Genomic DNA, 57,671 nt, shown 5'->3' with positions numbered 1-57,671 from the left:
CCTTGCTTTTCAACTTTTTCCCAAGACCTTCAGCTGTAAGCAAATAATCAACGACCATTTTTCCAAGTTGCTTAGCGAGTTCATCGTGTCTTTTTGGAATCAATCCAGGAGTAAAAGGAACACGCCAAGACCGAATTCTCACTTCTTTATATGGCCGAAATAACATTTTTATAGCAAGTGAATTGGTTAAGCCGCCTATAACAGCACCAATTATTACCATAAAAGCAATTAACAACATTGTTTGCAAATTGATAACACTCCTTTTTCCATTCACCAAATAGGCACCTATCACATAGTATACGATACGACAATACTCCCTCGCTAGTTATTCAATGTGAACCCCTTTATATTATAAAGTTCTCCCTCACTAATCAAAGGAGGTCCTTTAAATGAAGATTATTTCGCTAAGGAGTCGCCAATGGGAGCAATACCGCAGACCAATCTTGAACTTTGTTAAACGTCACGATAAAGATGAGGTGAGCTCTTGTTATTCTTGGCTTTTCAAATTGAAAAAACACCATTTACACCAGCCTGGTACTTGTATTAAGTTAGCTCTTTGGGACGGAAAAATCATTGCAGTCGCTGCCGTTTCCGATTATGGGACAACACATTCTGCATTCATTATTGCTCCTAATTATTCACAAACTGAAATTCAAATCAATCTTTTTACTTCCCTAATCAACGATCTCGGGGTCTGCTATACAAAAATTCGTTATGATGACAAACAAAAAATAAAGTATGCTCTTCAAGCTGGACTTGTTTGTTTTGCTTATTTAAGAGGAGACAAGGATCAAATTTACCTTTGGTTTGGAGGGGGACATTGGCACACAGATGACATTACTGAAAAAGAAGCGTAACAGGGGGTGTCTTTGACTTTTCCTAACAGTGAGCACTGAGAAAAGGGTTCTTTTTTCGCCGCTTCGTATAACACCCATTAGCTTTCAGGTGCTACAGTATAAGAAAGCGCTTTAAATGAAATGAGGGAGGATAACTTTGTTAGTACATTTTCAGTGGAAAGATTTACGTAATAACCTTTTACGACGCGAGTGGGCGTTTTCATTCTTCCATGAGGGACAATATATGACCGGTATTTATTATAAGAATGGCTCCATTAAGTGGGGGGACTCTAATGTTTCCGCTCAAAAGAAAGAAAAGCTTGAACCGTATGTTCATGACTTAATGCTTTATCATGTGTATGAACAACACTAACGAATAAAATATAGCCACTCACCACATTCTAATAGGTAAAGGAGTGGTCATATGGGAAAAGACAAAGGGTCAAATTATGAAGGCCGCGATAAAAAATTCGTCGATGTTGATCGAATGATAAATGAAGGCCTTGGTGGAGGCACAACTCACGGTCGCCAATCTGGAATTATCGAAGAGTCTCGTGGTGACTTAGAACAAGAAGATCCTCCAGCTAAATCATAACTTTAAAGTCGGGAGTGTCTAACAATGGTAAGACTCTCCCGACTTTTTTGGTTTCTATTGTTACATTTACTAATTTGAAAAAAACCTATTGTTCACTAACAAGGTGTACCGTTGCAATTCCACAATGGCTGCACTCTAAATAATGCGGGCACTGTTCTTCTTTTAAATCAGTGGCAATCCCATTGCTTCTTTTAGTTAAATCTATTGGCAAATAAGCGTCGTATTTTTCGTAATAATCCATAATTCTCCCGTAATCAATTTGCTGTTCTTCACATTGCGTACATCGAATTTCTAAAGTAGTCATTCCATTACAAACTGGACACATCCCCATCGTTTTATCTCCTTGTATACAAAGAAGAGGTGAGCGAACTCACCCCTTCTAATCCATAATCTTATTATTGTTGTGTTCCGCCCATTTGTTGTTCAGCCATTTGAACTAGGCGCTTAGTAATTTCTCCACCTACAGACCCGTTTGCACGAGATGTAGAGTCTGCTCCAAGGTTAACACCGAATTCAGAAGCAATTTCATACTTCATTTGGTCAAGTGCTTGTTGTACACCAGGTACAAGCAATTGGTTTGAATTGCTGTTGTTGTTACTTGCCATGTGTCTCACCTCCTTGTGTACTTATAGTGTGGTTATTTTCAATTTAGATATGTAAAAAAACCATTGATAATTTATGGAAATTAGTATTAACAGTATTAAGAAGGGGGTGTCTCAAAGGCCAAAAATAGACCTTTTGAGACCACCCTGATAAGTTTATTGGAATATACCAAAAGTTGGTGACCTGCCAAAATGAATAAGCTACATGATGTGTAGAAGCCATTCATTAGACAGGATAAACAGGATGTTTTCGATCACTAAATTGTATTTGCTTTGTTGAGTAAGCATTGAAACGTTTCATTAACTCTTCACGCAGATCATTCCCTTGTACAATGCCATCGATAACTAGCTCAGAAGCTAACCGGAAAACATCAATATCTGCTTTATATTCTTCACGCTTCTGCTGAATAAACGATTTACGTTCTTCTTCTTTCAGCTCCTTTATTTTGTTCGCATACACAGCATTTACTGCTGCCTCTGGTCCCATTACGGCAATTTGCGCTTGCGGAAGCGCTAAACAACAGTCTGGTTCAAAAGCGGGGCCCGCCATTGCATACAAACCAGCTCCATACGCCTTTCGAACAATAATGGAGATTTTTGGAACAGTCGCTTCTGACATTGCTGCAATCATTTTGGCACCATGACGAATAATACCAGCTCTTTCCACTTTTGTTCCTATCATAAATCCAGGAATATCAGCCAAAAATAACAGTGGGATATGGTACGCGTCACAAAGTGAAATAAATTTCGCAGCTTTATCAGCTGAGTCATGGAATAGAACGCCTCCTTTTGCCTTTGGCTGGTTGGCGACAATCCCTATTACACGGCCATCTAACCTTGCAAAGCCCGTAATTAATTCAGAAGCAAATAGCTTTTTTATTTCAAAAAATGTATCCTCATCAATAATTCTGTTAATTAAATCGTACATATTAAAAGGGGCATTTTGATTAGTAGGAATAATGTCATCAATGCTTTTTTCAAATGCTTTCACTTCTTTTGTCTTTGTTATGTTGGAAGCTTCTTTATAACTTGATGGGAAATAACTCAAATAGTCTCTTGCTAATGTAATGGCTTCTTGCTCTGAAGCAGCTAGGATATCTCCGCATCCCGAAACCGAACAATGCATTTTCGCTCCACCCATTTCCTCAAGGGATACCCTCTCTCCAATTACCATTTCAGCCATACGCGGAGAGCCGAGGTACATAGACGCGTTGCCATCTACCATGATCACCGTATCACAAAAGGCTGGAATGTATGCTCCTCCTGCTGCTGATGGACCAAATAACAAACATAATTGAGGGACTCTTCCAGATAACTTCACTTGATTATAAAAAATCCGACCTGCTCCCCTCCTTCCAGGGAACATTTCCACTTGGTCTGTAATGCGTGCCCCAGCAGAATCCACTAAGTACAACATTGGCACATGAAGCTTTTCTGCTGTTTCTTGAATTCGAATTATTTTTTCAACCGTTCTCGCTCCCCACGAACCGGCTTTCACCGTTGAATCGTTTGCCATCACGCATACCGTTTGACCATTAATTTGTCCTATCCCTGTAATAACACCATCTGCTGGTAAACCCGGTACTTTATAATTAGCAAATAAACCATCTTCAAGCTCCGTTCCATCATCAAGTAGAAGTTTTAGTCTGTCTCGTACAAATAACTTTCCCTTTGCTTCATTCATCCTGTGGTATTTAGGTGCGCCACCTTGTTTAATTTCGTCGACTTCATTTTTCCACTTTTTCTCAAGAGACACTTGTATCCCTCCTACTCCCCTTTGTAATTTGGTTTTCTTTTTTCTTGAAAAGCAAGCAAGCCTTCGCGGCGATCCTTTGTAGAAATCAATTTTTCATATGCATTCCGCTCTATCGTTAATGCAGTCTGTAGATCCACTTCTAGTCCTAGATCAATGGACCTCTTCGCTTGCCTAACGGCGACTGGACCGTTACTAGCAATCTTTCTAGCGATTTCAAACGCTTTTTGTAACACGTTTTCTTGTTTTTCTACGTGTTCGACTAACCCAATTTGCTTAGCTTCGATTCCAGATACTCTAGAAGCTGTAAAAATAAGCTCCTTTGCTTTTCCTACTCCAATCAATCGTGATAGTCTCTGGGTTCCCCCAGCACCCGGAATAATCGCCAAAGAGGTTTCTGTTAAACCATAAATAGCCGTTTCACTACCAATTCGTAAGTCACAAGCTAATCCTAGCTCTAAACCACCACCTAAGGCACTTCCATTCATTGCCGCAATGGTTGGCTGCTTTAATGAAGCAATACGATTTATAGTCATTCCTATTTTTTGTACAGCAAACCGAACTTCTTTTTCATCCATTTTATTTCGTTCTTTTAAATCAGCTCCTGCACAAAATACGTTTGAATTCTTACTCGTAAAAATAATTACTCTTACCTGTTTTGAATTTTCTACACTTGATAAAAAATCGTTAAGTTCACGTAATAGTTGAATTGAAAGCGAATTGGCTTTCGTTGGTCGATTAAGAGTTGCCAAAATAACGCCTTGTTCATGTTCTTCTACTAAGAGCGACTTCATTTGACAGCCCTCCTTACCTTTTTTGAGCGATTGCTACTTGCAGGCGATGACTAGGTAGTGTTCGTTTTAATCTTTTTTGAATCCATACAGCACAAGCTGTAATCTGCTCTAAATCAACTCCTGTCTCTACTTTCATTCCATTAAACATGTAAATCATATCCTCAGTTGCAAGATTTCCTGTTGCCCCTTTAGCATATGGACATCCCCCCAGACCCCCAACCGATCCATCAAAAGCACGGACTCCAAGTATATATGCTGCATAAACATTGGCTAATGCAGTGCCACTTGTATCATGTGGGTGGAAGGCAATATTAGTAAGTGGAATATGACCTGAAACTTTTTTTACTGTTTCTACAACTTGGTTTGGTGTCGCAACTCCAATTGTGTCACCTAATGAGATTTCGTTTACACCCATTTCCATTAATTGAGATGAAATAGACAAAACTTTATCGACATTCACAGCTCCTTCGTACGGACATCCAAAAACAGTTGAGACATAGCCACGGACTGATTTTCCAGCGCTTTTAGCTTCCCTAACGACTTTCTTCAAAACAGGAATTGTATCATCAATGGTTTTATTTATGTTTTTTTGATTATGCGTCTCACTTGTTGATAGAAAAACCGCAATCTCATCAATTCCAGCCTCTAGCGCTCGTTCTAATCCGTGTTCATTTGGTACAAGTGCTCCAAAAGTTACATGCTCTTTTTTCTTCACACCTTTAACAACCTCACTTGCATCTGCTAGTGCTGGAATCCACTTAGGATGGACAAAGGAAGTTAGTTCAATGTAGGGAAGTCCCGTTTTTACTAATTGATTCACCCATTCAATTTTAGCTTCTGTGCTTACAATCTCCTTTTCATTTTGCAATCCATCTCTTGGTCCTACTTCGCGAATGTTTACATCAATTATTCTCATCAACTCACTTCCCCTAATAATTAGATCTTATTCAGTCAAGCTCTATCAACGCTTCTCCTTCATCAACAAATGTTCCCTCTTCTTTTAAAATGGCACGCACGATCCCTTTCTCAGTTGATTCAATCGGAATTTCCATTTTCATAGACTCCAAGATTGCAATTTCTTGCCCTTCTGTAACGGTATCTCCGACAGCTACAATAATTTTCCACACATTTCCTGCCATAGTAGTTGTCACTTTTTTCATTGTCCTCACTCACCCTTTTTTGTGAAAATCAGAAACAAAAGCAGTTGTCACTTCTCCTGCTTTGAAGACAGGATGGGATAATACATCTAAAAGCATAGGAATGTTTGTTTTTATTCCTTCAATTCGGTATTGTTCTAATACCGTTGAGATTTTAGTTATTGCCTCCGATCGACTATCTCCTTTTGCTATTAGTTTTGCGATCATCGGATCGTAATAAGGGGTTACAACAGTCCCTTTTTCTACGGCACATTCATGGCGAATGCCATCTGCCATTGGCAAATGTACATTTGAAATAGTTCCAGGTGACGGATAAAATGTCTTGGGATCTTCGGCATATATCCGAACCTCAATGGCATGCCCTTGTTGCTTAATGTCCTTTTGTTTAAATGGCAAGCTTTCTCCAGCTGCTATACGAAGCTGCCACTCTACTAAATCGATTCCTGTTATTTCCTCCGTTACAGGATGCTCTACTTGTAACCGGGTATTCATTTCTAGAAAATACACTTGTTTTTCGTCATCAACTAAACACTCAATTGTCCCAGCATTTGTGTACCCTAGTTTTTTTACAGCGTCTGTCGCCAATTTTCCCATCTTTCTACGAAGCTCCTCATCTAAAAAAGGAGATGGTGACTCTTCAACTACTTTCTGATTCCTTCTTTGAACAGAACAGTCCCTTTCCCAAAGGTGAACCACATCTCCTTTTTGATCTGCTAAAATTTGAATTTCAATATGTCTTGCTCGGTCGATTGCTTTTTCAGCAAACATCTCACCGTTACCAAAGAACATTTCAGCTCTTTTCTGGTTTGACGAAAAGACTTTTCTTAACTGTCCTTCGTTTTCCACTTTCTGCATTCCAATGCCGCCACCCCCAGCCGAGGCTTTAAGCATAATCGGATATCCAAGTTGACTAATTGCTTGCACCAACTCTTCTTCATCTTCTGTTGCTACTTCTGTACCAGGAATAACTGGAAATCCCGCATTTTTCATTGCTTTACGTGCTTTTACTTTTTCACCCATTAGTGCAATCATCTCAGGTTTAGGTCCAATAAAAACAATAGCCTCGCTTTGGCACCTTCTAGCAAAATCAGCGTTTTCAGATAGCAATCCATATCCAGGATGAATGGCATCTACCTGACTTTTTTTGGCTATTTCTATGATTTTATTAATATTTAAATAACTTTCTTGTACTCTGGGAGGGCCAACTACATATGATTCATCGGCCATTTGTACATGTAGAGCATTTTGGTCAGCTTCTGAGTAAATAGCTACCGTTTTCACGCCAAGCTTTTTGCACGTTCGAATAATGCGAAGTGCTATCTCCCCCCGGTTAGCGATTAACACTCGAGTAAACATCTAACTCCTCCAATCTCAAAAACAACCTAATTGCCTTGCTATGACAAGACGTTGTATCTCAGAAGTGCCTTCACCAATTTCCATTAATTTGGCATCTCGCAACATCCGTTCAACTCCATATTCGCGCATATATCCATAGCCCCCATGAATCTGCAATGACGCGTTACACACTTTTGTCGCTGTTTCAGAAGCGAACAATTTCGCAAAAGCTGCTTCTTTAGAAAACGACTTATTCTTATCCTTGAGCCAGGCTGCCTTTAGAACCATATTTCTTGCTAACTCTATTTCCATTGCCATATCAGCTAGCTTAAATTGAATTGCTTGAAAATTGGATAACGTTTTCCCAAACTGCTTTCGTTCTTTTGCATAAGCGAGAGCCTTATCAAAAGCTGCTTGAGCAATACCAACTGCTAATGAGCCAATCGATATCCTTCCTCCATCCAATGTGTAAAGAAATTGTTTAAAGCCTTTTGATGGATCACCTAATAAGTTTTCTTTTGGGACTCGCACATCTTCTAGGACTAATTCACACGTATTGGAAGCTCGAACTCCCATCTTGTCGTAATCGCACCGAATGTGAAAGCCTTCAAGCCCTGTCGGAACAATGAATGCAGATATGATTTTTTTCCCCGTTGAATCTTCTCCTGTCACAGCAGTAACAATTACACTTCTTGCGTAGCCTGCATTGGTAATCCAGCACTTTTCTCCATTAATGATGAATTCATCTCCATCAAGGACTGCAGTTGTTCTCGTCCCTCCAGCATCTGAACCTGCATTAGGTTCTGTTAACCCAAATGAGCCAAGAGCTTCTCCTTTTGCTAGTGGGGTAAGATATTTTTGTTTCTGCTTTTCTGTTCCGAAATAATAAAGCGGACTTGCTCCAAGTGAAACCGCAGCTGCATAACTTAAACCAGTCCCCCCACAGGCACGACCAATTTCTTCAACTGCAATCGCATACGTAATTGTATCGGCTCCAGCTCCACCATATTCTTCAGGAAAAGGCAAACCTAAAAGGCCTAGCTCTCCCATTTTTTTAAATACTTCTTTCGGAAATGTTGCATCTTTATCCCACTTTTCTGCATATGGGGCTATTTCAGATCGAGCAAAATGGCGTACCATATCCTGGACGATGCTTTGTTCTTTTGTTAACTCGAAATCCATTCCCTTTCCCCCTTCGATGTGTTGAGCGGTCGCTCACTTTGAAGTACCTAATCCAACTATACGTCAGATATACGAATAGCATGACAACAATGTAAGCGTTAACATAAAATACTGTTTGTGAGAGGGCCAATAAAAAAAGGTAGAGCTGTCTAAATAACAACCCTACCTTCCATTATCCATATAAAACTTTTTAACTTGTTACATACACTTGTAGTTTATTCAAAAGTTCCTTTAACTTTCACTTCACCATTCTCAATCATAACCTGTCCGTTCGCGACAACCGTTTCGATTTGAAGATTTTTTGATAAAATCACAATATCAGCATCATTTCCTACTGCAAGCTCTCCCTTGCCTTTTAAATTCAATGCGTTAGCAGGGTTTTTAGTTATAACGTGTAGTGCCTTCTCTAGTGGTACCTCTTCACTCAATACTGCATCTCGAACTTCTCCAAAAAGAGATTTTATGTCTCCAATTTGTAAGCCAATTAATCTTCCTTGATCATCAAATGCAGGTAAACTTCCTTGGGCATCAGAAGTAAACGTAATTTGCTCTAATGGTACACCTTCATCCAAAAGAAACTTCAAGGCACGGCTGCATTTTACTTCTCCTTCTTCCAAGAACGCTGGAACCGTACTCGTAGTAAAATCAACAAATCCTCCTTTTTTGGCGTACTCTACTCCGGCTTTAAATAAAGTAGCATTACGATTAATATGAGTTGGGATAAATTGTGAGATCGGAATATCGGTTTGAGAGATCACTTCCTCCAATAAGGAAAGAGTTTGATAACTGTCACCGACATGCACATTCACCTTGCCGCCTTTTCCAGCCAACATCCCTCCTATTCTTGCCTCTGCTGCAATCCTGCTAATCTCTTCAACGGTTGGCTGTGAAGATCGATGATCTGCAATTGCAACCTCCCCGACTCCGATAATTTGATCAATGAGCATTAGATCACTTTGGATCGAACCGGTTACAGGCTTAATTGGGACTTGGTAAGAGCCTGTATGGACATAGCAAGAAATTCCCTCTTCCTCGAGACCTTTTGCTTTTGCAATTAAGTCTGGCATCGTTCTACTCGTTCCATCTGTTCCAATTACCCCGACAATGGTTGTTACTCCTGCTGTCGTAGCTTGACTAAGCATCAGTTCTGGCGTACGAGTATGAAAGCCCCCTTCTCCGCCACCACCAGTAATATGAACATGGCCATCAATAAACCCCGGGACAATATAGGAACCTTCCCCATTTACTATTTGAACATTTATGTTTAAGCTAGTTACATCAATAGCGTCCTCTATTGCTATAATTTTTCCTCCTGCCACCAACAGATCTTTTTTTCCTTTATAATTAGGTGAGTAAATTTCACCTTGTTTTATTAACATTAACACTTATTTCACTCCATCCTTCATCTAATTCAATGTTACTTAAGTATAACAAATTTTCGATTCGTTAAAATCTTATCTAGCCTATGTTTTAATGAATGGCTGTTTTCGTAAAGAGTGTTGCTGTGAAGAAATGTGTTTTCTCGTAGTGAAATGGAGCGGAAGTCACTCGACTCCTGCGGGATGAAGAGGAAGGCCACTGAAAAAGGTAATGTTCTTCTCCTTTTTCAGTGGCCTAATGAATAAAAAAATTCATAATAAAATTGATGAGAATCGCTAGCTCTATTTTTTTCGAATAGTAATTTGTGAATTAACACAGGCCAAAAACAATATTACATAACCTCTTAGCAAATACTAAAAAAATTGAAACCATCATCCAATGCACTGCGTAAAACATAAATATGTATTTGAAAGGAGATAAGAAATGAGCTTTCTCATTGCACTTGGCTTAATAATTGTTTTAGTGTTATTTTGGGTCTCTAGTTACAACAGTTTAGTGAAATACCGTAATTGGGTGGAGGAATCCTGGGCTCAAATTGATGTTCAGTTAAAAAGAAGATTTGACTTAATTCCTAACCTTGTTGAAACAGTAAAAGGCTATGCTAAACATGAACAAGAAACATTAGCTAAAGTAGTAGAGCTTAGGAATCAAATTACTGCTCCTGGAAATAGTCGTCAAGAACAAATTGAAGCTAACAATGAGTTATCTGGTGCACTTAGGCAACTTTTTGCGTTGCGAGAGGCCTACCCAGATTTAAAAGCAAGTAACAATTTCAATATGCTTCAGGAGGAACTTTCCGGAACAGAAAACAAAATCGCCTATGCAAGGCAGCTCTACAACAAAACTGTAATGGAGTACAATACAAAGATTCAATCAATCCCAACGAATTTAGTTGCTTCGGTTCATAATTTTTCAAGACGCGATATGCTAGAAATTCCTACTGAACAACGTGAAAATGTAAAAGTACAGTTTTAGAATGGAGAAATGCAATGATTCTCTATAAACAAATCGAGCGAAATAAACGAAATACGGTGTTTATTGTAGCAGGGTTTATTATTTTTGTTTTAACAGTTGGAGCTTCGCTAACCTATATAACCTCTGGTGATTATTATAGTGGGATGTTCCTCGCCGCCCTTATCGGCGGAGGGTATACAATCATGATGTTAGTATCAAGCACAAATGTCGTGATGAGAATGAATCATGCAAAAGAGTTAAAATCAAAAGAAGATGATCCTTTTTTATGGCATACAGTTGAGAATCTTGCTATGGCAGCAAGAATTCCCATGCCGAAGATTTTTATTATCCAAGATCAGAGTCCGAACGCTTTTGCTACTGGCACTTCCCCTAAAAGTGGTGCTGTTGCTGTCACAACTGGACTCATGGATCGTTTAAACCGAGAAGAAATTGAAGGGGTCTTAGCACATGAAGTTGCTCACATTCGTAATTTTGATATTCGCTTAGCTACGATTGCCGTTGCTCTCGTATCAGCTGTCGCTATTTTAAGTGATCTTGGTTCACGAATGATGTTTTTTACTCGCAGAAGTCGTAACCAAAAGCAACATCCCGCTTTACTGATTGTTGCTCTTTTGTTATTAATTCTTGCCCCAGTTATATCTACATTAATTCGTTTCGCCATTTCACGAAATCGAGAATTCTTAGCTGATGCAGGTGCAGCCGAGCTAACGAGAAATCCTTATGCGCTCGCATCAGCCTTAAGAAAAATAACAAGTGTTGAAACTCCCGTACAAGAGGCATCAAGTACGTCAGCTCCATTATATTTTGCAGACCCTCTAAAGAAAAGAGCAGCCCAGCTTTTTTCAACGCACCCACAGCCCGAAGAACGAATTCGCAGGCTTTCAAACATGTAATTTTTTTGCGGATTCGATACGTCCTTTAAAAGCCTTGAGAGAAGTTGTTCCCCTCTCAAGGCGAATAGCGAACAAAGCCATACCAGCGCTGTTCACGACTTTGAGAGACACCTCCTTTCCATTCTTAAAAATCAATCCACTTGGCTTGCTTAATTTCCAAAAATTGTTGTCAGAAAATTTACTATTCATTTTTTCTTTAGTGTGATATAGTATATTCACAAAACATTTTAACAATTTAAAGGAGGAATACGTTGTGTCACGAAAGCAAGAACCAGGACGTGAGCAGTGGGCATCACGGCTAGGATTTATTTTAGCGGCTATGGGCTCAGCTGTTGGATTAGGTAATATTTGGAGGTTTTCTTATGTAGCTGGAGAAAATGGTGGTGCTGCCTTCATTTTGGTTTACCTTGTAATGATCATTTTAATCGGCTTACCAATTGTTATGTCTGAATTTACAATTGGACGTAAAGCGCAAAGTGACGCTGTTGGTGCGTTTGAAAAATTGTCTCCTGGTGGAGATCGACTCGCACCGGGTGAACCATGGAAAGCAGCTGGTATTATGGGTGTTGCTGCTGCATTTATGATTCTTTCATTTTATGGCGTTATCGCGGGATGGATTGTTTATTATTTCTTTAATTACTTAACAGGAAACCTTTGGACTGCTCCTGCAGATGGTTATGGTGCGTTCTTTGGAGGATTTATCTCTAGTCCAGGGCAACCACTTTTCTGGCAATTCTTATTTATGGCTTTAACAATTGGAATCGTTTATGTTGGTGTTAAAAAAGGTATTGAACGTTCAAATAAAATATTAATGCCATTACTTGGAATTTTACTTATTCTACTTTCTATTTATGGATTAACTCTTGGTGGCGCACAAGAAGGTTTAGCCTTTTTATTCTCTCCTGATTGGTCTGCCTTAACAAACCCTAACATTTATTTAGCGGCATTAGGTCAAGCATTCTTCTCCCTTAGTTTAGGGATGGGGGCATTAATAACGTACGGAAGTTATTTATCAAACAAAGAGAAGCTTCCTGGTGCAGCTGTAAGTGTCGCTGGTTTAGATACAACGTTTGCTATTATTGCTGGTATTATGATCTTCCCAGCTGTTTTTGCTTTCGGTATCGAGCCTGGTTCAGGTCCTGGACTTGTTTTTGTTGTTATGCCTGATGTTTTTGACAGCTTTGCTCTTGGTGGAGTTTTTGGTCTATTATTCTTCTTCTTACTTGCAGCTGCTGCATTAACATCAGCTGTCTCATTATTAGAAGTAGCGGTAGCCTATTTCATGAGAAAATTTGCTTGGTCTCGTAAGCAAGCAGCTCTTATAGTAGGCTCATTAATCTTTTTACTCGGTATCCCTTCTTCTCTTAGTCAAGGGATCTTGTCACACATCAGTATTATTGGCGGTAGAGACATTTTAGACTCTATTGACTTTATTGCTTCCAATGTCTTCCTTCCTCTTGGTGGATTAATTATTGCCCTCTTTATGGGTTGGGGCTGGAAGAAAGCTGATGCATTACGGGATTCCGATTTCGGCAACACAAGAATTGGACATATTTGGCTATTTTTACTACGCTACATTGTACCAGTAGCCATTCTAGCTGTCTTTATTAGTTCAATTAGAGAATTTTAATAAAGAAAACGGACTCAATACTAAAAGAGGAATGTCTCCTTGTTTAGTGCCCCTGAGTCCGTTTTTTTCATATTGCAAGAAAAAAGAGACAGAGTTGGCTTTACTAATCCGACTCTGTCTCTTTTTCTATTCGACGTTCACTAGCCTTTTTTCCATTTCTTCTTGTAATAATGGAACAAATAACTTCATGCCTTGTTCAATTTTATCTGGTGTAGAATGTGTAAAGTTCAACCGTAATGTATTCTTCTTTGGGGGCCCTGCGTAGAACGGTTCACCAGGTACATATGCAACCCCTCGGTCAACCGCATCATTTAATAGAGAAGTCATATTTAGAGACTTTTCAACTTCTAACCAGAGAAACATTCCACCTTTTGGCTTAACAAAGTGAACTTCAGGCAAGTTGGCTTCTTCAAGACATTGTACCATAACCTCCATCCGGCTTTTATACACTTTTATTAGATGTTTTATATGTGCATCTAGATCATAATGTGTACATAATTGATATAGAGCTTGTTGGGACAATGAATTCGAATGTAAATCATTTGCTTGTTTTGCCTGAGCCATCATACGTATTACTTGATATGGTCCGACAATCCAACCAGTGCGTAAAGCAGGTACAGCTGTCTTCGAAAACGTACTAGTATACATAACATGCGTCCCATCATCTAAAGAAGCCAATGGCTGATACACTTCATCTTCCGTAAATTGAAGTTCACCATATGGATCATCCTCAAACACGACAACTTTGTACTTATGTACAAGGTTAATTAACTGCTTGCGTCTCTCAAGTGACCAAACACGTCCAGCCGGGTTTGAAAAAGTTGGTACTACATAAATACACTTTGGATTATGTTTCTTTATTTTACTCTCTAAATCATCTGGAAGCATCCCGTTATCGTCAGAGTCAACAGCTACAACTTTTGCTTCATACGATTTAAATACTTGTAGTGCAGCTAGATACGTTGGATCTTCCGTTAAAATAACATCTCCAGGACTTAGCATAATTCGCGAAAATAAGTCAATAGCTTGTTGTGAGCCTGTGGTAATGAGAACTTCATCTGATGTAAATCCCATTATCCCTTTTTTGCTCATCCGCTCTAATATGACTTCTCGTAAAGGACGATACCCTTCTGTCTCCATATACTGTAACGATTTTTTACCTGTTTGAAAAACCCTTGAAAATGCATCTTCAAGGCCGTCTAATGGAAACAAATCATCATCAGGCAGTCCTCCAGCGAATGAAATGACATTCCCCTTCCCTACAATTTTTAAAATATCTCTAACCGCAGAAGATTGTAAATACCGAACTCGATCTGCAAAGGCATACTTCATTTCTAGCACCTCTATTTATTTATAAAATTTAGAATATTACATCTATATTACTCCGATTTGTTAATTTGTCAATAAATCTAACTCACTTTACAAAAAGAACCTATAAATTACTTTTTCCATCACCTATAAGAATATTCTCCACATTCCCTGTTTGCCCTTATAAAGGATACTATTTAGACGCTTTAGAAACAAGAAAAAAGTAGTAGAACGTAAAATATACCCTTAAAATTAATTTAAAAAGGACTCATAATGGGCATCAGTTGAAGCACATACGTGAGCATCACCCACAATCTGTTTCAACTGTTGCCAGGCATTATAAGTCCACACAAAACTTCATCTATCCCTTATCCGTCATTGCGGCATATTGCGATTTTACAAGGTTATAGTAAGCTCCTCTACTATGCATTAATTCATCATGGGTTCCTTCTTCTAACACCTTTCCTTTCTCTAACACAATAATTTTGTTTGCATCACGTATCGTAGACAAGCGATGCGCGATCATCACTGCCGTACGATTCGCTAATAAACGCTTTAAGCCCTCTTGAATCTTTAGTTCTGTCTCTGTATCAATACTTGCTGTGGCTTCATCCAAAATGAGAATACGTGGATTTGCTAATAAAGCACGTGCAAAGGATAACAATTGACGTTCTCCTACCGAAAGGACATTTCCTTTCTCTTCCACTTCGGTATTGTAACCACCTTCTAACTTAACAATAAATTCATGTGCACCAATTGCTTTAGCAGCGTCAATTACTTCTTGATCTGTAGCATCTGGTCTCCCGAAGCGAATGTTATCCATAATGGTTCCTGCAAAGATAAATGTATCTTGCAACACATAACTTACATTAGAACGCAGCTCATCTAAACGCAGATCACGTAAATCAACTCCATCAAGGAGAACTCGCCCCTTTGTCGGATCATAAAAGCGACTCATTAAGTTCACGATTGTTGATTTTCCAGAACCTGTATGACCGACTAACGCAATAGTTTGACCAGCTTCAAATGTTAAATCAATATTTTGAAGTGCCTTTCTTGATTCATCATAAGCAAATTCTACATCCTCAAAAACAATGTTGCCCTTTACTTTGGATAGAGAAATAGCGTCTTTCTTTTCTGGTACGGACGGCTTTTCATCAAGAAATTCAAAGATTCGTTCTGATGAAGCCATACCAACGAGTAATTGATTATAAACTTGCCCTAATCTAGAAATTGGTTCCCAGAACATTCCTAAGTAAAAAGCAAATGATACAAACACCCCAATGGAGATTGTATTTAATTCAATCAAAGAAGCTCCATACCAAATTAATACGACAGCTCCTACTGCACTAGACATTTCAACAAACGGACGAAAGATTGCATTCATTCGTGTTGCGTGTTTCCAACTTTCATAGTTATCCGTATTTACACCATCAAAGAAATCCATGTTTTCTTTTTCCTGTGCATAGGCTTGTGTAACACGGATCCCTTGAATACTTTCATTTAGATGTGAATTCATTTTGGACTGTCTTACACGAACTGTCTGCCAGGATCTTCGTATTTTCCTTCTAAGTTTCGTGGAAATAAAAAACATGATAGGTAAGACAATTAAAATTAATATCGCAAGCTCAGGGCTTAATGTAAACAAAATGATGATAATCCCTACTAGCATGACAATATCCATCAATAAGTTGACTACACCATTCGTAAATAAATCTTGCATTGAATTTACGTCATTGATTACTCGGACTAGAATTGACCCTCCTGAACGTTGATCGAAGAAGCGGTGAGATAATCTCTGTATATGATTAAATAGTGCTGTCCGAATATCAAATATCATATGCTGTCCGATTTCATTCATCCATCTAATCCGAAATACATTAGCAACCCAAGAAAAAAGATAAAGTCCAAGTACAATTACAGCAAATGTATAAAGTAAGTTTAAATCGCCTGGAATAATTGCATAATCAATTGCTAATACTCCGATAAAAATAGGAACAGCTACTCTTACGGCTGTAACAATTAACATAGCAAAAATAGTTTTCGGTAAAAGCGTCCACGCATAGGGCTTCATAAAACCAAAAAGGCGAACCATCTGTGACCAATTGAATGGTTTCTCAATGATTTGTTCTGTCGTATAATGAAATCTCGATCGCTTTGTCGTTTGTTCCATAGTCTCCCCCTATGCCTGTTGTAGAACATATTCTTGATCTTGGTTTTGAATATCGTAAATTCGACGGTAAAGTCCACCAGAATTTAGCAGTTCTTTGTGCGTTCCACGCTCACAAATTTCCCCATCTTCAAGAACAAGGATTTCATCGGCATGTTTCACAGATGAAATACGGTGAGCAATAATAAAGGTCGTACGTCCTTCCATCACTTCACGAAAGGCCTTTTGAATTTTCACTTCCGTTTGCATATCTACAGCACTTGTGGCATCATCTAAGATCAAAATTTTCGGATCCATGATGATCGCTCTTGCAATTGCGATCCTCTGCTTTTGTCCGCCCGATAAACCAAGCCCCCGCTCTCCAAGGACCGTCTCATATCCATCTGGCAGTGCACAAATAAACTCATGAGCATCGGCACGTTTTGCTGCTTCTATAATTTCCTCCATCGATATATCAGGTCTTCCGTAGGCAAGATTATCGCGTATCGTCGACGAGAATAAAAACGTTTCTTGTAACACAACCCCAATTTGTTCTCTTAGATCACCTAGGGTAAACTGATCTATCGATTTACCATCAATGAAAATCTCCCCAGATGAACGTTCATAAAACCTTGTTATAAGTTGGATAATACTTGATTTACCTGAACCTGTTGCCCCGACCAGACCAATTGTTTTCCCTTTAGTCGCTTCAAAAGAGATTCCTTTAAGTGCAGATGCAGACTTTGCTCCATATGTAAGGGAGACTTCGTTGAATACAACTTCACCTACAAATTCATTACTGTTCTCAATTGGCAATGCTTCATCTTTTCTTTCTTCTTCATCGAGAATTTCTAGCAAACGTTCGCCTGATGCTTTTGATTGCGAAAACATATTAATAATGAAACCTAGATTCATAATTGGACCAATGATGTACCATACCAAACTAAAAAAGGCAACAAGTTCACCAGGCTGCAAGCTACCTTGTATTGTTAAATATCCACCAAATGCCAAAAGAAAAACAGCCGATAAATTTCCTAAAAGCTCCATTAACGGAAAGTAGTTGCCCCATATTTTTGAAATATCAAGATGTTTTTGTCGATAATCTTCATTTGATTTTTCGAAACGGTTTATTTCTTGATCTTCTTGAGACAATGCCTTTACAGTATGCATTCCACTTACATTCTCTTGTACTTTTGTGTTCAAACGTGCTAAAGATTTTCGAATACCACGAAATCCAGGATGGACTCGTTTATCAAATTTCCTTACAGTGATTGCTAAAAAAGGAAGTACCGCCAATGTGACAAGAGTAAGAGGGACGGAATAGTAAAACATCACAGTCATACTAAAACCAACAAGTAAGACAAAATTTACTACTTGTGCGCAACCAAAAGATAGGAAAAAACGAAATGTCTCCACGTCTCCTGTTAATCGTGACATTAAATCTCCCGTTTTTGCATTGTCATAGTAACGAAAAGGAAGATACTGGAGCTTTCTATATAAAGTATTTCTTAATTTGTAAACGGTCGTGATTCCAAAAAGATCACCAAAGTATTGATGAATATAAACTGCTCCACCTTTTAACGCCATAACCGCAACAATAGCCAAGGCTAAATATGGGATTAATTCATAATTCTCTGCCCGTACAGCATGGTCAATCGTAAACTGTAAGATCACTGGATAAAGAACCGTCATACCAGTAACAATTAATAGCGCTAACAACGACCAAATAAAATAACTTTTGTAAGGCCAATAAAATTGTTTCAGCCGTTTAAATGTTTCCATAGTCACTCCCCCGTTCATTATTCATTCTACAATCTAATATTTAGCATCTCGAATAAAAATTGACTACCATTAATACTACTCCTGTAGTCAAGAATTCGTCAATATTATATTTAAATTTTCTGTAATTTCAAAAACCTTTCATTGTTAAATAAAACAGGTAAGCTCAGGGAAAGGAGCTTACCAATGGATTATTAGAAAAGGATTTGAGTACTTAAATAAGGAAAGGGCGACCTTTTACTTTAATAGTGCGAACATCCTTGCGATGGCTTCTCTCGTCGTGCGCATAAAGGAGAAACCCGCTCCTTTAAGCTTAAAACATTTCGACGGTTTCGCTCATCGCTTCGAGTTAATGAAAAAAGGAAAGGGCGCCTTTTACTTTAATAGTGCGAACATCCTTGCGATGGCTATGCTCGCCGTGCGCATAAAGGAGAAACACGCTCCTTTAAGCTTAAAACATTACGACGGTTTCGCTCATCGCTTTGAGTTAATGAAAAAAGGAAAGGGCGCCTTTTTTCATTAACTCTACAGATATTTTCTATGGACTTTTTTTCCGTCGTAGACGAAGGAGATTTCTTTTTCGTTTATAATTGTTTCGATATGAACAGGGCGTCCCCATAGTTGGAATAGATATGGGAGAACTTTTTCTAAATAACCAACATCTAATTCTGTTCCTTCATAATTGTGTTTAATATAAAGCTCTCCATTTTTTAAATAATCGCCGTCTGTAATGACTAGATATGGAAACCCTCCGTTTACTCGAGATTGAGCTAGTTGATCTCTTACTTGTTCCCATTGTTTATCAATTATTTTGTAATCAGCACCTTGTTTTTGAAACAGGTACATGTCTTCTCGTGTAACGAGGTCCTTCGTTAAATAGTTTCTAATGAAGGAGATATCTGACTCAATTTCTCGAACTTCAAACATCTTTTCTCGACCACTACCTGGGGTTACACCTTGACGTTCTTGCATATCTTTTGTCGGATTGTTATATCTTTCTTCAATATCTTCAAATATTTTCAAACCTAAATAATATGGGTTAATTGTTGTTTTCGATGGCTGTACAACGCCCGCATTTAATTTAGCAAACTCAATGGTTTCTTCACTAGTTAAATCCATTTCTCGAAGGATACGTTGATGCCAATATGACGCCCATCCTTCATTCATGATTTTTGTTTCTAATTGTGGCCAGAAATATAACATTTCCTCTCGCATCATTGTTAATACATCACGCTGCCATGGTTCTAGTTCTCTACTATACTCCTCGATAAATAACAATATATCTTTCTCAGGATTTGGAGGGAAATGTTTCTTTCTCGGCTTAGGTTTTTCCGTTTTCTTCTTTTCATCAAGAGCCCATAAGTCATCATACTCTGTTGTTTTCTTCGCCGGTTCTAGCTCATCTTCGTCCTCCATGCTCCAATTCAGCTTTGGACGTAAAATACTTGGGTCAATATGTTCCTGTATAGCTAAAACTGCGTCCAGGAAATTTTCCACTTCTTCTTTACCATGTACATGCTCATAGTGAGCAATACGTTCGGCTGTTGCACTCATACTTTCCACCATGTCTCGGCGAGTATTTGAAAACCTAACATTATTCTTAAAGAAGTCACAATGAGCTAGAACATGGGCAACAATTAATTTATTTTGGATAAGAGAATTGCTGTCTAATAAAAATGCATAACAAGGATCAGAATTAATTACAAGTTCATAGATTTTGCTAAGTCCCAAATCATATTGCAGTTTCATTTTATGAAATTGCTTACCAAAGGACCAATGACTATACCTAGTTGGCATCCCATAAGCACCGAATGTATAAATAATTTCAGCTGGACAAATCTCATATCTCATCTCGTAAAAATCGAGCCCAAACCCCTCGGCAATTTCTGTAATTTCAGCAATAGAGTGTTCAAGTTGCTTCCAATTTTCCGACGACATTCGAATCCCTCCTTGAACGTGCTTTCTTTCAATTTATGATGAGTAAATACAAATCATGAGTACAACTGCTCTTATTTCTTTTAAAAACAGTAAAAAAGCTACCAAGATTGGTAGCTTTTTTACTATTAAATTAGCTCGTGAACTAGGCCCATGACTGCTTGTTTTAACTGTTCCAGCGATTTTTGGCTCTCTTCTAAAGTTTCTTTATTGACTCCAAAATAAAATTTAATCTTCGGTTCAGTTCCTGATGGACGAATGCAGAACCAAGATCCGTCCTCTAAAATATATTTTAATACATTAGATGGTGGCAATTCGATAGTACTCTCAACACCTGTTAATGCATTCTTAGATTTGCTTGACTTATAGTCTTCAATCGTTACAATCTTGTTTCCATCTAGATCATTCGGTGGAGTTTCTCGGAAAGAAGTGAGAATTTGATTAATCTGCTCAATTCCCGCTTTTCCTTTTAAAGTTAATGATTCTAGTCCTTCTTGGTAATAACCGTATTTTTCAAAAACTTCAATTAGCCCATCGTACAAGTTCATATCACGTGATTTGTAGTACGCAGCTAACTCTGCAGCTAATAGGCAAGCTTGAACAGCGTCTTTGTCTCTGACAAAGTCGCCAATTAAGTAGCCATAGCTCTCTTCATATCCAAACAAGAAACTATGTTCACCTGATTGTTCATATTGTTTAATTTTCTCACCAATAAATTTGAAGCCAGTTAACGTGTCAACCGTTTTCAAATTATATTCATCTGCAACCGCTCTACCAATTTCAGATGTAACAATCGTTTTTAACACAACGCCATTAGCAGGCAAGATTTGTTGTGCTTGTTTTTGAGACAAAATATAGTCTAGCATTAAGGCACCTGTTTGGTTTCCTGTTAAAACTACATAATCACCTTCACGGTTTTTAACCGCTACACCTACACGATCACCATCTGGATCAGTTGCGATTAACACATCAGCATCAAGCTTCTTCCCGTGCTCAATTGCTAATTCAAAAGCAGCGTGCTCCTCTGGATTAGGGGATTTCACTGTTGAAAAATTAGGATCAGGCAGTTCTTGCTCAGGAACAACTATTACTTGTGAAAAACCACTACTCTCTAAGACGCGTCGAACAGGAATATTAGCCGCTCCATGTAGAGGTGTAAAAACGACCTTTACCTTGTCACCAAATTGTTCAATGATATCTTTTTGAACAATAATTGACTGTAGCTTCTCATTATAAGCACTATCAATATCATCTGAAATTACTTGAAGTAAACGACTTCCTTTAAGGTCTAATTCTTCAGCAACTTCAATTTGAAGTTCATCTTCAATTTCATTTACATAGCGGACAAGCTCATCTGCAGGCCCTGGTGGCAATTGTCCACCATCTTCACCATACACTTTGAATCCATTGTATTCAGGTGGATTATGGCTGGCTGTAATAACAATTCCTGCGTATGCATTTAAATGGCGCACAGCAAAAGAAAGCTCAGGTGTTGGGCGTAGCTCATGAAATAAATACGACTTAATGCCATGCTTTCCTAATGTAAGTGCCGATTCTAAAGCGAACTCTCTAGACTTATGTCTAGAATCAAATGCAATTGCCACTCCACGTTCTTTTGCTTCCGTACCTGCCTTTTCAATGAAGCGTGCTAGACCTTCAGCCGCTCTTCGAATCGTATATGTATTCATTCGATTTGGTCCTGGACCGATTTCACCTCTCATACCCCCAGTTCCAAACTCTAAATCTTTATAAAAGCAATCTTCAAGCTCTACTTCGTTATCTTTCTTCTCAATTAGCGCTTCTTTCCATTCTTCTTCTAAAGCTGAAAAATTGATCCACTTTTCATATTGATCTTTCCAAGTCATTTTCTTCCTCCTAATTCATGCAGTATGTCATATATTATAGCATTTCAATTCTACCCCAGGACCTAATTATCCTTTAAAATTCCAAAAATAAAAGTAAAAGATAAAAAAATGAAATGAAAAAGAGGCACAGAAAAAGGTCAACATCACCTTTTTCTGTGCCATTTGAACATGCGCTTCTTTCTACTTATTTATTAAATACTGGAATATTATTTAAACTTCGCTGTAGCTCTGATGGAAGAGGTTGTTCTAGATGAAAATGATCTTTTGGGTCTCGATTTGCTTCTGAAACAATCGATCCATCAACTGTGAATAATATTTGATTTCTGTAAATATGATCTCCTTTTTCTGCTTCAATCATTGCAATCCACGTTCCAGGTACAGAAAACACTATATCCGTTTCGTAAAGACCACCTTCTACCCGACTAAATACTTTTTTTATATGATGAACGGTATCTGGTCGATCGAATACAGCAGTAACGGTTGCATTTTCAATAGCACTTCCAAACTCATCCTCTAGAAAAACATGAAAATCTGTTGCTTGTCCTGTCTGAAAAAAATCATCAGCCCCTGCAAATGATAACGTCCAATTCGTTTCAATCTTTTCCGTGCTTGGTAATGTGGCAAGCAAATAAGAGGAAAGGACTAAAATACATACCAGACTTAGCATAAGCATTGGTCTCTTCTCTAATGGTTCCCTCTCTAGTCTCATCAAGCTGACCTCCCTTATGAGTCACCATTCAGCCTATCCAAACTAGAGAGGAGGTAAACATAAAATTACGATTGTTTATAATTTATCGAATAAATGTCGTGCCTACGATCACGTAATTGATTCACACTACCAGCACGTCGATTTCTTCTAAGTATCTCTAAATCAACGTCACCTACCACGACTGTTTCTATGTTCGCTTGGCACTCACCGACAATTCCATCACGGGCAAATGTAAAATCAGAAGGACTAAAAATCCCTGATTGTGCATATTGAATATCCATGTTTTCTACATCTGTTAAATTACCAACCGTTCCAGATAAGACCGTGTACACCTGATTTTCAATAGCTCTAGCTTGAGAACAATACCTAACGCGAAGGTACCCTTGACGATCATCTGTACAAAATGGCGTGAAAATAATATTTGCTCCTTTATCAACGGCGATCCTTGCTAACTCGGGAAATTCAATATCATAACAAATTTGAATCGCAATTTTTCCGCAGTCAGTATCAAATACATTTACATGGTTTCCACCAGATATCCCCCAAAATTTTCGCTCATTTGGAGTAATATGAAGTTTGTACTGCTTTTCAATTGTCCCATCTCGTCTAAATAAATAAGCAATATTATAAATTTTTCCTTCTTCTTCAACAAAGTGTGAACCACCAATAATGTTAACGTTGTATTTAACAGCAAGCATCGTAAATAGTTCAATATAATCCTCTGTAAACTCCGTTAATCGTCTTATCGCAAGACTTGGACTTTTCTCAGGTAAGAACGATAGCAGTTGCAATGTGAAAATTTCAGGAAATACGGCAAAGTCCGAATGATAGCTAGCTGCAACATCCGTATAGTATTCACATTGAATAGCAAAATCCTCAAAAGATGAAATTTTCTTCATTGCATACTGAATCGTTGTGATTCGAACAGGGAACGATGTTTTAAATTGTCGTTTTGGAACTGTAGGACGATAGTCAATATTATTCCACTCCATTAACGTGGCATACCGAAGTGACGCTCGGTCGTCCTCTAAATAATTTGGATTAATACGTTTCATAATAAAGCCATTCATTACTTGAAACGTAAGAACAGGGTCATAAATGTTATGCATCGTTACTTCTTCAACATATTGCCGCGGCGTCATTTCTTTAGCGTGCTTAAAGTAATTAGGAATACGGCCACCAATAATTATACTTTTTAAGTTTAACTCCCTGGCTAAGTCTTTCCTTGCTTCATATAATCTGTGACCAATCTTCATTCTTCTGTATTCAGGGTGAACCATGACCTCAATTCCATATAAATTATACCCTTCATAATCATGGTTTGTTATATATCCATTATCCGTTATCTCATCCCATGTATGTTGGTCATCGTATTCATCAAAATTAATAATAAGACTAGAACAAGACCCAATAATTTCTCCGTCATACTCGACACAAAATTGACCTTCCGGAAAAATATCAACATGACTTTGTAAGTGTTCTCGCTCCCAAGGCTCCATATTTGGGAAGCACAATTTTGACATTTCAATAATATCATCAAAGTCATCCGGTATAATATTACGAATAATCATCTTTTTCTCAAATTTAGAAACATCTATTTTTTTAGACATCGAATCCACTCCTTTCTATCCATTCATGAAGTTTACCCTTTTTTCTTTAGGATGAACACTCTTTTGCATTTCACTCATATATTATGAATTCTCGCTTACCTAGCAAGAGCATCCTCATTAATTTCCTAGTATTAATCTTCTTATTAATTTCTTCTTTTTTCTCGTGAAATTGCTCACCAAATGTCATTAAAAAATTTTTTTAAATTTGATTGGAATGTTAAGCGCTCCCACTCGCATACACTGAAAACAACATTGTGGTCATGCCACTCAAGCGTTAGGATACCTCTATTGAACCAACTAGTATCCCCACAAAATGGTTTTTACTTTTAAAATTAATTCAGACTGGGGCGGTAAAAATGAATCGAAGTCAAGAATGTGTTGCAATGCTACTAGCAGGCGGTGAAGGGAAACGGCTTGGAAATCTAACAAAAAAACTAGCCAAGCCTGCTGTCTATTTCGGAGGTAAATATCGAATTATTGATTTCCCATTAAGTAATTGCATTAATTCAGGTATTGAAACCGTTGGCGTACTAACTCAGTATGAGCCACTCGCGCTAAATAATCACCTTGGGATTGGAACACCTTGGGATTTAGATAGACGCAACGGAGGGTTAACTCCACTTCCTCCTTTTGTTGAAAAACGAGGGGGATCATGGTATTTAGGGACGGCAGATGCCATCTACCAAAACCGTTGTTTCATTGAGCAGTATAATCCTGAATACGTTTTAATTTTATCTGGTGACCACATTTACAAGATGGATTACAGCCTAATGCTTGAATACCATAAGGAGCGTGGAGCTGATGCATCTATCTCTGTTATAGAAGTTCCATGGGAAGAAGCTAGTCGTTTCGGCATTATGAACGCAACTGATAATGGAGATATTATTGAGTTTGAAGAAAAGCCTGCAAACCCTAAAAGCAATTTGGCGTCTATGGGAATTTACATTTTCAACTGGTCAATTTTAAAATCCTATTTAAATATAGATGCACAATCAATGGAGTCTAGTCACGACTTTGGAAAAGACATAATCCCAGCCATGCTTAAAGATAATCGAAAGCTCTTTGCCTATCCGTACTCAGGGTACTGGAAAGATGTCGGAACCGTTCAAAGTTTTTGGGAAGCCAATATGGATTTATTAAATGTTCAACCCTCTCTAAAACTTAATGAGTACAACTGGCGCATCTACTCCGTTCACGAATGTCAATCACCGCAATTTATTTCACCTCAAGCTCATGTCACAGACTCTCTAGTTAATGAAGGATGTGTCATTTACGGAGAGGTTTCCAAATCTATTTTATTTCATCAAGTTGGCGTTGGCTGCCATAGTCAACTAGACCAATGTGTGGTCATGCCAAATGTCAAAATCGGTCAAAATGTTAAGTTAAAGAAAGTGATCTTAGCCGAAGGAGTATCGATTCCTGATTATACGGAAATAGAATCACCCGCTAATGAAATCATTGTAATAGATAAAGAAACCCCTATTCAAAACTACGCATCAATCCCTAGATAAAATACACTTGAGAGGACGAAATGAATGGAAAAACTTATCGGTGTCATTCAATTAGATGGTGAATTAGATTTATTAAAAGAACTTACGTATTTCCGGTGCGGGGCTGCGGTTCCATTCGGTAGTAGGTATCGTATGATTGATTTTGTACTTTCTAATATGGTTAATTCTCAAATTCAAGATATTGCCGTTTTCACAAGGCAAAAATATCGTTCACTCATGGATCACTTAGGTACAGGAAAGCCGTGGGATTTAGACCGAAAACGAGGGGGATTATTTATTCTTCCTCCTGATTGGAATGACCCTACCGATTTTTCCAGAGGAGACTTGCAGCATTTTCACAACAATAGAGACTTCTTTAACCGGGGATTAGGAGAATATGTTCTTATTACTGGAAGTCACCACATATGCAATATTGACTATAGGAAAGTATTTCAACAACACCTTAATACTGGTGCAGATGTAACCACAATCTATCAACCTGTTACCCATTTACAAAGTGAGCACTTAACCGAAAAGAAATTAGAGTTAGATGAGCTTGGAAACGTATTAAACATTACGACGGATGCACACAATTCTAATTTATTTATGGATATGTATATTATTAAAAAGTCTCTATTGTTAGAGCTAGTAGACTTCTGTATTGCTAGAAAGAAAGAAAATTTACTACTTGATGGTATTATTGCCAATTTAAATCGTCTTACTGTGCTTTCTTATGAATACAACGGATACTTATCCGTCATTAATTCAATTGAAAGCTACTATAAACACAGTATGTCTTTATTAGACATAGACGTTTATGCTCAATTGTTTTTAAATAGAAAGCCTATTTACACGAAACCTAAAGATGAACCACCAACTAAGTATGCCAAAAGCGCTATTGCTAAGGGTTCATTAATAGCAAATGGTTGTGTGATTGAAGGTACAGTTGAGAATAGCATCTTATTCCGCGGCGTTCACATACATAAAGACGCTGTCGTCCGAAATTCAATTATTATGCAACGTTGTGAAATACAAGCAGGAACCTTGTTACAGAATGTCGTACTTGATAAAGACATCATTATTTCACCTGACCGCACTTTTATTGGTGCACCAGAGAACCCATACATCGTTGCTAAGAGAAAAGTATTGTAATCCCTAAAATAATAGTTTGAAAGGAGTTAAACTGATGAATATTGTAATGGCGGCATCCGAATGCGCACCTTTCTTTAAGACAGGAGGTTTAGCAGATGTCATCGCTTCTCTTCCAAAGGCACTTGCGAATAAAAAGCATAATTTGACGATTATCTTACCGAAATACCGATCCATGCCATCAGAAATACAGAGCCAACTACAGTTTGAATCCTCATTTGATGTTTGGGTAAAGTGGAGAAAACAATATTGTGGGTTGTTTTCTTATAAACAAGAAGGCGTAACGTATTATTTTATTGATAACGAATACTATTTCAACAGAGCTCATTTATATGGCGAGCCAGATGATGCCGAACGGTTCACCTTTTTTACTCATGCCTTTTTTGAAACTCTTAACAAATTAAATCTAGTTCCAGACATTATCCATTGCCATGATTGGCAAACCGGATTAATCCCTCTCTATATCAAGGCCGGAGTCTATCAACATCCGATTAAAACTGTCTTTACTATTCATAATTTAAAATATCAAGGTGTTTTCCCCCTTTCAATCTTTGAGGAATTATTGCATTTAGACCTTGTTCATATGGGTGGGCTTGAACTTAATGGAACGATTAACTTTATGAAAGGTGCGCTAGTTCATGCAGATTGGGTTACAACTGTTAGTCCATCTTACGCAAAAGAGATATTAGACCCTTATTACGGCGAAGGCTTAGAGAAGTATTTAGCTGAAAGAATATCGAGTATTACAGGAATTGTTAATGGGATAGATGAAGAGATATACAATCCACAATCTGATCTTAATGTTTCAGTACCTTACTCTAAGAATTACGCGGAAAAAAAAGAGAATAAAAGAATAATGCAACAAGAGTTAGATCTAATCATCTCAAACGATATACCTATGTTTGTTTTAATTAGTCGTTTAGTAGAAGAAAAAGGTCTTCCACTTCTCACCCACATTCTTGAGGAGTTGTTGAGTACCGAAACCGTTCAAGTGGTCATTATGGGAACGGGAGAAGCCCGTTTTGAAGAAGCCTTTCATTCTATTTCAAACAGATTTCCTAATTCTTGTCGATTCATAAATGTCTTTCATGAAGGGCTCGCTCACAGACTTTACGCAGCCTCTGATTTCTTTCTTATGCCATCAAGATTTGAACCTTGTGGTTTAGGGCAATTAATAGCCCTTCGATATGAAAGTATCCCGATTGTTCGAGAAACAGGAGGGTTAAAAGATACAATAAAACCGTATAATGAATTTAATGGAGAAGGAAATGGCTTTTCTTTCACGAATTATAATGCCTATGACTTTTTAAACACCATCCGTTATGCCATCCATTTGTACTATCAACCTACACATTGGAACCGACTCCTAAAGAACGTCTACAAATCCAAATTAAATTGGGAACATTCTGCATCAAGCTATTTGGAAGTGTATAATATGCTAACGATGCAGGTGAATGAGGAGGAAAAACATGACAATGAACGTCGACAATCTAAGTCAGTTACTGAAAGAGAAGCTCACCTCATCATTCGGTAAAAGCCTCGAGGAAGCTACGACAAAAGATGTGTTTCAATCCATTTGTCTTATAATGAAAGATTCCATACACCCTAATTGGCAAATGACGCAGCAAACATATGATGAGAACGAAAGCAAACAAGTTTATTATTTTTCAATGGAATTTCTCCTTGGAAGAATGATTGAGACCAATTTACTTAACATGGGCCTATTAGATGTTTACAAAGAAACTTTGACATCCCTAGGGTTCAACCCAGAGGAAGTATTTAGGGAAGAACATGATGCAGGACTTGGAAATGGAGGACTAGGGCGTCTGGCAGCTTGCTTTTTAGATTCCCTTGCCTCCCTTCAACTACCTGGATATGGAATGGGCATTCGGTATAAATATGGCTTATTTCAACAAAAGGTTGTTAATGGTTATCAAGTAGAGCTACCAGACTACTGGTTAGAAGATGAGTACATGTGGGAAACAAAGCGAACTGATAAAGCAATTGAAGTTCGCTTCGGTGGTACGGTTGAGACTTCAACGATTAATGGTGAACTTCATTTTCAACATCACGACTATGAGCGTGTTCTCGCGATACCATATGATGTACCTATAGTAGGTTACGACAATAATACAGTAAATACACTTCGGTTATGGAGCGCTGAGTCAACTACGAATCACTTCCACTTTCATTCAAGCCGCGGCCATGACTACTATCACTACCTTGACTATAAACGTTCAATCGAGAAGATTTCAGAATTCCTTTATCCCGATGATTCCTATTATGAAGGGAAAATATTGCGCCTGAAACAACAATATTTCCTTGTATCTGCAGGTTTACAAAGTATCCTTCAAAGGTACAAAAAACGTAATAAACCACTAAAGGAGCTTTCAAAACATGTCGTTATCCAGATAAACGATACACATCCAAGCCTTGTGGTCCCAGAATTAATGCGTCTTTTGCTTGATGATGAGAGACTTGGTTGGGATGAGGCTTGGGCGATCACTCAGGAAACAGTTGCTTACACGAACCACACCACTTTAAGTGAAGCTTTAGAGAAATGGCCAGAAGATATGATTGAAACGTTGTTTCCAAGGCTGTACCAAATCATCTATGAAATAAATGAACGTTTCTGTAAAATGCTTTGGTTTGACTACCCTGAATTACGTGAAAAGATACCAGAAATGGCCATCTTAGCATATGGACAGATTCATATGGCTCATCTAGCGATGGTAGGAAGCTTTAGTATTAATGGTGTAGCAAAGTTACATACGAGCATATTAAAGGATCGTGTAATGAAGCCGTTTCATATTGTTTATCCTGACCGGTTTAATAATAAGACAAATGGAATCACTCATAGGCGATGGCTTCTAAATGCCAACCCAGGTCTTGCTAATGTCATTTCAGAAGCGATTGGCACTGATTGGATAAGGAAACCAGAACAGCTTGTTTCTCTTCTCCCTTATGCAACGGATCCAGCTTTTCAAGATGCAATTGCTCGCGTAAAACATGAGAACAAAAAGAAGTTAGCCACGTATATTAAACAACATTACAATCTTACAATTGATGATCATGCTATTGTTGATGTTCATATTAAACGTCTACACGGATACAAACGTCAGTTGTTAAATCTATTTCATATCATTCATCTTTATAATACTTGTTTAGAGAACCCTGATATCAAAATGACTCCACGAATCTTCATTTTCGGAGCAAAAGCAGCACCTGGTTACACATTTGCTAAACAAGTAATTAAGCTCATTAATGCCGTTGCAGAAAAGATTAATCATCATCCAACTGTTAGCAAACATCTAAAAGTTCTGTTTTTAGAAAATTATCAAGTGACATTAGCAGAACAAATCATCCCGGCGGCAGATGTCAGTGAGCAAATTTCTACAGCTAGTAAAGAAGCGTCCGGCACTGGGAATATGAAACTCATGATGAACGGTGCATTAACAATTGGAACACAAGACGGGGCCAATGTAGAGATTGGTGAGTATGTAGGAAGTGACAACATTTTCACTTTCGGTATAACGTCAGAAGAAGTATTTAATTATCAAATGCGTGGAGACTATCGTGCTAGAGATTATTATAACAATGATAGAAGATTACGAAATGTAATGGACCTTCTTGTTAATCAACATTTTTCAGGAGATGATGTTGATTTCAAGGATATCTTCTACTCGCTTCTTTATAATAATGACGAGTATTTTGTCCTGCGAGACTTTGATAGTTACCTCTCTACTCAGAATCGCGTTGATCATACGTACCAAAATCAAAGAGATTGGTTACAAAAAAGTATCGTAAATATTGCGCACTCTGGTGCTTTTTCAAGTGATCGAACAATTAGACAATACGCTGAAGATATTTGGAATATTCATCCAACCACGGTCCCAACACATCCAATTTTATAATAGGTAAGGGAGTGCCTCAAAAGGTCAAAAACAGACCTTTTTAGACACTCCCTACTTACAAACTATTTGGTTAATTGATTAAAGTTACATCTTCTTATGTCTACGGCCTTTTTAGGGTGATCTGTAATAATTGCTTCACAACCAAGCTGAATAAACCTTTTTATTTGATGGTCTTCATTTACTGTATACGGCCTTAGACGAATCCCCCTTTTTATAAGATCTTCAATTTCTTCATTTAACAAACTTTTATAATAAAAATGATACCCTAGCGTATCAACATTCCTTAAATACGGTACAGGTTCAAAAAGTGCTGCGAAAACTATAATGGCTGTTTCAAGCATAGGCGCCTGCTCTTTACATAACGCAATCACTTTGTGATCAAAAGATGATATAATTACTTGCTCTTCTAATCCGTGTTTTTCTATTAACGGAAAGATAATAGACGCTGCCTTATGTCTATCACTGATTTGGCCTTTAAGCTCAATATTTAATACGATAGATTGGTCCTTTAACCACACTAAGACTTCTTCAAGTGTTGGAACTTGTTCGTTTTTATATGTTTGGCTAAACCAAGCGCCTGAGCTTAATTTCTTTATTTCTTCTACCGTGTGGCTTTGAACGAGTCCAGACCCTGATGTTGTTCTATCTAATGTTTCATCATGAATAACGACAGGTACTTCATCTAATGTTAGCTGGACATCAAGTTCAATTCCATCGGCATTTGCTTTTACAGCAGCTTCAAAAGCCGCCATTGTATTCTCAGGATACTGACTTGAGAAACCGCGATGCGCGAAAACTTTTGTCTGATTCATCTTGATTCCCCCTTTTACTTTACAAATATAAAGAACACTATTCTATAGAAAAGGTACCTTTTTCTTCTTTCCCCCAAAACATTCTTCCAAAATCATTAGATTGTAATAGTCCCACTCCTTCAGGTGTCCCTGTAAAAATAAGATCACCTTCAGCTAATCCAAACCATTCTGTACATTCATCGATAATCTCTTGAAAGTCAAACAACATATCTCGAATATTCCCTTTTTGAACCAATTGCCCATTCAATTCGAAAGCAAAATCTGTGTTCGCACACCCCTCTTGACTAAATTCCCAGAAATCAGTAATAATAGCCGAATTTTTAAACCCTTTAGCTCGAAGCCAAGGCTGTCCCTTTTTTTTCAACACAGATTGAACATCCCTTAACGTTAAATCTAGCCCGAGCGCCATTTCATTTACTACATCAGTGACTTTGTTTCCCTTTTGAACTGTCTTATTTATTTTTAGAACAATTTCTAACTCGTGATGTATTTCTCCTAGCCCTTTTGGGAGTACAATGGACTGACCTTGGGCAACTGTTAACGAATGACTAGGTTTTGAGAATAAAAGCGGTTGATCGGGAATCGCATTCCCTAGTTCTTTAGCGTGATTTGCATAATTACGACCAATGCAATAAATATTCATCGATATCATCCTTTCATTTACGACAATGAATCGCCTCTCCAGACTCAAAATAGGGGCTCTCATCATATTAATTTCATTGTACTGAAACAATATAAAGAATGATAGCGTTACCGATTATCTAATCAATCCTATTCTTTTAACAAATTAAGCAAAGAAGTGTTCCAATAAGTTACTAACCTATTGGAACACTTATCATTCATACTAAATTCCAGCTGAACGTTGAAGTCGCTTGGCAATTTCCAAGAAGTCCTCGTGTGAAATTCCTGGAGCAAATTCCTCTGGTATTTCTGGATAATCTGGGATAGGTGCACCTTGTGGAGCGCCTCGAATGACTTCTACCGGTTTTCCATCCTCAGGATGAGTTCCTTTCCAAATCTTGTCGATATCTTGGTAGTCCGTATCACTAAACGTATACAACTTACGGTGAATTCCTTGGTCTTCATATTTTCTAGTATAGTCAAAAGCTTTGTTCGATAAATTCGGGATTGGTACCATTTTCGTCATGTCAACACCTGTTGCTATTTCTAGCGCTTTTGCATATGCCACTATATGGACACCACCGCGTACGAGGAGATAGCCAATCATTTCACGCGCAACTGGATTCTCCGTCATTTCATATACTCGCATCTTATGTGTTCTCGCGCCGCACTCCAAGAAAAAATTATGCAATAAATCCAAAATCAGATTTCCACTGTTAAAAACGTGGTCTCCTCTCCAAGGAGCCCCCATTGAATCCATTGGACGTGACGTTTGAGCCGTATCAATAAAGTGGTACGTATTACGCTTATCCTTTGCGTTTTGCATTGGTTGCATATCAGGGTCTGCTGTAAAGGTTGTGCCTTCAATCATATTGTTAATGGTGTTAGCGACCAATTCGACATGACCAAATTCTTCAGCAGTTATACTTGCAACTAGATCATAAAATGGCTTAAGTTTCCTCTTGCTGCGAAAATTAAAAGATTGATACATATAGTTATTTAATGTCGACATTTCCCCGAATTTACCACCAAGTAATTCTTGTACTGCGGCGGCAGCATTGGCATCCGGATGCTCCGGCTTAGGCAAGTCAATTAAAAGCTTATCTAAACGTTTTATCACAAACCGTCCCTCCAATTGAACAAAATGAGATTCACTATGTTCATATGAAAAAAGATGGATGTCCTATACCATAATTATTTTACAAAGACGACGAAAACAACTGAAGTTTTCCAATTCGTTCCATCGCTTCCTGAAGTATCTTCTCTTCACTTAATAACCCGATTCGCACATAGCCCTCGCCATACTTACCAAAGCCAACTCCTGGCGCAACCACAACCCTAGCTTTTTCTAGCACAAGGTCAGCAAATGTTTCAGATTTATAACCTTCGGGAACAGGAAACCATGCAAAGAAAGAACCTTTAGGTGCTTCAACATTCCATCCAATCTTTTGAGCGCCATCAACAAGTGCCTTTCTCCGACTTTCGTACATATTTACTAGTTGTGTGACATTTGATTGATCCGACTTCAAGGCAAAAGCGGCTGCTTCTTGAATTCCTCCAAATAAACTGCAGTAATAATGATCCTGAATTAGTTCTATTGCTTTAATAACGCTTGGATTCCCTACAACAAATCCAACGCGCCAGCCAGCCATATTGTACGTTTTTGATAAGGTAAGCATTTCCACACCAACATTCTTCGCTCCTGGTATTTGAAGAAAGCTGATTGGTTTCTTTCCATCAAAGCCTATTGCACCATAGGCAAAATCATGAACAATGCATATATCATGCTTATCTCCTAAGTTGATCGCCTCTTCAAATAACGCATGGGTGGCAACCGCACCTGTTGGGTTATTAGGATAATTTAAGAACATAAGCTTTGCATTATGTAAAGTGTTATCGCTTAATTCAGAAAAATCAGGATGAAAGTCGTTCTCTTGTTTTAGAGGCATTTCATGCATATTAGCTCCTGCTAGTGCAATTCCTGACCAATAATCAGGGTATCCGGGATCAGGTACTAAAACAGTATCTCCAGCATTTAGTAAGCATTGACTGATCTCGACTAGACCTGTTTTTGTTCCAGCAAGTACCGCAACCTCAGTTCTAGGATCAACATCAACGTTATATTCCCTCTTATAATAGTCTGCAACTGCCTCTTTTAAAAATGGGTATCCAGCAAATGGTGGGTACTTATGATAATTAGGATTATCTGCTGCTTTTTTTAATTGGTCAACGATCGGCTTAAACGTTGGCTGATCCGGATTCCCCTGTCCTAAATTTATGACATCATCATGTTGTTCTTTCACTTTCATTACCTTATTGACAAGCTTTGCAAAAAACTGTTCAGGCAATCGTTGCAAAGCTTCTGATTGTGGAAATTCTTTCAAGAGTTTTCACCTCTCTATATTTAAGAAAGAGCCTTCCTGTCCAAAAATGACCCTATACTTATAATCTTTCATTATTATTTCAATAGATAATCAAACAGTGTTAACCTTTAGAAAACCCCTGCTTTTTTAAAAATTTACCGACTTGCGGTCGCTTTGGTGCTGAGAAAATTTTCGCCATTTGTTCTGACCAAGTATCTGAACGTTTCCCATTTGTTCTTTCATAATAATACTTCTTCATAACCTCGTCATACTTTTTAATCTGTTCAACAAAATCTTTCTTGTTATACTCCTCAACGTGAACGACGGCCTTTTGGGGCAAACGTGGCTTCTGCTCAGGGTTCTGAGCCGGGTAGCCGACACACAGGCCCATTACAGGGAATGTATGAGATGGCAAGTTAAGCAATTCAGCAACAGCTTGCTGATCATTTCTTATCCCGCCAATCATGACGCCTCCAAGATCAAAGGACCTTGCTGCTAAAAGCATATTTTGAGCAACTAAAGCAGCATCAACCGCTCCAACAAGGACCTGTTCTTGTTCACCTGCTTCAAAGACTTGCTGATGAATATCACTTGCTTGTTTTAATCGATAGAAGTCAGCACATATGACAAAAAATACAGGGCATGTCTCAACATAAGATTGGTTACCACACAAAGTCGCTAATTTTCTTTTCTTTTCCTCATCTTGGACAACGATAATGCTATATGCTTGAACATGATGAGAAGTCGGAGCCCAGCGTCCTGATTCAATGATTTGTTCAATTTGTTCTTTTTTTAATTGAGCATCTGTAAACTTACGGATGGATCGATGGCTTTGAATTAATGTAACAACAGCATTGTTTTCCAATGTGATTCACTCCTTTTTGAATACTTTCTACTATTATTTTATATCAATGTGATATGTTCTTAAAAGAAATCTTACTTAAAGATCATACATTCGTCTTGTTCTTTTGATTAATGATAATTTACAATTAAAGGAAAACACAAAGTGAAAGGAGCTATTCATGAATAGTCATTCTCGTCCCTTACAAGAAGGTGAGAGAATTGTTGCTTTAGATATGATGAGAGGCTTGGCTCTCTTAGGTATTCTCATAGCCAACAGTTTACTCTTTCAATATGGATTGTTCGTGATTTCTGATATTCACCAACTTTATCCCTTTGGCTTTATTGATCGAATAACAGAAGGATTTATCATTGTCTTTGCACAAGCTAGCTTTTATACTCTTTTCTCGTTTTTATTTGGGTATGGTATGGCCTTTTTAAAAGAGCGACTTGAACAGAGAAACTTACGATTTGGAGTCATTTATTTTAGGCGTACAGCCATATTGCTAATCGTCGGTTATTTGCATGGATTGTTCATATGGGATGGTGATATCCTCTTTGTTTACGCACTTACTGCCTTTATTCTTTTTTTCTTCTTAAAACTAAAGGAAAGAGGTCTACTGATCTGGTCCTTCCTCCTATTATTTCTTATGGCCTTAACAATTGCTACTCCTGAGGAAGACCCAACAACAAGTTTAGATGATCAGTTCCTACAATATTCAATAGAAGAAAAAGAAATATTAATGTCAGGAAGTTACTCAGAAGTAGTAAACTTTCGCTTACATTCCGATCCACTTGGTTTAGGTCTGATAGGCGATATCATTATCAATGCGACAGCGATGGTTAGTGTTCTAGGAATGTTTTTACTTGGAGCCTTTGTTGCAAGGAAGAAGTGGCTGTTAGACGTTGCATCTCACCGGCGTCTTTTCTTACGGATCTGGTGGATTACGCTACTTATTGGATTCCCATGTAAGATCGCCTATTTATTCATAGATAACTATGCCTATGAAATGCTGCATACAACTGTTGGAGGGCCTCTTGTCGCTATGTTCTATGCTTCAAGCATTGCACTACTTGCTGCAAATGAACGTGGCCGAACATTCCTAAAACCTCTTACATATGTTGGAAGACTTTCATTAACCAATTATCTAGTACAATCTATTGTTTTTACAACTTTGTTTTACGGTTATGGTCTTGGTTTATTTTCTAATATTGGTGTTTTTACAGGAACGGTGCTAGTCCTTTTATTCTTTGCGGTGCAACTAATAGCAAGTAAGTGGTGGCTTCGCAACTTTTACATTGGCCCATTTGAGTGGTTTTGGAGATGGGGAACCTATCTTTATATTCCAAAACTTCAACGTAGAAGAGAATAAAGGAGACAGATTCTTGTGTTCGTAGGTTACTCTTCTTCGTTATTACTAGGGTTTAACCCAAAAAGGCAGCAACAATGTTCTCCACTGTTGCTGCCTTAACCACATTTTATTCAGTTAACGCTGCGTGACTTCAGTAATCATTCCATCTACTGCAGTTAACCCACCAGTAGTGATATACCAATAAACTGTATCTAAGTAAATAATGTTGCCATTTTGATATGCTTGCGTTCCTTTTACTAAGTCATTTTCCACTGTTTGTTGAGCAGATGATTCCCCACCAACAATAGCACCACGGTCAACAACGAATAAATATTCTGGATCCTTTTCTGCAATATACTCAAAAGAGATGTTTTGTCCATGTTGAGAAACTTCAATATTTTCATCTACAGGAGTAATTCCAAAATCAGTATGAAGCATTCCAAATCGAGAACCAGGTCCATACGCACTAATTGACCCATCATTTGCTAGAATAACTAAACCTTCAGCTCCCGTTTCCGCTGCTTTTGCATTTAACGCATCTAAAGATTCATTGATTGCAGCTAATTCTTGCGCTGCTGCTTCCTCTACTCCGAAGATTTCGCCAAATAATTCAATGTTTCCAGTTAGTGATTCTAAATAGTTAGATGTGTCTAGTGAAACGAAAAGAGTAGGTGCAATTTCACTTAACTCATCATAAGCTTCTTGTGCTCTACCTGAAATAATAATTAAATCTGGTTGAAGATCATAAATCTTTTCAAAGTCTGGCTCAAATAAAGTTCCTGCAGTTTCATATTCAGATCCTTGGTATTTTGCAAGGTATTCTGGCACATTATCTGTTGGTACTGCAGTTACAGCCTCGACTCCTAATTTATCTAACGCATCAAGTACTCCTAAGTCAAAAACAACAACACTTTGAGGGTTTTTAGGGACTGCTGTTTCACCAAGTTGGTGTGTAATTGTAATTTCTCCTACTTCTTCAGCTTCTGCTATTTCTTCAGTTGCTTCTTCTTCTGTAGCTTCGATTTCCTCTTCTGCTGGTTCGACTGCTTCTCCTTCTGTCTCAGTACTTGAAGTGCAAGCTGCAATAATTAACGCTAAAACCAATGTCATTAGTAAAAACATCAATGACTTTTTCATTTCTACTCACTCCTATTTTTCTTTGCTTATTTATTTATAATTAAAGACATTGACAGTTTCTGTTTTGCAAGAGTTTAGACGAGTACTTACTGCCAAAAATCTATAACTAACGAATGTTATAAAAAGAATCCGCTAACACCAATAATGATTATCATTGTCATCAAAAAAAAAAGAAATACTACTCTTTTAAACCTGTGTGGTCATGGTTGCGCTGGCTTCTCTCGCCGTGCGCCTTTTAAGAAAACCACTTAAAAGGCTTAAAACCTTACGGCGGCTCCGCGTATTTATTACTATATTAAATAAATAGTAAACTACAATGTTGTCTAAACAACTTTATTATATTTGTATTCGTATGATTGGCGTATCAAAAAAACACTTCTATTCTCATTTAGAGAAAAGAAGTGTTTTTTTAATCAGATAAGTTTTGGTCAATTTTCCTTAAAACTTTTAAGAAGATTTCCATCTCCTCTTTTTCAATTCCATTTGATATTTGGTCAACTGTATTTTGAGCTTGTTCAATCATACTCATTTGCATTTTCTTTCCTGTTGCTGTTAAAAAAATTAAGTTCGTACGTTTATCGACTGGATGTGGGATCCTTGTGACTAGATCTCTTTTTTCCATATTGTTAATCAGCCTTGAGATACTCGGTGAATCCTTCTTCGTCATTTCTGATAAGTTGTTTTGAGTTAACCCATCTTCCTCCCACAACCTGATCATTATCGCCCATTGTTCATGTGTTACAGGTAAGTTATTTTGCTTGAAGTTTTTATTTAGACGATTCGTAATAAGACGTGCTGTGTTCGTTATTTTATAACCTATTGACTCTGCTAAAATGTATTTGCTTTTCCCCATACTTTTACCCCTAATTATCATGTCATATGAAAATCGTACAGGAATCGTTTAAATTAAGCAAGCTCAATTAAGTAAGCGTTTTCTTACCTGATCCAAACCCATAGAGAAGAAGGCTATCTATCAATTATTGAAAAACTTTATAGATCTTAGCAATAGCCCATTCTAGATCTTTTTTCTCAATGACAAGAGGAGGTGCAAAACGGATCACGTTTTCATGTGTTTCTTTACATAATAACCCTTCCTTTTTTAAAAGTTCACAGTATTCTCTCGCCGAAACATGTAATTCAACTCCAATAAATAAGCCTCTTCCTCTCACTTCTTTTATCACTGGGCTTTTAATATTCCTTAACTGTTTTAGCATATAATTTCCTAAATCAAGTGAGCGTTCCACCAATCGTTCTTCTTCGATAACCTCTAATGCAGCTAGCGATACTGCACATGCAAGTGGATTTCCTCCAAAGGTCGATCCATGGGACCCAGGTTCAAACACACCAAGAATCTCTTGATTTGCTGCGACAACAGAAATTGGGAATACCCCACCACCTAATGCTTTTCCTAAAATATAAACATCTGGTTCAACTCCATCCCAATCACAAGCAAATAGTTTCCCTGTTCGTCCTAAGCCAGATTGAATTTCGTCTGCTATAAATAAAACATTCTTCTCTTTACACAAGTCATATGCTTGCTTCAAAAATCCTTTTGGAGGAATGATAATACCGGCTTCTCCTTGAATTGGTTCAAGAAGAAATGCTGCTGTATTTGGAGTGATAGCTGATTTCAATTCCTCTAAATCACCATAAGAAATCACCTTTATACCTGGAAGCATCGGGCCAAATCCTCTTTTGTACTCATCATTTGAAGATAATGAAACAGCCGTCATCGTCCGCCCATGGAAATTATTTTCGCAAACAATGATTTCGGCTTTATTGTCATTTACCCCTTTCACCTCATAAGCCCAACGTCTCGCAGCTTTTACTGCTGTTTCCACAGCCTCTGCTCCTGTATTCATCGGCAATACCATATTCTTTCTAGTTAATTCAGCTACCTTTTTATAAAATGGGGCAAGTTTGTCATTATGAAAAGCTCTAGATGTTAGTGTCACTTTATTCGCTTGGTCTATTAATGCAGCTACAATTCTCGGATGGCAATGTCCTTGATTTACAGCTGAATACGCACTTAACATATCTAAGTACGTATGACCTTCTGGATCCTTTACCCAGACTCCTTTAGCTTCCGAAATGACTACGGGTAGTGGATGATAGTTATTAGCACCAAATTGCTCTGTTTTTCTGATAATATCTCTTGAGTTCTTCATATTCATTCCTCCCATCATAACCCACTTCAACAGCTTTTCTTTTTATGGCAAACACCTGTATTTAAAGAAGCTGCTTACCCAGTAAAGAGGCTGCTAACTCAATTGCTACATCTGCTGTTTTATTTTTATGATCTAAGATAGGATTTACTTCTACAAATTCTGCTGATGTTACGATTTCTGATTCTGCTAACATTTCCATTGCTAAGTGACTTTCGCGATAGGTAACCCCTCCAAGTACTGGAGTTCCTACCCCTGGTGCATATATCGGGTCAATGGCATCTAAATCAAAGCTTAGATGTACGCCATCTGTACGTTCAGACAAATAATGAATCGTATCTTCCATCACTGCTGTCATTCCTCTGCGATCAATTTCATGCATCGTAAACACTTTGATCCCTTTTTCTTTTATTAACTTACGCTCTCCATCATCAATTGATCTTGCACCAATAATTACAATATTCTCTGGTCTCACTTTAGGCGTATATCCACCAATTTGTGTTAATAATTTATGGCCAAAGCCTAAATTAATAGCAAGGGGCATGCCATGAATATTCCCGGATGGTGATGTTTCCGCCGTGTTTAAATCAGCATGAGCATCATACCAAATAACCCCTAGCCTTTTGTAATGCTTAGAAATTCCAGCAATGGAGCCTATACTGATACTATGGTCTCCACCTAACACTAATGGAAATCCTCCTTTATTTATCGCCTTGTCTAACTCTCTGCATAGTTCTTCACTAACTTTAATAACTTCCTGTAAGTTTCTTAATTTCTGTTCTTGGTTCGTTCCATTTGTCGACCTATGAATCGTTATATCCCCGTAATCTACTACTTCAAACCCTTGACTCTTTAGCTCCTCTAGTAAGCCAGCATATCTCATCGCACTTGGTCCCATATCGACACCACGGCGAACCTGCCCTAAATCCATAGGGACTCCAACTATTGATATTTTTTTCTGTTCACCCATAATACCCCCCCCTCTCAAAACATCGTAACATTTAAACTGCTACCTTCTCCTTGCCTCGATACAATGTACCCATTCGATGCTATCTTATAAAAAGGCTTTTTTCGCATACATTGTTGTTTTTGGGGGTACGTGTTCTCCTCATGTTCGTTCCATTGCGCTCCAGCCACTCGCTTTCCGCGGGGAGGTGCCGAGCCTCCTCGGCTGCGCCTGTGGGGTCTCGCCCCTACCTCTTCATCCCGCAGGAGTCGAGTGACTTCCTCTCCATTTCACTACGAGAAAAAATTTTCTTCACAGCATCAATCGTTCGAAAACAGCCTTTAAAAAAGCCTGCTAGAGGAGGGCACTGAAAAAGGTGATTTCCCCTTTTCAGTGCCCTCAAAACAATGGAAAAAGCCGTTGCAATAATTTAAAAAGCCTATTATGAGTGGGTTTCTTATAGCAGGCACGCTACTTGCGGCGCCCTTGCTACTTAATAAAGGCACAAAAAGGTTTGATTTTTTACCTTTTCAGTAGCTTCCTTTTGACAAAGCCTTTTCTATTAATCTATGCTCATTTCTTAGAAAAGAGGCCCTTTAATGCAAAAGAAACATTTTGAGGTCTTTCTGCTAATCTTCTCATAAAGTAGCCGTACCAATCATGACCAAAAGGCACATAAACACGCATCGTGTACCCTTCTTTAGCAATTTGTTCCTGCAGTTCGGTTCGGAATCCATACAGCATTTGAAATTCAAATTGTGACTTTGGAATATTCCATTTTTTACAGAAACGTTTTACTTTTTCAATAATTCTGTGGTCGTGAGTAGCAATAGCTGTGTAACTTCCTGTTAGCAAATGTTGTTTGATCATCTCTAGAAAATTCTCATCTATTTTCTCTTTATCTTGATAAGCTACTTTAGGTGACTCCTTATAAGCCCCCTTTACAAAACGTAACGGCACACCTCTCAAGCTTTCTAAATCTTTTTTACCACTATGCAAGTATGCTTGTAAAACTGTTCCTACATTGTCATATGTCTCACGTAGTTCTTCCAATATCTCTAATGTCTGATGATAATGTGAGTAATCCTCCATATCAATTCTGACAAAATTATTCGTTTTCTTAGCTACATCCAGAATAGCTTGCATATGATCAATACATAATTGTCGGTCTATATCAAGTCCGAGCTGGGTTAATTTTAAAGATAGATTACAATTGACACCTGTAACTGAAATGGCTTCTAGCGTTTCAATGCAAACTTTCATAGATTGATTAGCTTCATCTCTATTAAGGACAAATTCTCCAAGATGGTCGACGGTACAAACCAATCCTTTTTTGTTAAGAACTTTAACTACTTTAATTACACTATCAACCGTTACACCAGCTACTACTTGTGCTGCTCCTAATTTAAGTCCCCACCTTTTTGCACTTTTATTAAGGACTTTATTTTTTGAAAGATAGAGAAAGAAATTTTTTGAGAGCTTCTCAACCAATAAAGTAACCCCCTTTGCATTATAGACATAGATAAAGATGAAAACCGACCTTTTTTAAGTGTCTGAAATTTATAGAGTGTATTCACTAGTGATTTATTCGTCCTTTTTTAATAAAACTCCTAGTATCTTTTTTAAAGTTGCTCAGACATTAATTTAGCTTGGGTGAATAGGAGAAGATAATCAGGACCTCCTGCCTTAGAATCCGTCCCTGACATGTTAAAACCTCCAAAAGGATGGTAACCAACAATCGCCCCCGTACAACCACGATTAAAATATAAATTTCCAACATGGAAATCTTCTTTTGCTTTTTCAATGTGTGCTCGGTTATTCGAGATTACCGCCCCTGTTAATCCATAATCGGTGTTATTGGCAATTTCTAAGGCATGATCGAAATCTTTTGCCTTACAAAAAGCCACAACTGGACCAAAAATCTCCTCTTTCATTAAACGAGCATTTTCATTTAGCCCTGCAAAAATCGTCGGTTCAATGAAATAACCTTTTGTATTATCACCTTTTCCTCCTGCAACTAATGTTCCTTCTTCCTTCCCAATCTCAATGTACCTCATTACTTTATCAAAAGCTGCTTGATCATTAACAGGACCCATATATGTTCTTTCTGCCGGATCTCCTACTGTCAGTTTTTTTGTTAATGCAATTGTTTTTCTTAACACTTCATCATATACATCTTGATGTATAACTGCTCTTGAACAAGCAGAGCATTTTTGGCCGGAAAACCCAAATGCCGATTTCACAATTGCTTCAGCAGCTAAATCAAGATCTGCTTGATTATCAACGATAATTGTATCTTTTCCACCCATCTCAGCAACGACACGCTTAAGCCAAATCTGTCCCTCATGTACTTTAGCTGCTCGCTCATATATACGAACACCTACATCTCTAGAGCCAGTAAAACTAATAAACCTCGTTTTTGGATGATCTACTAAATAATCTCCTACTTCACTGCCACTTCCAGGAATATAGTTAACTACACCAGCAGGTAGACCGGCTTCTTCTAATACTTCAATAAATTTTGCTGCGACAACTGGTGTAGTACTGGCTGGCTTTAACAGAACTGTGTTTCCTGATACAAGAGCTGCTGAAGTCATCCCAGCCATGATCGCAAATGCAAAATTCCAAGGAGAAATAACGACTCCAACACCTAATGGAATATAGGCAAGTCGGTTGTTCTCAATCTTTCTACTTTCAATTGGATACCCTTTTGCAAGTTCAATCATTTGACGTCCATAATACTCTAAAAAGTCAATTGCTTCAGCCGTATCCGCATCTGCTTCATTCCATGGCTTTCCAGCTTCATAAACAAGGTATGCAGAGAATTCATGCTTGCGACGTCTTACGATTGCAGCTGCTTTAAATAAAATATCTGCACGGACTTCAGGGTCCCATTTTTTCCATGTTTGAAACGTTTTATTTGCCACTTGCATTGCCTTTTCTGCTATTTGTTTATTAGCCTTTGATACTGTACCAACAACTTCAGAAACATTAGATGGGTTTACTGATATAATTTTTTCCTCAGTTGAAACTTTCTCAGCACCTATCACTAAATCGTATTCTTTTCCAAGCTCTCTTTTCACTTTTTTTAATGCTATTTCAAATTGTTTAACATTATCTTCAATTGAAAAATCTGTAAATGGTTCATGTTTGTAAGGTACTGTCATAGACATCGACTCCTTTTTCTTTTAAATTATTCCTCACTTTTCTAAATTACGAGATATTGCATTATAAATATAAACCTCAGCGTTAGAGGATGGAAAAGCTTTTAAGAACGCGAAACAAATGTACTACAATAAGGACGGCCAAAAGATCACAACCGTCAATAATACGTTACCGATACAAACAATGGTGAAATGGTCGGGCTATTGAACCGGCTAGTGATATCACAAAGTATGAACGTTTGAAAGAAAATGTTTTGAATAGTGGAGTAACATGAGGTCCATTTGAAGCAATTACAAATAATCATTTGTTCTAAATTAATATAAAAGGAATTGAAGATGGAGTTCTACGAGCATTTTATCAATATAGTTGGCCTGGTAATGTAAGAGAATTGGAGCACATCATTGAGGGATCGATGAATGTAATCTCCGATGAGATTTCATCGATTAGTTTTTCGTCTCTGTCCCTTCACTTCATTAACAATCCCAATGTTCCTATTGAAGTTCCAGAGAATCAAACTAGTATTCATTATGGTGCTGTTGCTGAGTCAAATAAATAGTTAAAGGATTTGCTCGTTGAAGTTGAATCAACCTATATTCAGGACACCCTTTTAAGACATGAATATAATATCACAAAAACAGCATACTCTTTAGGTATTAGCAGGCAATGCTTACAATACCGTTTACGAAAATTCAATATTAATGCTACGAGATAAATAGCGTAATACCCCACTAAATGGTTAAGGGTACTGAAAAAGTTCTGTTTTACTTTTTCAATACCCTCTATTTGAAGTGGGGTATTACTATTTCTATGCACGGTTCAGCTAAACATTCATCCTACTTATCGGCTGGATAGATAACACCCATCTGCCTTCTTGCCTTTTCTAAAATGGATGCAGTAATGATTGAACTTACGTGGGAATTAACTGTCGATTCACCAGCATTATTTTGAATTAAGTAAATAAACTCCTTTGCTTCATAGTACATCGAATGTTGATTTTGTTTTACGGTAATGTCTTCCTCGGAATCATCTTTGTATTTTATAATAACCTTCTCCGGCGTATGAATTTTGTCAACAATGATACTCCCATGCTCTCCCTGAATTTCAGAAGGAATATAGGAATTAGTAATTTTAGAATAAGTAATAACCGCATCCATCTCGTCGTATTGTAGTAAAAGGCTTCCTTGCCCATCTACACCTGATTCGAGCATATAACATTGGCCATTAATTGAACTTGGTTCGCCAAATAAAACTACAAGAGGATAAACAGCATACACGCCAATATCCATAAGAGAACCGTTCGAAAAAACAGGATTGAAGGCATTTAATACTTCCCCTTGCTTATAACGATCATAGCGTGAGGAGTATTGACAATAACTAGCGACATACCTTCGAACTGTTCCAATTTTATGCAGATGTTCCTTGATAGTTAAAAAATTGGGCAGCAGTGTTGTTTTTAATGCTTCCATTAATACAACGTTGTGATCTTTTGCGCATTGTACCATCGCTTCTACTTCTGCAGTGTTAGAAGCAAGAGGTTTCTCGCATAGAACATGCTTTCCATTCTCCATCATGAGAATTGCCTGACTAGCATGAAATGAATTGGGGCTAGCTATATAGACCGCATCAAATTCATCACTACTAGCCATCTCTTGTAGATTTGTATAAATGTTTTCCACATTATACTTTCCAGCAAATTCTTTTGCACGATCTTCTGTCCTTGAATAGACGGCAGTCAAAGCAAAACCATCAATGTTCTTTGCAGCCTCTATAAAACTTTCTGTAATCCAATTTGTTCCTACCACGGCAAAACGAACCATAAAGATCCCTCCTATTTATTAACCTTCTGCAACTAGGTTTGACATAATTCTTTTTCAGACTTTATCGGAATGACAATCGTCATTGTTGTTCCGATATTTGGTTTACTGTTGATCAATAATTCTCCTTCGTGAGACTCAATGATTTTTTTACTTACCATTAAACCAAGTCCGGTTCCTTTTTCTTTTAACGAATAAAATGGTTCACCTAATTTTGGAATCAATTCGTCTGGTATTCCAACCCCTTCATCGGTTATAGCTATTGAAATATCATTCTTGTATATAGCTAATTCTGTTGTGATGACCCCACCACTTGGCATAGCTTCCATAGCATTTTTATAAATGTTAATCAGCACTTGTCTTAGTTGATGTTTATCACAATAAACTTCAGCTAACGGTTCATGTATAACCGTTTTCATTTCGATGTTATTTAAAAGTGCTTGTGGCTGTAGAAACTTGATAACACTTTCCGTCATTATCTGTAAATCTTCCATTTCGAATTTAGTGACTTGAGGCTTAGCAACAACCATAAATTCGTTCGTAATCATCTCGAGTCGGTCTATTTCATTGAGCATGATTGTAATGTATTCTTGATTCTTTTCCTTAGCTTCTAGGCCAATTAATTGTAGAAAACCTTTTACTGTTGTCAGTGGATTGCGAATTTCATGTGCAAAGCCCGCTGCAAGTTCTCCTACAACAGAAAGCTTTTCTGTTCTTCGCAGTAATTCCTCAGTCTTTATTAATTTTGTAATATCTACAACTGTACCAAGCACTTCTATAACTTTTCCATTAGCGTGAATTGGCTTTAATGAAGCAAGAAAAATAGAACCTTTTGAATCTTCAAATTGGAATTCAACTTCTTCTCCTTGCCAGGCCCGCTCATTATTTACATCTGAAAGACCTCCATCGTTCCCTTTATACGTTTCCTTGACAGGTTTCCCAATAACATTTTCTGGTGACATCCCTTCTTCGTAAAGAAGCTTTCCATCCATTAAAGTATAAACAAAGGTGTCCTGAACTTTTTTGAATTTGAAGATTAACCCTTGATATTGCTCTATGATTTCTTGCAATTCTTTTTTTGTTTGTCTAAGTTCCTCTTCTGCTTTAGTTTGTTCAGAAATATCACGAAAAATAGCAGCACATATAACAATCTCATCCTTACTAATCATAGGGGACACGGTCATACTAACATCTATTATGCTTTTATCTTGACGTTGACGAACAGTTTTAAAATTAACGATTGAATGTCCCTGCTCTAATTGACGAACTATTTGAGAAAATTCTTCGCGGCGATCAAAAGGAATCAGACAATTAGCAGATAAAGGCTTAGTACCATCATATCCAAACATCTTTGTGAATGCCGCGTTCCTACGTAGAATACTTTTGTCTCTCAAATTATAAATAAAAATTGCATCTTCAGTATTCTTAAAAAGAAGCTCAAGCTCACTTTCTATATCTACTAATTTATCCTCTGCTTGTTTTTTATTTAGAAGAGGGACCTGAATCGTAAAGTAATAGAAAGCTTTCATAATAAAAAAGAAGCCCGTCACCTTGAATAAATGCCCTACAACAAACGTTAAATCATGAACCGTTTCAGAAATGGTAACGGTTAACCCACTAAGAATGAGAAAATAACTAGCTGTTATTAAGTTTAAATAAAATGGATCTCTGCTTCCATTATACTTTTTCCACATAATAACAATAGCCACCAAATGTAAAAAAGCAATAAAGTACTCTAGACCCGTTTTTAATACAGTCGGTCCAGTCTCAAGGAGTAACAATGGGAAGGCAGCAATATTAGCAATAATAAAAAACGACAAAAGAACCACATATGCACCAAAAACAACTAACCAACTATTTCTTTCATACTTAGTAGTGATTTTAGATTCTAAACTTAACAAAAAAACAACTAGTACTAGGACGAGAGCTCCTGTCAATCGAGCAATGATCCAAAACCAAACTGTTGTTTGATTATTAGCAGCAACAGAAAATGGCATACCGGTATATGAAAGTGTATGTAAGATATCAAATATTCCAACTGTAAGAAAAGTAAGAGAAACGACTATTAAAAACCTTGACTTAACCAAAGGGAATGTTAACCAACCATAAATAAATATAGATAATGATATTACAATACTAGATAGTTCAAGAAGTGTATGAACTAGCAAATGGTCGGTAAGGTAATACTCATTCATTTGAATAGTCTGAAAGAAAACTATAAAAAACAATAACAGTCCAGCTACACCTAAAGCTATAGTTTTTTTTTCTTCTATGTTTATTTGCATATATTCACCTCCATAACAAATAACCTCATTTCGCTATTATAGCATTATTTACCACTTTTTTTTATTAACTCCTAATTTAATAGAGATGTTAAAATTTTAAAAAACACGACCAACCTAGCTGATCGTGTAAAAATAGCTATTATTTTGCTGAGGCTGCAGTAATCACCTAACTGAGATTTAGGCTACCAACGTTATAAGCTAGTTCAGCAAAACGTTCCCCCAATATCTCCAGTTAAAGTCATAAGCAAGCCTAAAACAACACATCCAGTTTCGGTAGCTAGTACGGCATAACCTAATGATAATTCTACACACATAGAATTTGTTGCTTATAACCCTTATTCGCAACAAAGAGGCTGTCACAAAAGTCCGTTCTTTGACTATTGTGACAGCCTCGGCTTTAGGTTATACACTTACGCCATTGCTTCTTCTTCCTCTTTCTTAAAAAATGTCTTCATCGCGTGATAGACATCTCCTTTTTCCTTAAGGATATAGTGACGGAAGCGAATGTCGTCGATGTTTTTGTATGCACTCATGAGTGTTGAGTGACGGCTATATTGATTTACTTCTCCGTATCCAAACATACTAGAGACATCCATTAATTTCTCAACAAGCTTCAAGCAGCGTGCGTTGTCAGAAGTAAGGTTGTCACCATCAGAGAAATGGAACGGATAAATATTGTAACGTTTTGGATCATATTTACTATCGATCACTTCTAAAGCTTTGCGATAGGCTGAAGAACAAATCGTTCCACCACTCTCACCTTTTGAAAAGAAGTCTTCTTCAGAAACAATTTTCGCTTCTGTATGGTGTGCGATAAATTCAATATCGACCGTTTCATATTTGGTTCTTAAGAAACGAGTCATCCAAAAGAAAAAGCTTCTTGCCATATACTTCTCCCAACGTCCCATTGAACCACTCGTGTCCATCATCGCAATGACAACTGCTTTCGACTCTGGTTTTGTCACTTCATTCCATGTTTTAAAACGAAGATCTTCATTATAAATTGGGTTCAAACCTGGTCTGCCTTCAAGAGCATTTCTTTTGATAGCCGAAAGAATCGTACGGCGCTTATCAATATTCCCCATTAATCCTTTTTTGCGAATATCATTGAAATCAATGTCTTCAATTAGAATCTCATCTTCCTCTTTCTTCTGTAGGTTAGGTAGTTCTAATTCTGAAAAAAGCATTTCCTGTAATTCCATAATCGAAACTTCTGCCTCAGAGTAATCTTCACCAGCTTGATCACCAGGTCCTCTTCCTTTTCCTGGCCCTTGTTGTTTTTGGGCATTTGGATCTCTCGCTACCACATCGCCTACTTTACTATCTCCTTCTCCCTGGCCAACATGTTTATTTTTATCATAGTTATAACGAATTTTGTATTCATCGAGAGAACGGATCGGAATACGAATCACATCTCGACCATTAGACATGACAATATTTTCTTCACTTACAAGATCAGGTAAGTTCTTCTTGATCGCTTCTTGTACTTTTTCCTGGTGGCGTCTTTGGTCTTGATAGCCTTTTCGATGAAGAGACCAGTTTTCTTGTGACACGACAAATTGACGTTGATTGTTTTTCGTCATGTGATTCCCCTCCCTTTTTATTCTTATAACTTCATTCCTGTTTCACAAAAACGAATTTTTGTTTTCACACTTTCCTATGCCTTTGCATACTATGGTCTCGAGTCGCATTAGATAACAAAGCCTTTAATAAAATGGCTTACTTTATCCTATGCAGACAGGGGAGAGAGTTGCTAATAAATTCTGACAAATCTTCTAATTTCGAAATTGGACAAGCAAAAAATAGGTACATAACTACCGCTAACAAGCGGAGTGAGTAGTCTTAAATGTTCACTGATTTATGACTTCATCTTCTAAGGTTTCCTATCAAGATTTGTTTAATAATTTAACAACCTCCGAGTAAATGATTAAACTAAAGCAACCTTTTTACTAACACGAGTGAATGTTATCCATATTTTGGATAACAAAGGACTGAAGCATATAATTCCATATATAAAAAATCCTTCATTGCACTGATGAAAGACCAAATGAGTTTCATTCAATTACAAACAGATCTTCATCAAGCTCATGATTGACGAAATGAGTTCAGATACTATACAAAATGGCCTTCACGACTAAAAAATAATCTGCGGTCCATAAGCCCTGCATAGTTAGTTCAATTTTTTGCGAAGAATATGGAATTCTCCTCTTTTATTGAAAAGCTCCTTTCGTAAAAATTGTTGCAGAAACGTTTTTTCTCGTAGTGAAATGGAGCGTCCTGCGGGATGAAGAGGGAGGGTCGAGCTCCCACAGGCGCAGCCGAGGAGGCTTGACACGTACCCCATAAAAACCACAAAGTATGCGAAAACAGCCTGAAAAAAACTTGAACTTCCTTGTATATCGACATATAAAAGGAGCCCAACTCACATTTGAATTGAACTCCTTTTTTATTTCATAGATTTAAATTCAATCGCTTAAAATCAAGAGGTCTGGTTCCTTTTTGATACTGTATTTTATCTCATTAACCCAAATTCTTTAATAGGCCAAAAACGCCAATCCACTTTTCCAACAATTTGTTCTGTTGCAATAAACCCTAGTCGACGACTATCCAAACTATTTGGCCGATTATCTCCTAGAACAAAGACATGACCTTCTGGGACTACTTCAGAAACAGCAAAATCATTTGTATATGAACCCCATTTGTTTTCTGCCACTCTTTGCTTTAAAAACGGCTCATCAATAGGTTCAGCATTAATATAGAGCACATCGTCTTGATAAGAAATGATATCTCCTGGTAGGCCAATTACTCGTTTTATATAATCTTCATTTTCATTTGCGTGAAATACGATGAGGTCAAAACGATCAGGCTCTGTAAATCCATATCCAATTTTGTTAACGATAAACCTCTCACCATCAAAGACACTTGGAGACATCGACTCTCCTTGTACTTCATAGCTTGTAAAGACAAATGTTCGGATTAAAATTGCAAAAACAATTGCTATGAAAAATGCTTTTCCCCATTCCAGCCACTCATTAGTTCTAGTTTCCACATTATTTCCTCCGCCCAGCTCTTTTCTTCAATTTACCAAAGATTTGCCACCGCTACAAGTTAAAGTGTGCATCAAATTTATTAGAAAAGAAGCTTGCAAATATGGATAGTTCTGAAAAAATATTGCTTTACCTTCTAGTTATTTTCTTGCAATGTACAAAGCCGTTGCATCCTTAAAAAGGGGGTGTCTCAAAAGGTCTGTTTTTTGACCTTTGAGACACCCCCTGTCATATGTGGAGCCAGTACTATAAGTAGAAACACTGAAAAAGGTCAAATAACCTCTTTCAGTGTCATCAAATCTTTATTACCTATTTAGCAAACTTCCTACATAGCGAAGGAGTTCATTCGCTGATACAGAGTTATACCCATGCTCATCAATTAATCTAGCAATCACTTCATTGACTTTCTTTAACTGAGATTCATCTGGAGTCTTTGTGGAAGTCGTGATCTTCACAATATCTTTTAAATCGGCGAACAATTTCTTTTGAATAGCTTCTCGTAAGCGCTCATGGGAATTGTAATCAAATTTCTTTCCTTTGCGAGCATAAGCAGATATCCGTATTAAGATTTCTTCTCTAAATGCTTTCTTAGCATTTTCTGAAATTCCAATTTGTTCTTCAATTGAACGCATTAACTTTTCATCTGGCGTCATTTCTTCACCAGTAAGAGGGTCGCGAAGTTTATTTTTATTACAATAAGCTTCAACATTATCCAGATAGTTATCCATTAACGTCTTAGCGGACTCATCATAAGAATAAACAAAAGCCTTTTGTACTTCTTTCTTCGCTATTGCATCATATTCTTTTCGAGCTATCGCAATAAAGTCCATGTAACGCTCGCGGTCTTCTTTTGAAATGGAGGCGTGCTCGCTCAACCCTTCTTTTATTGAGCGTAATACATCTAATGCATTAATAGACGTTAATTGCTTACGAATGATCGCAGAAGAGATACGATTAATGACATAACGCGGATCGATTCCACTCATACCTTCATCTGGATCTTCCTGCTTTAATTCTTCTAGATCTTGAGAGTTAAATCCTTCAACGCTTTCTCCATCATATAGACGCATTTTCTTCAGTAAATCAACGCCTTGCTTTGATGGCTCCTTCAATCTTGTTAAGATTGTGAAAATGGCAGCTACTTTTAAAGCGTGAGGTGCTATATGAACATGAGAGAGATCACTATCTAGAATCATTTTCTTATAGATTCTCTCTTCTTCACTTACTTTTAAGTTATATGGGACTTTCATGACAATGATCCGAGAGTGCAGGGCTTCGTTCTTTTTGTTTGAAATAAACGATTTGTACTCAGATTCATTTGTATGAGCAACAATCAGTTCATCAGCACTAATTAATGCAAAGCGACCAGCTTTAAAGTTTCCTTCCTGTGTTAAAGAAAGTAAGTGCCATAGGAATTTCTCATCACACTTTAACATCTCCTGAAACTCCATCATTCCTCGATTCGCTTTATTTAATTCTCCATCAAAACGATAAGCTCTTGGATCTGACTCAGAACCATACTCTGCAATTGTTGAGAAGTCAATACTACCTGTTAAGTCAGCGATATCTTGGGATTTTGGATCAGACGGACTAAATGTACCAATACCTGTACGTTTATCTTCAGAAAAGAAAATACGCTCAACTAAAACATCCTCAATACGACCACCATATTCTTCTTCCACACGCATCATATTTAACGGTGATAAATTACCTTCAATTTTAATTCCATATTCCTCTTGAAAATCCTTACGTAAATGAGTTGGAATTAAATGTAGTGGATCTTCATGCATTGGACAACCTTTTATTGCAAATACCGCGCCCTTGTCAGTCTTAGAATATTGCTCTAATCCACGCTTCAACATTGTAACGAGTGTTGATTTCCCTCCACTAACAGGACCCATTAAAAGAAGGATTCTTTTCCTAACATCAAGTCTTTTAGCAGCAGAGTGAAAATATTCTTCAACAAGCTTCTCAAGGGATTCTTCTACGCCATAAAGTTGATCCTTAAAAAAGGAATACTCCTTTTTCCCGTTCACTTCTTCCACACCAGCATCTTTAATCATATTATAAACACGGGAGTGAGCGGTTTGTGCAATCCACGGTTTTTCCTTTAGTAACTCCAAATAATCAGCAAATGTTCCTTCCCATCTTAAACGTTCTTCTTCTTCTCTGAACTGTTCTACTTTTTTTAATATACTCATGTATCGTACCTCCATCCTCGTGTTCAAGAGCGCGATTAATAAACCATATGCAAAAACAAAAGTGAACATGCATTAGAATTTAAGATCTTCTTCAAAAAGGGGCTTTTCCTTTTTGAAGAAGATCTTAACGATGCGCGGAGCCGCCGTTTTCTTTTAAGCCTTTTGAGCGGGTTTCTCAAAAGGCGCACGGCGCGCGGAGCCTTCGCAAACTTGTTCGCACTGTTTTGGCTTAACAAGCGGGGTTCCTTTTTAAAGAAGATCTTGAACTTCCCTACTGTTTCCATCACCATAAAATGATAATTGATGGTACAATAAGGATCGAATACATTGAAATGAGTGTGTGTGAACCTATGTTAAAATCCATTACTGGCTGGACATTATCGAGCATAATATTTATTGCTTTTATTTTTTTAATGATTGAAGTATCAGCAGAAGTTAAAGAAGTAAAATCATTATCAGATGTTATCAATGAACAAGTAAATTTAGAAGAAATTGTCCTCTCAAATAATAGTTTAATTTACGATCGTAACGGGGATGTCATTAGCGAGGTTTTCCAAGGTGAGAATCGGGTATATTTACCTTATGAGGAGATTCCATCGGTGGTCATAGATGCTTTTATTGCTACAGAAGATCAACGTTTTTTTGAGCATAAAGGTTATGATGCTATTGGAATTGCAAGAGCCATCCTAGCAAATGTTAGGCACGATAGCATAGAAGAAGGTGGCAGCACGGTGACTCAACAACTCGTTAGAAACCTTTTTCTTACCCATGACCAAACGTATAACAGAAAAATGAGTGAGATCCTTTATGCTCATGAGCTCGAAAAAAACTATACGAAAGAAGAAATTATTGAACTATATATTAATACAATTTATTTCAGCAATGGTATATATGGAATAGAAGCTGCAAGTAGGTTTTACTTTAATAAACCAAGTGAAAGGCTAACTGTAGCTGAAGCTGCTTTTTTAAGTGCTATTCCGAATAATCCTAGTCATTACGATCCATTAAGAAATAGTGAACAAACAAAGCTAAGACAGCAATGGATTTTACAGAAAATGCTGGAAGCGTCCTATGTAACATCAGAACAATATGAAGAGGCACTTGATGAGTCGATTGTCTTGAACGTTAGTCCTAAAACCGATTTACACCCTGATTACGTCACTTACGTTCATTCGGAATTTACTGAACTAATTGCAGACAGCGAAGGGTTTAATCAAAAGCTTTCGCAAGCATCTACTGAAGAGGCAAGACAAGACATTCAACGCTCTCTTGATGAACGAGTTCAACAATTATTAAAAGAAGGGATTCATATTGAAACAGCCTTAGATCCTTTCTTACAAAATCTGGCTATTAAATCCATTCATAGACAAGTACCAAATTCAGATGTACAAGCATCAGCTGTTGTTTTAGACCATCACAGCAATGAAATTGTTGCAATTACGGGCGGAAAAGAGTATCGTAAATTCGATTTTCATAGAGGATATCAAAACCCTAGACAGCCCGGTTCTGCAATTAAACCGTTACTCGTGTATGCTCCCTATTTAGAGGAGTTTGATGTTCCTATTCAAAGTACGATCAATGCCGATAATGTGTGTTATAAAGCTAGTGGAGAAGATTATTGCCCTAAAAACTATGGTGGTACCCAATACGGGATGGTCCCTTTAACAACAGCACTGAAACACTCTTATAACACCCCTGCTGTTCGAATTTTGGATAGAGTTGGTATTGAAAAGGCATTTGGGTATCTCGCTCCGTTTTCATTTTCACATGTAGGTGAAAATGATTATAATCTCTCTTCTGCTTTAGGGGGCTTTTCGCACGGAATGACTCCACTTGAGTTAACGAGCGCTTATACAACTTTTGCAAATGGAGGCAACTTTCAGCCTTCTTATGCCATTCGAAGCGTAGCAGATAAAGATGGGAATGTCCTTTATACTTGGGAAAAAGAAGAGAGCCGCGTGTGGAGTCAAGCTACAAACGATAAGATGCGTAAGCTGCTATCAGAAGTAATGGAAAGTGGAACAGCTAGAAGAGCTCAGGTTTCAGCATCATACTCTGGAGGAAAAACAGGCACCACAAACAATTACTATGACTTATGGTTCGTAGGTTTAACAGACCAATATACGACTGGAGTATGGGTTGGAAAAGACAAGCGATCAAGCATAGCTCACTTAAATAACCAATCACCACATTTACAAATTTGGCATGAATTAATGAGATAAACCAAAAAGGGACTTGCCTCTTATAGAGAACAAGTCCTTTTCGTTTATATAGGTAAACTCGCCATAAAACTATTGTATAGCCTAAGTAGTGCAAAGACGACAGCTAATACAAATACGCTCCAGAAGATCACTTGAAAAAAGATAAATCCGATAAGCCCCGATAAACTCAATGTATTACTAATTTTATATACTAGAAAAACAAAGTAACTTATGCTGGCTAAAAGAAATAAGATAACGACCATGAAAATAAATTGTGCAAGAAGGACCGCAATTACACTTGCAGCTAAGTAAATCCATGAACCTGCTCTTACTTTATTTAACTCATTTCCTTCTTCATCCTTGGAAAAGAACAACATAGAAAGTTCTATCGTTGTATCCGCAATTAATTTTAAAGCAGAGAACACCATAAAGAAAAACAATAATAGCAAAAACATTAACGTCAACTTTATACCACTTTCGGAAATGAATTCTAACATTCCGCTGTAAATACCTAAATTCGCTAGTTCACCAAGAATAAATCCTTGAACATAAATAGCGAACGCAAGACTAAATAATAAAATAGAGATTAGTGGGAAGTGACTAGTGATGTAACGATTTGACAAGTCAGACGTCTCCTTCTTTTCTATAATTAGGTTTAAAATTAAAAATAAGGATGACAACTTCATAAGCTTAAAGCTTTCGATTTTTAGAGTTAAAGAAACTGTCAACCTTTTTTAAGTAAACTCTTCGCCGCTTTCACGTAACTTTCATTTCTTTCTTACTGAAATTGTTTTATAATGGACATATGCTTTGTGACAAGGAGGAATAAATATGGGTACATTGCTCATCCTTGGTGTTAGTATTGTTTTCTTCGTTGCTATATTTACAGCAGGATATGAAGACAATCCACACAAAAATTAATACTTACTTATGAAATCGACCAATCTCTTCGGAGACTGGTCGATTTTTCACTCCACCATTTTCACTTTAAATTTTGAAACCCTTGCTGACGAATTGCTTCATATATCACAATTGCAGCTGTGTTAGATAAATTTAGCGATCGGATTTTATCCGTTTGGGGTATCCTAAAGCATCGATCTACATTCTTCTCAATGATACTTTGTGGCAACCCAGTAGTTTCACGACCAAACACAAAAAAATGATCTGTCTCTTCATTAGAATAATCAAATTCACTATAATTTTTTTTACCTACTGTTTCAATAAAATAAAAAGCTCCCTCTGGATAGGTTTCAAATAGCTCGTCCATCGAATCATAATAATTGATAGAAACACTCGGCCAGTAATCACAACCAGCACGCTTCAGCATTTTGTCATCCGTTGAAAAACCAAGAGGACGAATCAAGTGCAACGTAGTATTGGTTCCAGCGCATGTTCTCGCTATGTTACCTGTATTGGCTGGGATCTCTGGTTGATAAAGCACGATATGTAATCCCACGTGCATACACCTCTATTTCCTTTAATTAAATAAATAAGCTAGCTGTTTCGACAAAATCCATTATACCACCTACGTATGAAAGAAGAAACGCTGAAAGAGAATGACTTATGAAAGTCACCCTCCCCTAGGTAGAATATGAATGAGATAAAACCAAAAGGGAAGACCGCCCTTTTTATCCTTACTTGTGCGAACATTATTGCGATGGCTTCTCTCGCCGTGCGCCTTT

49 protein-coding genes (1 of these 49 running past the window's edge) are annotated in these 57,671 nt (G+C 37.5%); 14 read left to right on the top strand and 35 right to left on the bottom strand.

From position 1 onward, the window contains the following. Positions 1 to 238, bottom strand: the 5' end (the start) of a protein-coding gene (locus tag SAY88_RS08855; RefSeq protein WP_332631254.1) for a DUF445 domain-containing protein. It extends 893 nt beyond the left edge of the window; only the first 238 of its 1,131 coding nucleotides appear in the window; the start codon lies at positions 236 to 238; its stop codon lies off the left edge, out of view. A gap of 151 nt (positions 239 to 389) precedes the next feature. Here SAY88_RS08855 and SAY88_RS08850 point away from each other — a divergent pair, with 151 nt between their 5' ends. From SAY88_RS08850 to SAY88_RS08840, 3 genes are all read left to right on the top strand, one after another. After that, complete coding sequence (locus SAY88_RS08850) at positions 390 to 857, top strand: hypothetical protein (protein WP_250095924.1); 468 nt, start codon at positions 390 to 392, stop codon at positions 855 to 857. 136 nt (positions 858 to 993) lie between these two features. Next, a complete protein-coding gene (locus SAY88_RS08845) occupies positions 994 to 1,209 on the top strand; it encodes a YheE family protein (protein WP_332631107.1) in 216 nt (71 codons plus the stop codon). A 51-nt stretch (positions 1,210 to 1,260) separates the two neighbouring features. Next, positions 1,261 to 1,431 (top strand): hypothetical protein, encoded by a 171-nt coding sequence (locus SAY88_RS08840; RefSeq protein ID WP_250095926.1) that lies wholly within the window; start codon positions 1,261 to 1,263, stop codon positions 1,429 to 1,431. 85 nt (positions 1,432 to 1,516) lie between these two features. Here the strand turns inward: SAY88_RS08840 and SAY88_RS08835 are convergent, their stop codons facing one another. The 9 genes from SAY88_RS08835 to iadA all read right to left on the bottom strand — a co-directional run bounded on the left by SAY88_RS08835 (position 1,517) and on the right by iadA (position 9,639). Next, on the bottom strand, positions 1,517 to 1,762 hold the full coding sequence (locus SAY88_RS08835) for a hypothetical protein (protein ID WP_332631104.1): 246 nt from the start codon (positions 1,760 to 1,762) through the stop codon (positions 1,517 to 1,519). Between the two features lie 64 nt (positions 1,763 to 1,826). Then, positions 1,827 to 2,036, bottom strand: a complete 210-nt coding sequence (locus tag SAY88_RS08830; protein WP_034631054.1) for an alpha/beta-type small acid-soluble spore protein — start codon at positions 2,034 to 2,036, stop codon at positions 1,827 to 1,829. Between the two features lie 223 nt (positions 2,037 to 2,259). Next, positions 2,260 to 3,717, bottom strand: coding sequence for an acyl-CoA carboxylase subunit beta (locus SAY88_RS08825; RefSeq protein ID WP_332631252.1), 1,458 nt, complete (start codon positions 3,715 to 3,717; stop codon positions 2,260 to 2,262). Between the two features lie 83 nt (positions 3,718 to 3,800). Next, a complete protein-coding gene (locus SAY88_RS08820; RefSeq protein ID WP_332631097.1) occupies positions 3,801 to 4,580 on the bottom strand; it encodes an enoyl-CoA hydratase in 780 nt (259 codons plus the stop codon). A gap of 13 nt (positions 4,581 to 4,593) precedes the next feature. Next, a complete protein-coding gene (locus SAY88_RS08815) occupies positions 4,594 to 5,496 on the bottom strand; it encodes a hydroxymethylglutaryl-CoA lyase (RefSeq protein WP_332631094.1) in 903 nt (300 codons plus the stop codon). Between the two features lie 31 nt (positions 5,497 to 5,527). Further along, positions 5,528 to 5,740 carry an acetyl-CoA carboxylase biotin carboxyl carrier protein subunit gene (locus tag SAY88_RS08810; protein WP_332631091.1) on the bottom strand — a complete coding sequence of 71 codons (213 nt, stop codon included), beginning with the start codon at positions 5,738 to 5,740 and terminating at the stop codon, positions 5,528 to 5,530. A gap of 9 nt (positions 5,741 to 5,749) precedes the next feature. Beyond that, complete coding sequence (locus tag SAY88_RS08805) at positions 5,750 to 7,093, bottom strand: acetyl-CoA carboxylase biotin carboxylase subunit (protein ID WP_332631088.1); 1,344 nt, start codon at positions 7,091 to 7,093, stop codon at positions 5,750 to 5,752. A gap of 15 nt (positions 7,094 to 7,108) precedes the next feature. Beyond that, positions 7,109 to 8,254, bottom strand: coding sequence for an acyl-CoA dehydrogenase family protein (locus SAY88_RS08800; protein WP_332631085.1), 1,146 nt, complete (start codon positions 8,252 to 8,254; stop codon positions 7,109 to 7,111). Between the two features lie 215 nt (positions 8,255 to 8,469). Then, positions 8,470 to 9,639, bottom strand: a complete 1,170-nt coding sequence (iadA, locus tag SAY88_RS08795) for a beta-aspartyl-peptidase (RefSeq protein ID WP_332631082.1) — start codon at positions 9,637 to 9,639, stop codon at positions 8,470 to 8,472. Positions 9,640 to 10,057: 418 nt separating this feature from the next. Here iadA and SAY88_RS08790 point away from each other — a divergent pair, with 418 nt between their 5' ends. The 3 genes from SAY88_RS08790 to SAY88_RS08780 all read left to right on the top strand — a co-directional run bounded on the left by SAY88_RS08790 (position 10,058) and on the right by SAY88_RS08780 (position 13,132). Next, positions 10,058 to 10,609 (top strand): LemA family protein, encoded by a 552-nt coding sequence (locus SAY88_RS08790; protein ID WP_332631079.1) that lies wholly within the window; start codon positions 10,058 to 10,060, stop codon positions 10,607 to 10,609. Positions 10,610 to 10,626: 17 nt separating this feature from the next. Next, positions 10,627 to 11,502, top strand: a complete 876-nt coding sequence (gene htpX / locus SAY88_RS08785) for a zinc metalloprotease HtpX (RefSeq protein ID WP_332631249.1) — start codon at positions 10,627 to 10,629, stop codon at positions 11,500 to 11,502. Positions 11,503 to 11,755: 253 nt separating this feature from the next. Further along, positions 11,756 to 13,132 carry a sodium-dependent transporter gene (locus SAY88_RS08780; RefSeq protein ID WP_332631076.1) on the top strand — a complete coding sequence of 459 codons (1,377 nt, stop codon included), beginning with the start codon at positions 11,756 to 11,758 and terminating at the stop codon, positions 13,130 to 13,132. Positions 13,133 to 13,258: 126 nt separating this feature from the next. Here the strand turns inward: SAY88_RS08780 and SAY88_RS08775 are convergent, their stop codons facing one another. The 7 genes from SAY88_RS08775 to SAY88_RS08745 form a co-directional block, all read right to left on the bottom strand. Then, positions 13,259 to 14,464, bottom strand: a complete 1,206-nt coding sequence (locus SAY88_RS08775) for an aminotransferase-like domain-containing protein (protein ID WP_332631073.1) — start codon at positions 14,462 to 14,464, stop codon at positions 13,259 to 13,261. A gap of 337 nt (positions 14,465 to 14,801) precedes the next feature. After that, complete coding sequence (locus SAY88_RS08770) at positions 14,802 to 16,613, bottom strand: ABC transporter ATP-binding protein (RefSeq protein WP_332631070.1); 1,812 nt, start codon at positions 16,611 to 16,613, stop codon at positions 14,802 to 14,804. Positions 16,614 to 16,622: 9 nt separating this feature from the next. Continuing rightward, positions 16,623 to 18,371 (bottom strand): ABC transporter ATP-binding protein, encoded by a 1,749-nt coding sequence (locus SAY88_RS08765; protein ID WP_332631068.1) that lies wholly within the window; start codon positions 18,369 to 18,371, stop codon positions 16,623 to 16,625. 522 nt (positions 18,372 to 18,893) lie between these two features. Beyond that, positions 18,894 to 20,306: a SpoVR family protein gene (locus SAY88_RS08760; RefSeq protein ID WP_332631066.1), complete on the bottom strand. Its 1,413-nt coding sequence runs from the start codon at positions 20,304 to 20,306 to the stop codon at positions 18,894 to 18,896. Positions 20,307 to 20,431: 125 nt separating this feature from the next. Further along, entirely contained in the window at positions 20,432 to 22,168 is a 1,737-nt protein-coding gene (locus SAY88_RS08755; protein WP_332631064.1) for a phospho-sugar mutase, read from the bottom strand. Positions 22,169 to 22,352: 184 nt separating this feature from the next. After that, on the bottom strand, positions 22,353 to 22,877 hold the full coding sequence (locus SAY88_RS08750; RefSeq protein WP_332631062.1) for a FixH family protein: 525 nt from the start codon (positions 22,875 to 22,877) through the stop codon (positions 22,353 to 22,355). A 65-nt stretch (positions 22,878 to 22,942) separates the two neighbouring features. Then, on the bottom strand, positions 22,943 to 24,487 hold the full coding sequence (locus tag SAY88_RS08745; protein ID WP_332631060.1) for a bifunctional GNAT family N-acetyltransferase/carbon-nitrogen hydrolase family protein: 1,545 nt from the start codon (positions 24,485 to 24,487) through the stop codon (positions 22,943 to 22,945). A 356-nt stretch (positions 24,488 to 24,843) separates the two neighbouring features. Between SAY88_RS08745 and SAY88_RS08740 the strand changes: the two genes are divergently transcribed. The 4 genes from SAY88_RS08740 to SAY88_RS08725 are packed head-to-tail and all read left to right on the top strand — an operon-like array spanning position 24,844 to position 31,040. Next, positions 24,844 to 25,998: a glucose-1-phosphate adenylyltransferase gene (locus SAY88_RS08740; RefSeq protein ID WP_332631058.1), complete on the top strand. Its 1,155-nt coding sequence runs from the start codon at positions 24,844 to 24,846 to the stop codon at positions 25,996 to 25,998. Between the two features lie 24 nt (positions 25,999 to 26,022). Then, the gene (gene glgD, locus SAY88_RS08735) at positions 26,023 to 27,129 is read left to right on the top strand and encodes a glucose-1-phosphate adenylyltransferase subunit GlgD (protein WP_332631056.1); all 1,107 of its coding nucleotides are present in this window, start codon (positions 26,023 to 26,025) and stop codon (positions 27,127 to 27,129) included. A 34-nt stretch (positions 27,130 to 27,163) separates the two neighbouring features. Continuing rightward, a complete protein-coding gene (gene glgA, locus SAY88_RS08730; protein WP_332631052.1) occupies positions 27,164 to 28,660 on the top strand; it encodes a glycogen synthase GlgA in 1,497 nt (498 codons plus the stop codon). Next, the gene (locus SAY88_RS08725; protein ID WP_332631049.1) at positions 28,596 to 31,040 is read left to right on the top strand and encodes a glycogen/starch/alpha-glucan phosphorylase; all 2,445 of its coding nucleotides are present in this window, start codon (positions 28,596 to 28,598) and stop codon (positions 31,038 to 31,040) included. The genes glgA and SAY88_RS08725 overlap by 65 nt, the downstream gene beginning before the upstream one ends. A 62-nt stretch (positions 31,041 to 31,102) precedes the next feature. On the opposite strand, the gene SAY88_RS08720 is transcribed toward SAY88_RS08725, so the two are convergent. The 5 genes from SAY88_RS08720 to nfsA form a co-directional block, all read right to left on the bottom strand. Next, positions 31,103 to 31,852, bottom strand: a complete 750-nt coding sequence (locus tag SAY88_RS08720; RefSeq protein WP_332631047.1) for a glycerophosphodiester phosphodiesterase — start codon at positions 31,850 to 31,852, stop codon at positions 31,103 to 31,105. Between the two features lie 37 nt (positions 31,853 to 31,889). Then, positions 31,890 to 32,495 carry a fumarylacetoacetate hydrolase family protein gene (locus SAY88_RS08715; protein WP_332631045.1) on the bottom strand — a complete coding sequence of 202 codons (606 nt, stop codon included), beginning with the start codon at positions 32,493 to 32,495 and terminating at the stop codon, positions 31,890 to 31,892. 201 nt (positions 32,496 to 32,696) lie between these two features. Beyond that, entirely contained in the window at positions 32,697 to 33,593 is an 897-nt protein-coding gene (locus SAY88_RS08710) for a manganese catalase family protein (RefSeq protein WP_332631043.1), read from the bottom strand. Positions 33,594 to 33,672: 79 nt separating this feature from the next. Beyond that, the gene (locus SAY88_RS08705; RefSeq protein ID WP_332631041.1) at positions 33,673 to 34,857 is read right to left on the bottom strand and encodes a pyridoxal phosphate-dependent aminotransferase; all 1,185 of its coding nucleotides are present in this window, start codon (positions 34,855 to 34,857) and stop codon (positions 33,673 to 33,675) included. 100 nt (positions 34,858 to 34,957) lie between these two features. After that, positions 34,958 to 35,701: an oxygen-insensitive NADPH nitroreductase gene (gene nfsA / locus SAY88_RS08700; protein ID WP_332631039.1), complete on the bottom strand. Its 744-nt coding sequence runs from the start codon at positions 35,699 to 35,701 to the stop codon at positions 34,958 to 34,960. A 157-nt stretch (positions 35,702 to 35,858) separates the two neighbouring features. On the opposite strand from nfsA, the gene SAY88_RS08695 reads away from it, so the two are divergent. Then, positions 35,859 to 37,049 (top strand): DUF418 domain-containing protein, encoded by a 1,191-nt coding sequence (locus SAY88_RS08695; protein ID WP_332631037.1) that lies wholly within the window; start codon positions 35,859 to 35,861, stop codon positions 37,047 to 37,049. Positions 37,050 to 37,163: 114 nt separating this feature from the next. Here SAY88_RS08695 and SAY88_RS08690 read toward each other — a convergent pair whose 3' ends face one another. The 6 genes from SAY88_RS08690 to pruA form a co-directional block, all read right to left on the bottom strand. Then, positions 37,164 to 38,165: a siderophore ABC transporter substrate-binding protein gene (locus tag SAY88_RS08690; protein WP_332631035.1), complete on the bottom strand. Its 1,002-nt coding sequence runs from the start codon at positions 38,163 to 38,165 to the stop codon at positions 37,164 to 37,166. Between the two features lie 409 nt (positions 38,166 to 38,574). Beyond that, complete coding sequence (locus SAY88_RS08685; RefSeq protein ID WP_332631033.1) at positions 38,575 to 39,018, bottom strand: MarR family winged helix-turn-helix transcriptional regulator; 444 nt, start codon at positions 39,016 to 39,018, stop codon at positions 38,575 to 38,577. A 124-nt stretch (positions 39,019 to 39,142) separates the two neighbouring features. Then, entirely contained in the window at positions 39,143 to 40,333 is a 1,191-nt protein-coding gene (locus SAY88_RS08680; RefSeq protein WP_332631031.1) for an ornithine--oxo-acid transaminase, read from the bottom strand. A gap of 61 nt (positions 40,334 to 40,394) precedes the next feature. After that, positions 40,395 to 41,300 (bottom strand): arginase, encoded by a 906-nt coding sequence (rocF, locus tag SAY88_RS08675; protein ID WP_332631029.1) that lies wholly within the window; start codon positions 41,298 to 41,300, stop codon positions 40,395 to 40,397. Positions 41,301 to 41,849: 549 nt separating this feature from the next. Further along, on the bottom strand, positions 41,850 to 42,767 hold the full coding sequence (locus SAY88_RS08670; protein ID WP_332631027.1) for a proline dehydrogenase: 918 nt from the start codon (positions 42,765 to 42,767) through the stop codon (positions 41,850 to 41,852). Between the two features lie 131 nt (positions 42,768 to 42,898). Next, a complete protein-coding gene (gene pruA / locus SAY88_RS08665) occupies positions 42,899 to 44,443 on the bottom strand; it encodes an L-glutamate gamma-semialdehyde dehydrogenase (RefSeq protein ID WP_332631025.1) in 1,545 nt (514 codons plus the stop codon). Between the two features lie 311 nt (positions 44,444 to 44,754). Here pruA and SAY88_RS26275 point away from each other — a divergent pair, with 311 nt between their 5' ends. Next, positions 44,755 to 44,997, top strand: a complete 243-nt coding sequence (locus tag SAY88_RS26275) for an AAA-type ATPase lid domain-containing protein (RefSeq protein ID WP_488803295.1) — start codon at positions 44,755 to 44,757, stop codon at positions 44,995 to 44,997. 9 nt (positions 44,998 to 45,006) lie between these two features. Continuing rightward, on the top strand, positions 45,007 to 45,153 hold the full coding sequence (locus SAY88_RS25950; RefSeq protein WP_431308851.1) for a helix-turn-helix domain-containing protein: 147 nt from the start codon (positions 45,007 to 45,009) through the stop codon (positions 45,151 to 45,153). 121 nt (positions 45,154 to 45,274) lie between these two features. Here SAY88_RS25950 and SAY88_RS08655 read toward each other — a convergent pair whose 3' ends face one another. The 5 genes from SAY88_RS08655 to SAY88_RS08635 form a co-directional block, all read right to left on the bottom strand. After that, a complete protein-coding gene (locus SAY88_RS08655) occupies positions 45,275 to 46,258 on the bottom strand; it encodes a Gfo/Idh/MocA family protein (RefSeq protein WP_332631021.1) in 984 nt (327 codons plus the stop codon). 32 nt (positions 46,259 to 46,290) lie between these two features. After that, positions 46,291 to 48,540: an MASE3 domain-containing protein gene (locus tag SAY88_RS08650; RefSeq protein WP_332631019.1), complete on the bottom strand. Its 2,250-nt coding sequence runs from the start codon at positions 48,538 to 48,540 to the stop codon at positions 46,291 to 46,293. 410 nt (positions 48,541 to 48,950) lie between these two features. After that, positions 48,951 to 50,123, bottom strand: coding sequence for a sporulation protein YhbH (gene yhbH / locus SAY88_RS08645; RefSeq protein WP_332631018.1), 1,173 nt, complete (start codon positions 50,121 to 50,123; stop codon positions 48,951 to 48,953). Positions 50,124 to 51,052: 929 nt separating this feature from the next. Beyond that, positions 51,053 to 51,589: a signal peptidase I gene (lepB, locus tag SAY88_RS08640; protein ID WP_332631016.1), complete on the bottom strand. Its 537-nt coding sequence runs from the start codon at positions 51,587 to 51,589 to the stop codon at positions 51,053 to 51,055. 303 nt (positions 51,590 to 51,892) lie between these two features. Then, the gene (locus SAY88_RS08635; protein ID WP_332631014.1) at positions 51,893 to 53,788 is read right to left on the bottom strand and encodes a PrkA family serine protein kinase; all 1,896 of its coding nucleotides are present in this window, start codon (positions 53,786 to 53,788) and stop codon (positions 51,893 to 51,895) included. Positions 53,789 to 54,138: 350 nt separating this feature from the next. Here SAY88_RS08635 and SAY88_RS08630 point away from each other — a divergent pair, with 350 nt between their 5' ends. Then, complete coding sequence (locus SAY88_RS08630) at positions 54,139 to 56,010, top strand: transglycosylase domain-containing protein (RefSeq protein ID WP_332631012.1); 1,872 nt, start codon at positions 54,139 to 54,141, stop codon at positions 56,008 to 56,010. Between the two features lie 44 nt (positions 56,011 to 56,054). Here the strand turns inward: SAY88_RS08630 and SAY88_RS08625 are convergent, their stop codons facing one another. Together SAY88_RS08625 and trmL are read right to left on the bottom strand one after the other, a co-directional pair. Continuing rightward, positions 56,055 to 56,612, bottom strand: coding sequence for a DUF5366 family protein (locus SAY88_RS08625; RefSeq protein ID WP_332631009.1), 558 nt, complete (start codon positions 56,610 to 56,612; stop codon positions 56,055 to 56,057). 359 nt (positions 56,613 to 56,971) lie between these two features. Continuing rightward, on the bottom strand, positions 56,972 to 57,445 hold the full coding sequence (trmL, locus tag SAY88_RS08620) for a tRNA (uridine(34)/cytosine(34)/5-carboxymethylaminomethyluridine(34)-2'-O)-methyltransferase TrmL (protein WP_332631007.1): 474 nt from the start codon (positions 57,443 to 57,445) through the stop codon (positions 56,972 to 56,974). Between the last annotated feature and the right edge of the window lie 226 nt (positions 57,446 to 57,671).

Origin of the sequence: Halalkalibacter flavus, from assembly GCF_036663575.1 — a bacterium.
GTDB lineage: Bacteria > Bacillota > Bacilli > Bacillales > Bacillaceae_D > Halalkalibacter > Halalkalibacter flavus.
The sequence above is the reverse complement of the archived record's forward strand: the minus strand, read 5'-3'. Positions and strand labels throughout refer to the sequence as shown.

Excerpts from the sequence above, each read along its gene's own strand:
- SAY88_RS08775 (WP_332631073.1), bottom strand. The coding sequence starts at position 14,464 with ATGAAGTATGCCTTTGCAGATCGAGTTCGGTATTTACAATCTTCTGCG.
- yhbH (WP_332631018.1), bottom strand. The coding sequence starts at position 50,123 with ATGACGAAAAACAATCAACGTCAATTTGTCGTGTCACAAGAAAACTGG.
- SAY88_RS08820 (WP_332631097.1), bottom strand. The coding sequence starts at position 4,580 with ATGAAGTCGCTCTTAGTAGAAGAACATGAACAAGGCGTTATTTTGGCA.
- SAY88_RS08770 (WP_332631070.1), bottom strand. The coding sequence starts at position 16,613 with ATGGAACAAACGACAAAGCGATCGAGATTTCATTATACGACAGAACAA.
- SAY88_RS08680 (WP_332631031.1), bottom strand. The coding sequence starts at position 40,333 with ATGAAGAACTCAAGAGATATTATCAGAAAAACAGAGCAATTTGGTGCT.
- SAY88_RS08740 (WP_332631058.1), top strand. The coding sequence starts at position 24,844 with ATGAATCGAAGTCAAGAATGTGTTGCAATGCTACTAGCAGGCGGTGAA.
- SAY88_RS08685 (WP_332631033.1), bottom strand. The coding sequence starts at position 39,018 with ATGGGGAAAAGCAAATACATTTTAGCAGAGTCAATAGGTTATAAAATA.
- SAY88_RS08750 (WP_332631062.1), bottom strand. The coding sequence starts at position 22,877 with ATGAGACTAGAGAGGGAACCATTAGAGAAGAGACCAATGCTTATGCTA.
- glgD (WP_332631056.1), top strand. The coding sequence starts at position 26,023 with ATGGAAAAACTTATCGGTGTCATTCAATTAGATGGTGAATTAGATTTA.
- SAY88_RS08850 (WP_250095924.1), top strand. The coding sequence starts at position 390 with ATGAAGATTATTTCGCTAAGGAGTCGCCAATGGGAGCAATACCGCAGA.
- SAY88_RS08825 (WP_332631252.1), bottom strand. The coding sequence starts at position 3,717 with ATGAATGAAGCAAAGGGAAAGTTATTTGTACGAGACAGACTAAAACTT.
- glgA (WP_332631052.1), top strand. The coding sequence starts at position 27,164 with ATGAATATTGTAATGGCGGCATCCGAATGCGCACCTTTCTTTAAGACA.
- SAY88_RS08745 (WP_332631060.1), bottom strand. The coding sequence starts at position 24,487 with ATGTCTAAAAAAATAGATGTTTCTAAATTTGAGAAAAAGATGATTATT.
- SAY88_RS08755 (WP_332631064.1), bottom strand. The coding sequence starts at position 22,168 with ATGACTTGGAAAGATCAATATGAAAAGTGGATCAATTTTTCAGCTTTA.
- SAY88_RS08790 (WP_332631079.1), top strand. The coding sequence starts at position 10,058 with ATGAGCTTTCTCATTGCACTTGGCTTAATAATTGTTTTAGTGTTATTT.
- SAY88_RS08830 (WP_034631054.1), bottom strand. The coding sequence starts at position 2,036 with ATGGCAAGTAACAACAACAGCAATTCAAACCAATTGCTTGTACCTGGT.
- SAY88_RS08725 (WP_332631049.1), top strand. The coding sequence starts at position 28,596 with ATGACAATGAACGTCGACAATCTAAGTCAGTTACTGAAAGAGAAGCTC.
- SAY88_RS08720 (WP_332631047.1), bottom strand. The coding sequence starts at position 31,852 with ATGAATCAGACAAAAGTTTTCGCGCATCGCGGTTTCTCAAGTCAGTAT.
- SAY88_RS08810 (WP_332631091.1), bottom strand. The coding sequence starts at position 5,740 with ATGAAAAAAGTGACAACTACTATGGCAGGAAATGTGTGGAAAATTATT.
- rocF (WP_332631029.1), bottom strand. The coding sequence starts at position 41,300 with ATGGGTGAACAGAAAAAAATATCAATAGTTGGAGTCCCTATGGATTTA.
- SAY88_RS08635 (WP_332631014.1), bottom strand. The coding sequence starts at position 53,788 with ATGAGTATATTAAAAAAAGTAGAACAGTTCAGAGAAGAAGAAGAACGT.
- SAY88_RS08835 (WP_332631104.1), bottom strand. The coding sequence starts at position 1,762 with ATGGGGATGTGTCCAGTTTGTAATGGAATGACTACTTTAGAAATTCGA.
- SAY88_RS08715 (WP_332631045.1), bottom strand. The coding sequence starts at position 32,495 with ATGAATATTTATTGCATTGGTCGTAATTATGCAAATCACGCTAAAGAA.
- SAY88_RS08815 (WP_332631094.1), bottom strand. The coding sequence starts at position 5,496 with ATGAGAATAATTGATGTAAACATTCGCGAAGTAGGACCAAGAGATGGA.
- SAY88_RS08805 (WP_332631088.1), bottom strand. The coding sequence starts at position 7,093 with ATGTTTACTCGAGTGTTAATCGCTAACCGGGGGGAGATAGCACTTCGC.
- SAY88_RS08765 (WP_332631068.1), bottom strand. The coding sequence starts at position 18,371 with ATGGAAACATTTAAACGGCTGAAACAATTTTATTGGCCTTACAAAAGT.
- SAY88_RS08650 (WP_332631019.1), bottom strand. The coding sequence starts at position 48,540 with ATGCAAATAAACATAGAAGAAAAAAAAACTATAGCTTTAGGTGTAGCT.
- SAY88_RS08840 (WP_250095926.1), top strand. The coding sequence starts at position 1,261 with ATGGGAAAAGACAAAGGGTCAAATTATGAAGGCCGCGATAAAAAATTC.
- pruA (WP_332631025.1), bottom strand. The coding sequence starts at position 44,443 with ATGACAGTACCTTACAAACATGAACCATTTACAGATTTTTCAATTGAA.
- SAY88_RS08690 (WP_332631035.1), bottom strand. The coding sequence starts at position 38,165 with ATGAAAAAGTCATTGATGTTTTTACTAATGACATTGGTTTTAGCGTTA.
- SAY88_RS08655 (WP_332631021.1), bottom strand. The coding sequence starts at position 46,258 with ATGGTTCGTTTTGCCGTGGTAGGAACAAATTGGATTACAGAAAGTTTT.
- SAY88_RS08630 (WP_332631012.1), top strand. The coding sequence starts at position 54,139 with ATGTTAAAATCCATTACTGGCTGGACATTATCGAGCATAATATTTATT.
- SAY88_RS08800 (WP_332631085.1), bottom strand. The coding sequence starts at position 8,254 with ATGGATTTCGAGTTAACAAAAGAACAAAGCATCGTCCAGGATATGGTA.
- SAY88_RS08760 (WP_332631066.1), bottom strand. The coding sequence starts at position 20,306 with ATGTCGTCGGAAAATTGGAAGCAACTTGAACACTCTATTGCTGAAATT.
- SAY88_RS08695 (WP_332631037.1), top strand. The coding sequence starts at position 35,859 with ATGAATAGTCATTCTCGTCCCTTACAAGAAGGTGAGAGAATTGTTGCT.